This window comes from Pseudomonas batumici, from assembly GCF_000820515.1.
GTDB classification, from domain to species: domain Bacteria; phylum Pseudomonadota; class Gammaproteobacteria; order Pseudomonadales; family Pseudomonadaceae; genus Aquipseudomonas; species Aquipseudomonas batumici.
Genome location: NZ_JXDG01000016.1, coordinates 1 through 56102 on the forward strand (window position 1 = coordinate 1; position 56102 = coordinate 56102).

54 protein-coding genes are annotated in these 56102 nt (G+C 62.3%); 32 read left to right on the top strand and 22 right to left on the bottom strand.

Annotated elements, in window-relative coordinates; all coding sequences use genetic code 11:
• Complete coding sequence (locus UCMB321_RS07795) at positions 1-468, bottom strand: RNA methyltransferase (protein ID WP_040065099.1); 468 nt, start codon at positions 466-468, stop codon at positions 1-3.
• 48 nt (positions 469-516) lie between these two features.
• A complete protein-coding gene (locus tag UCMB321_RS07800) occupies positions 517-1224 on the bottom strand; it encodes a glutathione S-transferase family protein (protein WP_040065101.1) in 708 nt (235 codons plus the stop codon).
• A gap of 105 nt (positions 1225-1329) precedes the next feature.
• On the opposite strand from UCMB321_RS07800, the gene UCMB321_RS07805 reads away from it, so the two are divergent.
• Both UCMB321_RS07805 and UCMB321_RS07810 read left to right on the top strand, forming a co-directional pair.
• Positions 1330-1911 carry a TetR/AcrR family transcriptional regulator gene (locus UCMB321_RS07805; protein WP_040065103.1) on the top strand — a complete coding sequence of 194 codons (582 nt, stop codon included), beginning with the start codon at positions 1330-1332 and terminating at the stop codon, positions 1909-1911.
• Between the two features lie 23 nt (positions 1912-1934).
• Entirely contained in the window at positions 1935-2636 is a 702-nt protein-coding gene (locus UCMB321_RS07810; protein ID WP_040065105.1) for a glutathione S-transferase N-terminal domain-containing protein, read from the top strand.
• An 18-nt stretch (positions 2637-2654) separates the two neighbouring features.
• On the opposite strand, the gene UCMB321_RS07815 is transcribed toward UCMB321_RS07810, so the two are convergent.
• From UCMB321_RS07815 to UCMB321_RS07825, 3 genes are all read right to left on the bottom strand, one after another.
• Positions 2655-3557, bottom strand: coding sequence for an HD-GYP domain-containing protein (locus UCMB321_RS07815; RefSeq protein ID WP_084614833.1), 903 nt, complete (start codon positions 3555-3557; stop codon positions 2655-2657).
• A 181-nt stretch (positions 3558-3738) separates the two neighbouring features.
• Positions 3739-4113, bottom strand: a complete 375-nt coding sequence (locus UCMB321_RS07820) for a YajD family HNH nuclease (protein ID WP_040065106.1) — start codon at positions 4111-4113, stop codon at positions 3739-3741.
• 50 nt (positions 4114-4163) lie between these two features.
• On the bottom strand, positions 4164-4850 hold the full coding sequence (locus UCMB321_RS07825; RefSeq protein WP_040065107.1) for a spermidine synthase: 687 nt from the start codon (positions 4848-4850) through the stop codon (positions 4164-4166).
• Between the two features lie 82 nt (positions 4851-4932).
• On the opposite strand from UCMB321_RS07825, the gene UCMB321_RS07830 reads away from it, so the two are divergent.
• A complete protein-coding gene (locus tag UCMB321_RS07830) occupies positions 4933-5214 on the top strand; it encodes a hypothetical protein (protein ID WP_040065108.1) in 282 nt (93 codons plus the stop codon).
• Here UCMB321_RS07830 and UCMB321_RS07835 read toward each other — a convergent pair.
• Together UCMB321_RS07835 and UCMB321_RS07840 are read right to left on the bottom strand one after the other, a co-directional pair.
• Positions 5211-5684 carry a cyclic nucleotide-binding domain-containing protein gene (locus tag UCMB321_RS07835; RefSeq protein ID WP_040065109.1) on the bottom strand — a complete coding sequence of 158 codons (474 nt, stop codon included), beginning with the start codon at positions 5682-5684 and terminating at the stop codon, positions 5211-5213. The genes UCMB321_RS07830 and UCMB321_RS07835 overlap by 4 nt on opposite strands.
• A gap of 88 nt (positions 5685-5772) precedes the next feature.
• Positions 5773-7824 (bottom strand): S9 family peptidase, encoded by a 2052-nt coding sequence (locus tag UCMB321_RS07840; RefSeq protein ID WP_040065110.1) that lies wholly within the window; start codon positions 7822-7824, stop codon positions 5773-5775.
• A 90-nt stretch (positions 7825-7914) separates the two neighbouring features.
• Here UCMB321_RS07840 and UCMB321_RS07845 point away from each other — a divergent pair, with 90 nt between their 5' ends.
• Genes UCMB321_RS07845 through UCMB321_RS07855 form a run of 3 tightly spaced genes read left to right on the top strand, consistent with a single transcriptional unit; the run spans position 7915 to position 9769 of the window.
• Complete coding sequence (locus UCMB321_RS07845) at positions 7915-8415, top strand: hypothetical protein (protein WP_040065111.1); 501 nt, start codon at positions 7915-7917, stop codon at positions 8413-8415.
• Between the two features lie 32 nt (positions 8416-8447).
• Positions 8448-9224, top strand: a complete 777-nt coding sequence (locus UCMB321_RS07850) for a class II glutamine amidotransferase (RefSeq protein WP_040065112.1) — start codon at positions 8448-8450, stop codon at positions 9222-9224.
• A gap of 11 nt (positions 9225-9235) precedes the next feature.
• Complete coding sequence (locus tag UCMB321_RS07855; protein WP_040065113.1) at positions 9236-9769, top strand: DUF2937 family protein; 534 nt, start codon at positions 9236-9238, stop codon at positions 9767-9769.
• 114 nt (positions 9770-9883) lie between these two features.
• On the opposite strand, the gene UCMB321_RS07860 is transcribed toward UCMB321_RS07855, so the two are convergent.
• A complete protein-coding gene (locus tag UCMB321_RS07860; RefSeq protein WP_040065114.1) occupies positions 9884-10816 on the bottom strand; it encodes a LysR family transcriptional regulator in 933 nt (310 codons plus the stop codon).
• 155 nt (positions 10817-10971) lie between these two features.
• Here UCMB321_RS07860 and UCMB321_RS07865 point away from each other — a divergent pair, with 155 nt between their 5' ends.
• The 4 genes from UCMB321_RS07865 (at position 10972) to UCMB321_RS07880 (ending at position 14689) form a co-directional block, all read left to right on the top strand.
• Positions 10972-12258 carry an MFS transporter gene (locus UCMB321_RS07865; RefSeq protein ID WP_040065115.1) on the top strand — a complete coding sequence of 429 codons (1287 nt, stop codon included), beginning with the start codon at positions 10972-10974 and terminating at the stop codon, positions 12256-12258.
• 63 nt (positions 12259-12321) lie between these two features.
• On the top strand, positions 12322-13074 hold the full coding sequence (locus UCMB321_RS07870; RefSeq protein ID WP_040065117.1) for a 5-oxoprolinase subunit PxpA: 753 nt from the start codon (positions 12322-12324) through the stop codon (positions 13072-13074).
• Positions 13071-13775 (top strand): 5-oxoprolinase subunit B family protein, encoded by a 705-nt coding sequence (locus UCMB321_RS07875; RefSeq protein ID WP_040065121.1) that lies wholly within the window; start codon positions 13071-13073, stop codon positions 13773-13775. The genes UCMB321_RS07870 and UCMB321_RS07875 overlap by 4 nt, the downstream gene beginning before the upstream one ends.
• On the top strand, positions 13772-14689 hold the full coding sequence (locus tag UCMB321_RS07880) for a 5-oxoprolinase subunit C family protein (protein ID WP_040065124.1): 918 nt from the start codon (positions 13772-13774) through the stop codon (positions 14687-14689). The genes UCMB321_RS07875 and UCMB321_RS07880 overlap by 4 nt, the downstream gene beginning before the upstream one ends.
• A 131-nt stretch (positions 14690-14820) precedes the next feature.
• On the opposite strand, the gene UCMB321_RS07885 is transcribed toward UCMB321_RS07880, so the two are convergent.
• Positions 14821-15999, bottom strand: a complete 1179-nt coding sequence (locus tag UCMB321_RS07885; protein WP_040065129.1) for a vWA domain-containing protein — start codon at positions 15997-15999, stop codon at positions 14821-14823.
• Positions 16000-16033: 34 nt separating this feature from the next.
• A complete protein-coding gene (locus tag UCMB321_RS07890; protein ID WP_040065136.1) occupies positions 16034-16879 on the bottom strand; it encodes an AAA family ATPase in 846 nt (281 codons plus the stop codon).
• Positions 16880-17127: 248 nt separating this feature from the next.
• Here UCMB321_RS07890 and cysK point away from each other — a divergent pair, with 248 nt between their 5' ends.
• The 3 genes from cysK (at position 17128) to UCMB321_RS07905 (ending at position 20486) form a co-directional block, all read left to right on the top strand.
• A complete protein-coding gene (gene cysK, locus UCMB321_RS07895; protein WP_040065138.1) occupies positions 17128-18102 on the top strand; it encodes a cysteine synthase A in 975 nt (324 codons plus the stop codon).
• 236 nt (positions 18103-18338) lie between these two features.
• Positions 18339-19277 (top strand): aspartyl/asparaginyl beta-hydroxylase domain-containing protein, encoded by a 939-nt coding sequence (locus tag UCMB321_RS07900; RefSeq protein ID WP_040065140.1) that lies wholly within the window; start codon positions 18339-18341, stop codon positions 19275-19277.
• A gap of 345 nt (positions 19278-19622) precedes the next feature.
• Positions 19623-20486, top strand: coding sequence for a DMT family transporter (locus UCMB321_RS07905; protein ID WP_040065210.1), 864 nt, complete (start codon positions 19623-19625; stop codon positions 20484-20486).
• A gap of 186 nt (positions 20487-20672) precedes the next feature.
• On the opposite strand, the gene UCMB321_RS07910 is transcribed toward UCMB321_RS07905, so the two are convergent.
• Entirely contained in the window at positions 20673-21584 is a 912-nt protein-coding gene (locus UCMB321_RS07910) for a DMT family transporter (RefSeq protein ID WP_040065141.1), read from the bottom strand.
• A 143-nt stretch (positions 21585-21727) separates the two neighbouring features.
• Between UCMB321_RS07910 and aceK the strand changes: the two genes are divergently transcribed.
• The 7 genes from aceK to UCMB321_RS07945 all read left to right on the top strand — a co-directional run bounded on the left by aceK (position 21728) and on the right by UCMB321_RS07945 (position 32906).
• The gene (gene aceK, locus UCMB321_RS07915; protein WP_040065144.1) at positions 21728-23449 is read left to right on the top strand and encodes a bifunctional isocitrate dehydrogenase kinase/phosphatase; all 1722 of its coding nucleotides are present in this window, start codon (positions 21728-21730) and stop codon (positions 23447-23449) included.
• Positions 23450-23546: 97 nt separating this feature from the next.
• Positions 23547-27458 carry an ATP-dependent RNA helicase HrpA gene (gene hrpA / locus UCMB321_RS07920; protein ID WP_040065146.1) on the top strand — a complete coding sequence of 1304 codons (3912 nt, stop codon included), beginning with the start codon at positions 23547-23549 and terminating at the stop codon, positions 27456-27458.
• 219 nt (positions 27459-27677) lie between these two features.
• Positions 27678-28799, top strand: a complete 1122-nt coding sequence (locus UCMB321_RS07925) for a beta-ketoacyl-ACP synthase III (RefSeq protein ID WP_040065148.1) — start codon at positions 27678-27680, stop codon at positions 28797-28799.
• Positions 28800-28868: 69 nt separating this feature from the next.
• Entirely contained in the window at positions 28869-29480 is a 612-nt protein-coding gene (locus tag UCMB321_RS07930) for an RNA polymerase sigma factor (RefSeq protein ID WP_040065149.1), read from the top strand.
• On the top strand, positions 29474-29713 hold the full coding sequence (locus tag UCMB321_RS07935) for an anti-sigma factor family protein (protein ID WP_040065151.1): 240 nt from the start codon (positions 29474-29476) through the stop codon (positions 29711-29713). The genes UCMB321_RS07930 and UCMB321_RS07935 overlap by 7 nt, the downstream gene beginning before the upstream one ends.
• 244 nt (positions 29714-29957) lie before the next feature.
• Entirely contained in the window at positions 29958-31340 is a 1383-nt protein-coding gene (locus tag UCMB321_RS07940; RefSeq protein ID WP_040065154.1) for an OprD family porin, read from the top strand.
• A 441-nt stretch (positions 31341-31781) separates the two neighbouring features.
• Positions 31782-32906, top strand: coding sequence for a GNAT family N-acetyltransferase (locus tag UCMB321_RS07945; protein ID WP_040065157.1), 1125 nt, complete (start codon positions 31782-31784; stop codon positions 32904-32906).
• Between the two features lie 31 nt (positions 32907-32937).
• Here the strand turns inward: UCMB321_RS07945 and UCMB321_RS07950 are convergent, their stop codons facing one another.
• The 4 genes from UCMB321_RS07950 to UCMB321_RS07965 all read right to left on the bottom strand — a co-directional run bounded on the left by UCMB321_RS07950 (position 32938) and on the right by UCMB321_RS07965 (position 37167).
• The gene (locus tag UCMB321_RS07950; RefSeq protein ID WP_040065160.1) at positions 32938-34770 is read right to left on the bottom strand and encodes an ABC transporter ATP-binding protein; all 1833 of its coding nucleotides are present in this window, start codon (positions 34768-34770) and stop codon (positions 32938-32940) included.
• A gap of 85 nt (positions 34771-34855) precedes the next feature.
• Positions 34856-35422 (bottom strand): peptidylprolyl isomerase, encoded by a 567-nt coding sequence (locus UCMB321_RS07955; RefSeq protein WP_040065162.1) that lies wholly within the window; start codon positions 35420-35422, stop codon positions 34856-34858.
• A 3-nt stretch (positions 35423-35425) separates the two neighbouring features.
• Positions 35426-36229, bottom strand: coding sequence for an alpha/beta fold hydrolase (locus tag UCMB321_RS07960; RefSeq protein ID WP_040065164.1), 804 nt, complete (start codon positions 36227-36229; stop codon positions 35426-35428).
• A gap of 14 nt (positions 36230-36243) precedes the next feature.
• Positions 36244-37167, bottom strand: a complete 924-nt coding sequence (locus UCMB321_RS07965) for a PA3225 family LysR-type transcriptional regulator (protein ID WP_040065166.1) — start codon at positions 37165-37167, stop codon at positions 36244-36246.
• Between the two features lie 49 nt (positions 37168-37216).
• On the opposite strand from UCMB321_RS07965, the gene UCMB321_RS07970 reads away from it, so the two are divergent.
• The 7 genes from UCMB321_RS07970 to UCMB321_RS08000 all read left to right on the top strand — a co-directional run bounded on the left by UCMB321_RS07970 (position 37217) and on the right by UCMB321_RS08000 (position 45153).
• Complete coding sequence (locus UCMB321_RS07970) at positions 37217-37531, top strand: hypothetical protein (RefSeq protein WP_040065168.1); 315 nt, start codon at positions 37217-37219, stop codon at positions 37529-37531.
• Between the two features lie 148 nt (positions 37532-37679).
• Positions 37680-38279 carry an FMN-dependent NADH-azoreductase gene (locus tag UCMB321_RS07975; protein ID WP_040065173.1) on the top strand — a complete coding sequence of 200 codons (600 nt, stop codon included), beginning with the start codon at positions 37680-37682 and terminating at the stop codon, positions 38277-38279.
• A 264-nt stretch (positions 38280-38543) separates the two neighbouring features.
• Positions 38544-39413 (top strand): carboxylate/amino acid/amine transporter, encoded by an 870-nt coding sequence (locus UCMB321_RS07980; RefSeq protein WP_040065175.1) that lies wholly within the window; start codon positions 38544-38546, stop codon positions 39411-39413.
• A gap of 178 nt (positions 39414-39591) precedes the next feature.
• Positions 39592-40890 carry a c-type cytochrome gene (locus tag UCMB321_RS07985; protein ID WP_040065177.1) on the top strand — a complete coding sequence of 433 codons (1299 nt, stop codon included), beginning with the start codon at positions 39592-39594 and terminating at the stop codon, positions 40888-40890.
• 18 nt (positions 40891-40908) lie between these two features.
• A complete protein-coding gene (locus UCMB321_RS07990; RefSeq protein WP_040065180.1) occupies positions 40909-41391 on the top strand; it encodes a (2Fe-2S)-binding protein in 483 nt (160 codons plus the stop codon).
• Positions 41375-43684 (top strand): xanthine dehydrogenase family protein molybdopterin-binding subunit, encoded by a 2310-nt coding sequence (locus UCMB321_RS07995; protein WP_040065182.1) that lies wholly within the window; start codon positions 41375-41377, stop codon positions 43682-43684. Before UCMB321_RS07990 ends, UCMB321_RS07995 begins: the two co-directional genes overlap by 17 nt.
• 122 nt (positions 43685-43806) lie before the next feature.
• Positions 43807-45153, top strand: a complete 1347-nt coding sequence (locus UCMB321_RS08000; RefSeq protein WP_040065183.1) for a DEAD/DEAH box helicase — start codon at positions 43807-43809, stop codon at positions 45151-45153.
• Positions 45154-45262: 109 nt separating this feature from the next.
• Here the strand turns inward: UCMB321_RS08000 and UCMB321_RS08005 are convergent, their stop codons facing one another.
• Together UCMB321_RS08005 and UCMB321_RS08010 are read right to left on the bottom strand one after the other, a co-directional pair.
• Positions 45263-46132: a DUF6279 family lipoprotein gene (locus UCMB321_RS08005; RefSeq protein ID WP_040065189.1), complete on the bottom strand. Its 870-nt coding sequence runs from the start codon at positions 46130-46132 to the stop codon at positions 45263-45265.
• 224 nt (positions 46133-46356) lie between these two features.
• On the bottom strand, positions 46357-46545 hold the full coding sequence (locus tag UCMB321_RS08010) for a hypothetical protein (RefSeq protein WP_209437143.1): 189 nt from the start codon (positions 46543-46545) through the stop codon (positions 46357-46359).
• A 346-nt stretch (positions 46546-46891) separates the two neighbouring features.
• Between UCMB321_RS08010 and UCMB321_RS08015 the strand changes: the two genes are divergently transcribed.
• Entirely contained in the window at positions 46892-47728 is an 837-nt protein-coding gene (locus UCMB321_RS08015) for a CvfB family protein (protein WP_040065191.1), read from the top strand.
• Between the two features lie 60 nt (positions 47729-47788).
• Here the strand turns inward: UCMB321_RS08015 and UCMB321_RS08020 are convergent, their stop codons facing one another.
• Positions 47789-48964 carry a YbfB/YjiJ family MFS transporter gene (locus UCMB321_RS08020; protein WP_040065193.1) on the bottom strand — a complete coding sequence of 392 codons (1176 nt, stop codon included), beginning with the start codon at positions 48962-48964 and terminating at the stop codon, positions 47789-47791.
• A gap of 103 nt (positions 48965-49067) precedes the next feature.
• Here UCMB321_RS08020 and ptrR point away from each other — a divergent pair, with 103 nt between their 5' ends.
• Both ptrR and UCMB321_RS31590 read left to right on the top strand, forming a co-directional pair.
• On the top strand, positions 49068-49970 hold the full coding sequence (ptrR, locus tag UCMB321_RS08025; RefSeq protein ID WP_040065212.1) for a putrescine utilization regulator PtrR: 903 nt from the start codon (positions 49068-49070) through the stop codon (positions 49968-49970).
• A 126-nt stretch (positions 49971-50096) separates the two neighbouring features.
• The gene (locus UCMB321_RS31590; RefSeq protein WP_017124508.1) at positions 50097-50222 is read left to right on the top strand and encodes a PA1414 family protein; all 126 of its coding nucleotides are present in this window, start codon (positions 50097-50099) and stop codon (positions 50220-50222) included.
• Positions 50223-50325: 103 nt separating this feature from the next.
• Here UCMB321_RS31590 and UCMB321_RS08030 read toward each other — a convergent pair whose 3' ends face one another.
• From UCMB321_RS08030 to speB, 3 genes are all read right to left on the bottom strand, one after another.
• Positions 50326-50577, bottom strand: coding sequence for an acyl carrier protein (locus UCMB321_RS08030; protein ID WP_040065194.1), 252 nt, complete (start codon positions 50575-50577; stop codon positions 50326-50328).
• Between the two features lie 289 nt (positions 50578-50866).
• Positions 50867-52246, bottom strand: coding sequence for a sodium:solute symporter family protein (locus UCMB321_RS08035; protein ID WP_040065196.1), 1380 nt, complete (start codon positions 52244-52246; stop codon positions 50867-50869).
• 292 nt (positions 52247-52538) lie between these two features.
• On the bottom strand, positions 52539-53489 hold the full coding sequence (gene speB, locus UCMB321_RS08040; protein ID WP_040065198.1) for an agmatinase: 951 nt from the start codon (positions 53487-53489) through the stop codon (positions 52539-52541).
• A gap of 165 nt (positions 53490-53654) precedes the next feature.
• Between speB and UCMB321_RS08045 the strand changes: the two genes are divergently transcribed.
• Together UCMB321_RS08045 and UCMB321_RS08050 are read left to right on the top strand one after the other, a co-directional pair.
• Complete coding sequence (locus UCMB321_RS08045; protein WP_040065200.1) at positions 53655-54548, top strand: LysR family transcriptional regulator; 894 nt, start codon at positions 53655-53657, stop codon at positions 54546-54548.
• A gap of 14 nt (positions 54549-54562) precedes the next feature.
• Positions 54563-55186 carry a tRNA-uridine aminocarboxypropyltransferase gene (locus tag UCMB321_RS08050; protein ID WP_040065202.1) on the top strand — a complete coding sequence of 208 codons (624 nt, stop codon included), beginning with the start codon at positions 54563-54565 and terminating at the stop codon, positions 55184-55186.
• 19 nt (positions 55187-55205) lie between these two features.
• Here UCMB321_RS08050 and UCMB321_RS08055 read toward each other — a convergent pair whose 3' ends face one another.
• Positions 55206-55793 (bottom strand): UPF0149 family protein, encoded by a 588-nt coding sequence (locus tag UCMB321_RS08055; RefSeq protein WP_040065204.1) that lies wholly within the window; start codon positions 55791-55793, stop codon positions 55206-55208.
• Between the last annotated feature and the right edge of the window lie 309 nt (positions 55794-56102).

The window sequence follows — 56102 nt, forward strand, 5'->3', positions numbered from 1 at the left end:
CTAGAATTTCGGACCGGAACGGGTGTTATTGCCCTTGGCCAGGCGGTCGTAGAGCACCACGTTGACCGTCGCGGCCAGGTTCATGCAGCCGGTGGTCGGGATATACACCACGTCCTCGCACCAGTCGCGGATGTCCTTGTCCAGCGAGCCGTCTTCCGGGCCGAAGATATACAGTGCCCGGTCCGGATGGGTGTATTCGGGCAACGAGCGCGCGCCCTCCACCAGTTCGACCGCCACCGGTATGCAGCCTAGCGGCAGGATCTTCTTCAGGTCGTCGATGCCGATCAGCGGGATGTCCTGGTGGACTTTCTTGGTATCGGTGACGAAGTCCCGAGCCCGCTCGTAGCGCTTGCCGGTATAGAACACCGATGCCACGCCGTAGCAGCCAGCCGCACGCATCACCGAACCGACGTTCTCCGGTGACTTGGGGTTATACAAACCAATGCAGCTGTACCTTTTGTTTGCCACGAGCCGGGTGCCTTTGAGGAAAAAGACGCGATTATACCGGCATCTCCGTCAGCTCGTGGTGTCGGGATAGTTCGAAGGGAACAGCGCGCGTCGGGTTTGTTCGTCGTTGACCTGCTTGAAGGCATGGCCCTTGCCCACCTGGCGGGCACGGGCCACGGCCGGCCGGGCCTCGATACGCTGGAACCAGGCCGACAGGTGGGGGTAGGCGGCCAGCGGTGATTCTTCGCCCTTGAGGACTCGCGCCGCCCGGTCGATCCAGCCCCAGGCCGAGATATCGGCAATCGAATAGCTGTCGCCGACGATGTAGCTGCGCCCGGCCAGATGCCGGTCAAGCACCCGGTAGTGCCGCTCGGCTTCACGGCGATAGCGGTTGATGGCGTAGGGAATGCTTTCCGGGGCCGAGTGCTGGAAGTGCACCGCCTGACCGGAAAACGGCCCCAGGCCAGTGCCGATAAGCATCATCCACGACAACAGTTCGCCCCGATCGCCGAGGCCGCCGCCGAACAGCCCGGTTTTTTCACTCAGGTACAGCAGGATCGCGTTCGAGTCGAAGACCCGGACCTCGCTACCGTTCGGGCCCTCGGTATCAATGATTGCCGGGACCTTGGCATTGGGATTGATCGCCAGGAACTCCGGGCTGTGCTGCTCGCCCTTGCTGGTATCGACCGGAATCAGTTCGTAGGGCAACGCCGCTTCTTCAAGAAACAGCGCGACTTTCGCCGGATTGGGCGTCGGATGGAAAAAGAAGCGGATCATGTCGAAAGGTCCTGGATGATGTTTTGGATCGAGTGCTATAAAATAGGCCGAACCCTAGGGGCGTGGCAAACGCTGTTTGTTTCAATTTGAGTCAATGTGTGGGTTATGGCACGACCAAGAGAATTCGATGAGGCTGCTGCACTGGAGGCGGCCATCCGCTGCTTCTGGACCCGGGGCTACGAGGCCACCTCCGTGCGGGATCTGGCGCTGGCCATGGGGATCACCGGGGCCAGCCTGTACAACGCCTTCGGTGATAAACGCGCGCTCTTTGGCTTGGCCCTTGATCACTACATCAAGCGCGGCTTCTGCGAGCGTTCCGCGCGTCTGGAGCAGCAGCTACCGCCCCGCGAAGCCATCCTGACGTTCTTCAACGAGATCATCGATCTGTCGCTGAGCGACCCTGAGCGCAAAGGCTGTTTTATCGTCAACGCGGCCCTTGAGGTGGCGCCCCACGATCCGGAGTTCAAGGCGGTGCTGGCAGAGGTCCAGGGGGGGATGGAGGGATTTTTCCGGCGCTGTATCAGCGCCGGCCAGGCCCAGGGCAGCATCAATACCTCGCAGTCGGCGGACGATCTGGCGCGCCTGTGCCTGGGGGTGCTGATGGGACTGCGGGTGCTGGCCCGCTCAAGGCCTGAACGGGAATTGTTGGAAGGGCTGGTGCGACCGGTCTTTGGGTTACTGAAATAGTGCGTCTTGACGAGGGAAATCGAATGATTGAGCTCTACTACTGGGCTACGCCAAACGGCCACAAGATCACAATGTTCCTGGAGGAGGCCGGTCTCGAGTACCGTATCCATCCCGTGGATATCGGTGCCGGCGACCAGTTCCAACCTGAGTTCCTGGCGTTTTCGCCGAATAACAGAATACCGGCGATCATCGACACCGCGCCCGCCGATGGCGGCGAGCCGATCACGGTGTTCGAGTCGGGGGCGATCCTGCTGTACCTGGCGGAAAAGACCGGGCACTTCCTGCCGGCGGATGTTCGTGGCCGCAAGACCGTGACCGAGTGGCTGTTCTGGCAAATGGGCGGCCTGGGGCCGATGGCCGGGCAGAATCACCATTTCGGGCTGTATGCGCCGGAAAAACTGCCCTACGCCATCAACCGTTATGTCAATGAGACCAACCGTCTCTACGGTGTGTTGGATCGGCAGCTGCAAGGGCGTGATTTCATTACCGGCCAGCACTATTCGATCGCGGACATGGCCTGCTATCCCTGGGTGGTGCCGTGGCAACGTCAGCAACAGAACATTGAGGATTTCCCGGATCTGAGCCGCTGGCTCCACGCTATCGAACAACGTCCGGCAACGCGGCGCGCCTATGCCCGGGGCGAGCCGTATTCGCGGCGTGCGTCGAGTACGGAAGAGGGCAGGAAAATCCTCTTCGGCCAGACCGCCAAGGGCCCGGCCGTCTGAGGCCAAATACGGCTGCTCCTACAGGATGGGGGCGAATTGGCGCTGCACCAGGCGCTCGATCAACTCGACGTCGGCCTGGGGGCTGAGGTCTTGCGCGCTGCCGGCGGCGCCGGTGGCCTGCAGTTCCAACGGGCTGCCCGGTGCGTTCTGTTGCAGCAGATAGTCGACGCCGCAGTTGCCGCAGAACACATGATCCCCGGCACGGTGCGCGCGCTTGAGGACCACCGTCGGTCCGCACATGCCGCAGTGACGCAGGGGAATGCCCTGGTCCGTATGGCCGATGATCGGGCTCAAGGCGCCCGATTCCCCCAGTTGGATGAACAGCGCGCCGAAGTGTGCGTCGAACTGGGTCCCCAGGTTCTTGCCAATGATCTGCAACGCCTGCGCCTGCGGCATGCCCGCACGATAGGGGCGGGTGCTGGTCATGGCATCGAAGGCGTCGCAGATGCCGACGATGCTCGCCAGGTGCGGAATCTCGCCGGCCCTGAGCCCCAGGGGATAACCCCGGCCATCGGGCATTTCGTGGTGCAGGCGCACCGCGTCCTCCACCAGGGCGGCCAGCGGGTGGGCATGCAGCAACCGATAACCGATGTCGGGGTGGGTCTTGATCACGGCGTATTCTTCGTCGCTCAAGGGCCCGGCCTTGCGCAGCACCGCATCGGGAATACCGACCTTGCCCAGGTCATGGACGAAACCGCCAAGGGCAATCCGCGCCACTTCTTCCGCTGCGAAGCCGGCTTTCTGCGCCAGCAATTCGCAGAACTGCGCCACCCGCCACAGATGCCCGCCGGTGTAGGGATCGCGCGCCTCCACCACCCAGGCCATCACCAGCAGGCTCGACAGCAGTTCCTGCTCCGGGCGCGAAACCCGTGTCGGTTGGCGGGCGCCCAGGAGGTTTTGAATCAGTTGGTTGAGTTTCATGGCGCGTTTACCCGATACGTAGGATCACCCCAGGCAGGCGCCCGGGTACTTGTGCCATTGGAGTGTGCAGCAGGTTTTAAATTACAACGGGAGAACAGATTATCGACCTGATGAGCCCAGGTCGATCCGACTGTCTCGCTCGAAAACGCCACCGGGGCTCAAGGCCCCGGCATGACGGCTTTCAGTCGTCTTTCTTCATCAGCCCGGCCAGCGCCGCGAACGGGTTGTGGGTGGCCTTGGCGATCTTCGGACTGCTCAGGGAGCTGTCGCCGAAGTACTGCTGGTCGGTGTAGCGCGAGTGCTCGTTGTCATGGCAGAACAGGCAGAGCAATTCCCAGTTGGAACCGTCCTGCGGGTTGTTGTCATGGTTGTGATCGCGGTGATGCACGGTGAGCTCGCTCAGGCGCTTGCCGGAAAATTCACGGGCGCAGCGACCGCACACGTGGGGGTACATTTTCAGCGCCTTGTCACGATAGCCCATCTCTTTATCGCGTTTCGCATCGGCCAGGATACGGTCCAGCTTGGCGGTATGGGAGGGAGGGTTGGCCGAACTCATGGGTTCACCTTGTCGAATGGGTTAATGACGGTTATACGGCAAAGTTTAGCTCAGTTCTTGAGCTTCTCGGCGATCCAGATGGTGTGGCGCGTGCCCTTGTTACCGTGGGCATGGACCTGGACTTCCTCGGCCTTGAAGCCGGCCTTGCGCAGCTTGTCGGAGAAATGGCTGTCGGCACTGGCCGACCACACCGCCAGCACGCCCTTGGGCCGCAGGGCCTTGGCACAGGCGTTCAGGCCAGCCGTCGAGTAGAGCCAGCTGTTGGCTTTCTGGGTCAGGCCTTCGGGGCCGTTGTCGACATCGAGCATGATCGCATCGAAGCCATGGGGCTCGGCCTGCAGGACCTTGGCCACGTCTTCCAGGCGGATCACCGTGCGCGGGTCGTCCAGGGGCCGGCCGGCTTTTTCGCCCAGCGGGCCGCGGTTCCACTCGACGACGCCGGGTACCAGCTCGGCGACCACCACTTCGGCGTTCTTGCCCAGGTGCTTGAGGGCCGAGGCCAGGGTGAAGCCCATGCCCAGGCCGCCGATCAGAACCCGCGACTGCGGCCGGCCGCCGACCTTGCGGCAGGGAATCTCTGCCAGTGCATCCTCGGAGCCGTGCATGCGGGTGTTCATCAACTGCCCGCCGTCGCCACCCTGGATCTTGATCACGAAGTCCTCGCCATACTCGAACAGGCACAAGGCACCGCCGTTTTCGGGAATCGGGGTGGTGTCCAGCAGAACGAAACGTTTCATGGAAATCTCATTGGGAGGGGCAAAATAGCCGCGTTGCGAGTAGCCTGATGGCAGACAGAGAAGTCTGGCAACGGAGCCATTGATGAAACGCGTTATTGTAGCGGCCATTGCATTGACCGCGCTCACCCTTACGACGGTCCGGGCCGAGGATCTATCGCCGGTACCGGTCACACCCAAACCGGGGACACCAGGCACCGCCACCCCCACGCCATACCCTCAGATCACCCCGCGCACCCCGCCCAAGCCAGGCGAGCCGCTGCCGAGCATCGAGTTGCCGCAGCCGCCCAAGGACCAGACCCTGCCGGGCCTGGAGCAGAACGACAAGACGGACAAGAGCGACAAGGCGGGCAAAACCGCCAGCTAGATCTGTTGCGAGAGCAGTTGGCCGTCCGCCATGCGCAGTCGCCTGGACAGCGCGATGGCGATGGCGCGGATGATCTTGGCAGCGATCTTCGGTGTGTCGTTGAGCATCTTTTCCAGGGAGTCCTTGCCCAGGTTCAGCAACTGGCAATCGCTGGCGGCCACGCAGCTGGCCGAGCGCCGCTCGCCATCGAGCACCGCCATCTCGCCGAAGGCCCGGCCGGCGCGCAAGGTGGCGATCACCACCGGTACACCCTCGGCGTTGCTTTTCTGCACGTTCACGCTGCCGTGATGAATGATGCACATGAAGGTCCCGGCATCACCCTCGTGGAAGATGGCTTCGCCCTTGGCGACGCTGCTGATGCTGAAATAGCCGGCGGCGGCGAGGAAGTCCGCCGGCAACAAGGCGGCGAACAAGCCGCAGTCCATCAGCATGTCGCGGATTTCGTTATTCAGTAAGGTCGGTTCTGGCATGGCTCACGATCTTTTCTTGTTACCTGTTCTGTGCGGGCATCGAAGCCCGGCGGCCCGGAGTTAAGACAAGGGTGCCGGGCAGAGTTCCTTAGATCAGCCCCAGAACCTTGAACACGAAGGCGTATTCGAGCGCTACGTCACGTAATCCCTGGTAACGACCGCTCATGCCACCATGGCCCGCGCCCAGTTCGGTCTTGAGCAAAAGCAGATGCTCGTCGGTTTTCGTGGCGCGCAGTTTCGCCACCCATTTGGCCGCTTCCCAGTACTGCACGCGACTGTCGTTGTAGCCGGCGATCACCAGGGTGGCCGGATAGGCCTGGGCGCAGACGTTTTCATAGGGCGCGTAGGCCTTGATCCGAGCATACACCTCGGGCTCCTCGGGATTGCCCCATTCGTCGTATTCGGTGACGGTCAGCGGCAGGTCCGGGTCGAGCATGGTGTTCAGTACATCGACGAACGGCACTTCGGCGATGGCGGCCTGGAACAGTTCCGGGCGCTGGTTGAGCACGGCACCGATCAACAGGCCGCCGGCACTGCCGCCGCTGATGGCCAGTTGCTTGGAGGTGGTCAGGCCCTCGGCGATCAGGTGCTCGGCGCAGGCGATGAAGTCATCGAAGGTGTTCTGCTTGTGCGCCTGCTTGCCGGCGCGATACCAGGCCTCGCCCAGTTCGCCGCCACCGCGCACATGGGCGATGGCAAAGGCCATGCCGCGTTCCAGCAGGCTCAGGCGGGCGTGGGAGAACCACGGGTCGAGACTTTCGCCGTAGGCGCCGTAGCCGTAGAGGTAGAGCGGCGTGGCCTGGCCTTGCAATTCGCGCTTGACCACCAGGCTGATGGGCACCCGCGTGCCGTCCGCGGCCGTGGCCCACAGGCGCTGGCTGACGTAGGCATCGGGGTCGAAGTCGCCCAGCACCGGGGTTTGCTTGAGTACGCTCTGTTCGCCGCTGGCCAGGGTCAACTGACGGATCTGGGCCGGCCGATTCAGCGCTTCGTAGCGCAGGCGCAGGGTCTGGCTGGTGAACTCCAGGCTGTCCTGCACGTGGAGGCTGTAGGCGGCATCCGGCAGTTGCACGCGATAGCTCGGCAGGTCCCCGGGCCGCACTTCGATGATCGGCAAGCCGCCTTCACGCAGGCTCAGGCACAGGGCCGAGGCGTTCAGGGTCAGGCCTTCGAGCATCACCTGGTCATTGTGGGGCACCAGCAATTGCCAGTCGTCACGGCCCGGTATGCCGTGGTCCGGGGCGTGAAACAGGGCGAAGTTGATGCCGTCCTGGTTGCTGCGGATAAACCAGCTCCACTGTCCCTGATACTGGCCGTGGTCGACGTAGTACTCGTGGTCTTCGACCCGTGGCGCCAGGCAGGTAAAGGCCTGGGTCGGGGTATCGGCGTCCAGGGCCCAGGCCTCGCTGGTGGTCTTGCTGTTGAGCAGCACCACCAACTGGCGCTCGGAACTGCTGCGGTAGCAGTGCAGGAAGAAGCGCCCGTCGGTTTCGTGCAGGACCTCGTCGGCCCCGCTGTCGCCGAGGCGATGGCGATACAGCCGGTGGGGACGATGGGTGTCGTCCAGCTCGGCGAAAAACAGCGTCTGGCTGTCGTTGGCCCAGGTCATGCTGCCGTCGCAGTCGTCGAACGGTAGCTCGCTGACCACGCCGCTGTCCAGTTCCTTGACGTACAGGCGATAGACCTCTTCGCCGGTGGTGTCGAGGCTGTAGGCCAGGCGTCGGTGATCCGGGCTGACGCTGAATGCACCTAGGGAGAAGAAGCCGCCCTCGGCCAGTACATTGGGATCCAGCAGCAGCGCTTCGGCGCTTTCATCCACCGTGAGGCTGTCATCGGCCGGGCGCGGGCAGCGGTAGTGCCGCGCATATTCGTCGCCGGCGGTGGTGCGGGTGTAGTACAGGAACGGTCCCCAGGGCGAAGGCAGGGACAGGTCGGTTTCGAGAATCCGGCCCTTGATCTCCTCGAACAGGGTTTCGCGCAGTTCGGCCTGGTCGGCCAGTCGGGCCTGCTGGTAGCTGTTTTCGGCCTTGAGGTAGTCGAGCACGGCATCGCTGTCGCGCTCCTGCAACCAGGCGTAAGGGTCCGCGCCGGCGTCGCGGCGGGCAATCGGGGCGCTGTGGACGGTGCTATCGAGGGACATGGGCAACTCTTCTGTGGGCGGATCGCTGACGGCGGGGCAGCCGGACCGGCGAAAAGCCGTTATCATAAGCATCTCTTTGCCAGCCTTGCCATGGACACCATGACCGAGAACGACTATCTGATCGCCTGGGGCTGCTACGCCTTCGCCGCCTTGGGCTGCCTGTTGGTGTGGTTTCGCCTGACCCGCTGGATCTGGCGCTGGCTGCGCGAGCCATTACGCGTGGTGGTGGCGGTGCTGCTGTTCAGCCCGACCATTATCGACCCGGTGAAGGAAAAATTCGCCCCGGCGGTGGCCATTACCGCCCTGGACCTGCTGTTCAAGGTCGGCAACAACGCCTGGCGCGCGGTTTCCGATCTGTTCATGTACCTGCTGATCGCCTTGGGCGTCTATGTGGTCTTCGCGCTGATCCGCTGGCCCATCGAGCGCTCCATCAAGGCCCGTCGCCCGCAGCCGGTGGCGGCTGGCGTGGCGCCGGAGGCCGAGTCCGAGGAAGACGACCAACCCTTCGCCGCGCCTGATCGCAACGAGCGTCATGGCCGTCGGCCGCCGAGCGGTGGCACGGGGCGTCCGCGGGTCGAGCCGCGTCTGTAACGGCGTCCCTGCATTGAAGCGAGAGTCCGAGCATGTGTGAATTGTTGGGCATGAGCGCCAATGTACCGACCGATATCGTTTTCAGTTTTACCGGCCTGATGCAACGAGGGGGGCGTACCGGTCCCCATCGCGACGGCTGGGGCATCGGCTTCTACGAAGGCCGTGGCTTGCGCCTGTTCCAGGACCCGGCGGCGAGCAGCGAGTCCGAGGTGGCGAACCTGGTGCAGCGGTATCCGATCAAGAGCGAAGTGGTGATCGGACATATCCGCCAGGCCAATGTCGGCAAGGTCTGCCTGTCCAATACCCACCCTTTTGTCCGCGAGCTGTGGGGGCGCAACTGGTGTTTCGCCCATAACGGCCAGTTGGCGGACTTCCGGCCGCCGACCAGTTTCTATCGTCCGGTAGGCGACACCGACAGCGAAGCGGCGTTCTGCGACCTGCTCAACCGCGTGCGCCAGGCCTTTCCCGAGCCGGTGGACATCGAAGTGCTGCTGCCGTCCCTGGTCCAGGCCTGTGCCGAGTACCGCGGCAAGGGCGTGTTCAACTGCCTGCTCAGCGACGGCGACTGGTTGTTCTGCTATTGCTCGACCAAGCTGGCGCAGATTACCCGGCGCGCGCCGTTCGGGCCGGCACGCTTGAAGGATGTGGACGTGATCGTCGACTTCCAGGCCGAAACCACGCCCAATGACGTGGTGACGGTGATTGCCACCGAACCCCTGACTGAAAACGAAACCTGGACCCGCTACGAACCGGGCCAGTGGAGCCTGTGGCGGCGCGGCGAATGCGTCAGCCAGGGCCAGACCGATTAAGGACGTCCGTTATGTGGTTGAGTTACCTTCGGCTGATTCTGTTTACCCTGGGCCTGTTGATCGGTGTCCAGGTGCCGGGCTTCATCAATGACTACACCAAGCGGGTCGAAGCGCACCTGATCGAAGCGCAGACCGCTCTCCAGGGCTTCCAGAAGACCGCCGAGCAGTTCTTCAACGGCGACCTGCAGGCGTTGGTGGCGCATTATCGTGCCAGTGACGACCCGGTGTTTCGCAGCGATGCCGAGAGCCTCGGCACCTTGCTCAACCGCCAGCGCCTGCTGGATGACCAGTTCCAGGCGATGCAGGGCCCCTGGTACAAGCGCGCGTTGCAGGTGGCCTATGCGGCCGATCCGGCGATCCGCCAGGAAACCTTGCAGGGCTACACCTACCAGGTCCTGCTGTCGCCCGAGGCCATTGGCTGGGCGATGGGCGTGGCGCTGTTGTTCTCGTTCGTGATCGAAGGCTTCTTCCGCCTGGTGGACTGGGTGGTGCTGGGCGGCAAGCGCCAGCGCGAGCGGCTGGCACGGCGCGAACGGGGCTGGTAAGCACAAATCCTGTGGGAGCCGGCTTGCTGGCGATTCAGGCGACGCGATGTATCAGGCACACCGCGTTATCGTTCATCGCCAGCAAGCCGGCTCCCACGACACAAAAGTTCTGCGTCAGTGACCGGCGAGGGTGGGCTTGCTCAGGACCACATACTGTTCGCCCATCTTGTCCGCATAGCTGTGCAAGACTTCCTGGCACAGCGCGACAATCTCCTCCACCAACTCCACGCCGACCCGCCACGAGACCACCACTTCCAGGTTTGGCGGGCGCACGTCCAGGGCCAGCAAGGTCAACTCGCCGCGCATCAGTTCTTCCCGGACCAGCACCGGCGGCAGGGCGCCGATGCCGAAGCCGTCGCGCAGCAACCGGGTAATCGCCGATACCGAGTTCACGCAGTTCAGCCGTGGCGTCGGTACGCCATGGATCTGCATCAGGCCGAGGATTTCCTGGTGCGGCCGCGAATTCTTCGAAAAGGTCACGATGCGCTCCCGGGCTATCTCGGCCAGGCTCTTGTATTCGCGGTTATAGATCGAGTTGGTGGCCACCACCCAACCCATGGGGTGGCTGATCAGTTCCAGGCTGCGAATGGACTCCTGGCGCAGCAGGTCGGTTTGCAAGACCAGGTCGAGAAAGCCTTTTTGCAGCTGATCGCAGAGGTTCAGCGCGGTATCGGCCACCAATTCGATTTCCACCAGGGGAAAACGATCCGACATCTGCGCCACCAGCGGGCTGAGCCAGGTATGGATCACCGTGTCCATCACACCGATGCGCAGGCGCCCGACCTTGGTCGAACTGATTTCGATGGCATGCTTGAGGGCCTGCATGGTGTCCATCATCTGCTCGGCGTAGTCGAGCACCTTGAGCCCTTCTGGCGTCAGGCTGACCCCGCGCGAATCACGCAGGAACAGCTTCACCCCGAGCTCGCCTTCGAGCACCGCGATACGGCTGGAAATGGAGGCCTGGGTGGTGAAGAGCTTGTCCGCCGTCAGGCGAAAACTCTTGAGCCGCGCAACCCAGACGAAGGTTTCGAGAAATTTGAGGTTCATGCAATCAACTTTTTCTTATGCCAGGGCAGGACTTTTATTAGTTGGACGCAGAGGGCATGGCCAACGAAAAATGGCCTTCGACCGGTCAGGCACCATAAGCCTAAGTCTGGGCGGTCGCCAGAACAATACCAATAAGCTTTATGCGGAGAACCCCCATGACTACGCCCGGCTCGCTGGATGTCACCCAAGCCGAGGGCCCACCCGGTCCGTTCACCTGGTATCGCAATCTCAATCAGCAGGAGCGTCGCACGTTCTGGAGTTGCAAGATCGGTTACGGCCTGGATGGCATGGATACCCAGATGCTCAGTTTCGTCATCCCGACGCTGATCGCCCTCTGGGGCATCACCACCGGCCAGGCCGGGCTGATTTCCACCAGCACCTTGATCGCCTCGGCCCTCGGCGGATGGATCGCCGGGATTCTCTCCGACCGCATCGGCCGGGTGCGAACCCTGCAACTGACGGTGCTCTGGTTCGCCGTGTTCACCTTTCTTTGCGGTTTCGCCCAGAACTATCAGCAGTTGCTGGTCGCCCGCACCTTGATGGGCTTCGGTTTCGGTGGCGAGTGGACCGCCGGCGCGGTGCTGATGGGCGAGGTGATCCGCGCCAAGGACCGCGGCAAGGCGGTCGGCATGGTGCAATCGGGCTGGGCCCTGGGCTGGGGACTGACCGCGATCCTCTATGCGGCGCTGTTTTCCCTGCTGCCGCCGGAAGACGCCTGGCGCGCCCTGTTCGTGTTGGGCATCGTGCCGGCGATCTTCGTGATCTTCGTTCGCCGCCTGGTCAAGGACCCGGAGGTCTATCGCCAGGCCAAGATCCAGGAAGCCCCGAGCCATCCGGCGCATTTCTACGAGATCTTTGCCCCGGGCATGCTCAGCATTACCCTGCGGGCTTCCTTGTTGACCACCGGCGCGCTGGGCGGCTACTACGCCATCACTTCCTGGTTGCCGACCTTTCTGAAGACCGAGCGCGGCTTGAGCGTACTTGGCACGGGCGGTTACCTGGCCATGGTGATCGTCGGTTCCTACATCGGTTATGTGATCAGCGCGTACCTGACCGATCTGCTGGGGCGCAAGAAGAACTTCATCCTGTTCGCCATCGGCTCCTTCATCGTCGTGCTGTTGTACACCCAGTTGCAGGTCAGCAACGAGATCATGCTGTGGCTGGGCTTGCCGCTGGGCTTTTTCGCCTCGGGGATGTTCAGCGGCATGGGCTCGTTTCTCACCGAGTTGTTTCCCACCCGCATCCGGGGTTCGGGCCAAGGCTTCTGCTACAACATCGGGCGGGCACTGGCGGCGTTTTTTCCGCTGCTGATCGGCCTGCTCAGCCAGAAGGTCTCGCTGAGTCTGGGGATCGGCGCTTTTGCCGCGGTGTCCTACGGCGTGGTGATCCTCGCGGCCCTGAGCCTGCCGGAAACCCGTGGCAAGGAACTCGAAGCGCAGTAATCTGTGGGAATCTGTGAAAAGTCCCACATTAAGAAAAGATAAAAGCCCACAGGAGCAACCACCGTGAGCCGCTTGTTATTGAATTGTGATATCGGCGAAAGCTATGGCAACTGGACCATGGGTCTGGATGCGCAGGTCATGCCGTTTATCGATTGCGCCAACGTGGCCTGCGGTTATCACGCGGGCGATCCGAGCATCATGCGCAAGACGGTCACCCTGGCCCTGGCCAATGACGTGCGTATCGGTGCCCATCCGGCCTATCCCGACCTGGTGGGTTTCGGTCGCCGCTCCATGACCTGCACGCCCCAGGAAATCCAGGATCTGCTGCATTACCAGATCGGTGCGCTGGACGGTATCTGCCGGGCGCAAGGTGCGCGGGTGAGCTACGTCAAGCCCCACGGCGCGATGTACAACGACATGATGGCCAATCCCGAGCAACTGCGTGCGGTGATCCAGGCGATTGCCGCCTATGACCGGGAATTGCCGTTGATGCTGCTGGCGATGCGCGACAACAGCGCGGCCCAGGCCCTGGGCGATGAATACGGCGTCAAGTTGTGGTTCGAGGCGTTTGCCGACCGTGCCTACGACAGCGCGGGGCGCCTGGTGTCGCGGCAGTTGCCCGGTGCCGTGCATCACGAACCTTCGCTGATCGTCGAGCAGGCACTGACCATTGCCCGGGGTGACAGCCTCACCGCCAGCGATGGCAGTGCGCTGCGGTTGCAGGCCCATACCTTGTGCGTGCATGGCGACAACGCCAGTTCGGTGGCCGCCGTGCAGCGGATCCGCGAGGCCCTGGATCGGCAGTCCGCCGTATGAAGCCACGGATCGAAGTGGTCGGGATCGACTGTCTGATGGTGCGCCTGTTCGACGTGATCGCCGAAGAGAACATGCCGTGGATGCTCGCTGCTGGCGAGCGTCTGCGGGCGGGGTTTGCCGGGCATCTGATCGATCTGGTGCCGTCCTATACCACCTTGATGGTGCATTACGACCTGCTGGCGTTGAGCCCGTCCCAGGCCCGGGAACTGATTGCCGAGGCCTTGACCGATCTGGCGCCGAGCACCGGTGCCGGCGGTCAATGCCATGTGCTGCCGGTGTGGTACGACCCGAGTGTCGGCCCGGAACTGGGCTTGCTGGCCGAACGCGCCGGCTGGTCGGTCAGCGAAGTCATTCGCTGCCACAGCGAGCGCGAGTACCAGGTGTTCGCCCTGGGCTTCGCCCCGGGGTTTGCCTTCATGGGCCTGGTCGACGAGCGACTGGCCGCGCCGCGTCTCAGTACCCCGCGCAAACGGGTCGCGGCGGGGAGCGTGGGGATTGCCGAGCGCCAGACCGCGGCCTACCCGGTGGTCTCGCCGGGGGGCTGGAACCTGATCGGGCGCACACCGAGCAAGCTGTTCGACCGTGAGCGCGACGGCTATAGCCTGATGCAGCCGGGCGATACGGTGCGCTTTGCCGCGGTCGATCACGCTGAATTCATTACCCTGGGCGGCGATGACACGCCGCTGGAGAGCCTGGCATGAGCCATCTGTCGATCGAGGCGAGTACGCCACTGTGCCTGTTGCAGGATGCGGGGCGTTTTGGCGTGCGTCATCTGGGCGTGACCCAGGGCGGGGCGCTGGATTGGGTGTCGATGTTCTGGGCCAACCATCTGCTGGGCAATGCGCCGGATGCCGCGGTGGTGGAGGTGACCCTGGGCGGCTTCACGCTGGTGGCTGAAGAGGATTGCTGCCTGGCCCTGGCTGGTGCCGACCTGGGCGCGCGGGTGGACGGGCAGGCGCTGGCGCCCTGGTGCAGTTTTGTCCTGAGGAAAGGCCAGCGGCTGCAATTGACGCAACCACTGTCGGGGGCACGGGCCTATCTGGCGGCGCCGGGCGGGTTTATCGCACCGAAAGTCCTTGGCAGTGCTGCCTGCGTGGTTCGTGAGGAACTCGGTGGGCTGGACGGCCTGGGGCGACCCTTGGCCAAGGGTGGGCGCCTGGAGTATCGCGGATCGGCGCCGACGCCGAGGGTATTGGCAGAGGCGCAGGTGCCGGATTTCAGCACCAGTGCGCCGTTGCAGGTGGTGCTCGGGGCGCAGATCGGCGAGTTCAGCGGGCAAAGCCTGTTCGACGCGTTCAACAGTACCTGGACCCTGGACAGCCGTGCCGATCGCATGGGGATTCGCCTGTTGGGGCCCGAGTTGAAGTACCAGGGCGAGCCGATGATCTCCGAGGGCATTCCCCTGGGGGCGATTCAGGTGCCACCGGACGGCCAGCCGATCGTGTTGCTCAACGACCGGCAGACCATTGGCGGTTATCCACGCCTGGGTGCGTTGACGCCGTTGTCGCTGGCGCGCCTGGCGCAATGCCTGCCGGGGGCGCCGGTGCGGTTGGCACCGGTGGTGCAGGAGACGGCGCATCGGCAGCAGGTCGAGTTCATGCGGCGGTTTGCCTGACAGCGGTCCCCCTGTAGGAGCGAGCTTGCTCGCGATGATAGTCCAGGCGCCGTGGGGTACCAGGTGCCCCGCGTCATCGTTAACGACCATCGCGAGCAAGCTCGCTCCTACAGGAATCGTGCAACACCGCTCTACTTGGACAGGAACCGCATCCCTTCCTCCAACCCACGCAAGGTCAGCGGATACATCTGGTCCTCCACCAGATCGCGGACGATCCCGGTCGACGCCGTATAGTTCCAGGTGTCCTTGGGATAAGGGTTGATCCACACAAGCTTCTTGTACTTGGCCATGAAGCGCTGCATCCACACATAGCCGGCTTCTTCGTTCCAGTGCTCGACACTGCCGCCGGCCTGGGTGATTTCATACGGCGCCATGGCCGCATCGCCGACGAAAATCACTTTGTAGTCGGCCCCGTACTTGTGCAGCAGGTCCTGGGTCGAAGTACGCTCCGAGCCCCGGCGCAGGTTGTTCTTCCACACCGACTCATAGATGAAGTTGTGGAAGTAGAAGTACTCCAGGTGCTTGAACTCGGTCTTGCAGGCCGAGAACAACTCCTCGCAGATCTTCACGTGGGCGTCCATCGAACCGCCGATATCGAACAGCAGCAACAGCTTGATGGTGTTGCGCCGCTCCGGCCGCATCTGGATATTCAGCAGGCCGGCATCGCGGGCGGTGTGGTCGATGGTGCCGTCGATATCCAGCTCTTCCGCCGCACCCTGGCGCGCGAACTTGCGCAGGCGACGCAAGGCCACCTTGATATTGCGCGTGCCCAGTTCGACCTGGTCGTCGAGGTTCTTGTACTCGCGCTGGTCCCAGACCTTGACCGCCTTGCCCTGGCGCTTGCCGGCGTCGCCGACGCGAATGCCTTCGGGGTTGAAACCGCCCGAGCCGAACGGGCTGGTGCCGCCGGTACCGATCCATTTATTGCCGCCGGCGTGACGTTCCTTCTGTTCTTCCAGGCGCTTCTTGAACTCTTCGATCAGCTTGTCCAGGCCGCCGAGGGACTGGATCTGCGCGCGTTCCTCGTCGCTCAGCGAGCGTTCGAACTCCTTGCGCAACCAGTCCTCGGGAATCAAGGCCTGGAGATGGTCATCGAGTTTTTCCAGGCCATTGAAGTAGGCACCGAAAGCCCGGTCGAATTTGTCGAAGTGCCGCTCGTCCTTCACCAGGATCGCCCGGGCGAGGTAGTAGAACTCGTCCATGTCGGCGAAGGTCACGCGCTGTTTCAGCGCATTGATCAGGTCGAGCAGTTCGCGCACCGACACCGGAACCTTGGCGGCGCGCATTTCATTGAACAGGTTGAGCAGCATGGCTATTGCCCCCGCTTTTGTTGAAAAAGCGCGTTTAGCGGCTGCCGCGACGGCTCATGAACGCGAGGCGTTCGAGCAACTGCACGTCTTGCTCGTTTTTCACCAGGGCGCCTGCCAGGGGCGGAATGGCCTTGGTCGGATCGCGCTCGCGCAGCACCGCTTCGCCGATGTTGTCGGCCATCAGCAGTTTCAGCCAGTCCACCAGTTCCGAGGTCGACGGCTTTTTCTTCAGGCCCGGGACCTTGCGCACGTCGAAGAACACGTCGAGGGCTTCACTGACCAGGTCCTTCTTGATGTCCGGGTAGTGCACGTCGACGATCTTCTGCAGGGTGACGCGGTCCGGGAAGGCGATGTAGTGGAAGAAGCAGCGGCGCAGGAAGGCGTCCGGCAGCTCTTTCTCGTTGTTGGAGGTGATGATGATGATCGGGCGTTTCTTCGCCTTGATGGTTTCATCGATCTCGTAGACGTAGAACTCCATCTTGTCGAGTTCTTGCAGCAGGTCGTTGGGGAACTCGATATCGGCCTTGTCGATTTCGTCGATCAGCAGGATCACTCGCTCGTCGGATTCGAAGGCTTCCCACAGCTTGCCCTTTTTCAGGTAGTTGCGTACGTCATGGACCTTGTCCACGCCCAGTTGCGAGTCGCGCAGGCGGCTGACCGCGTCGTACTCGTAAAGGCCCTGGTGCGCCTTGGTGGTGGACTTGATGTGCCAGGTGATCAGCTTGGCGCCAAAGGATTCGGCCAGTTGCTCGGCCAGCATGGTCTTGCCGGTGCCGGGTTCGCCCTTGACCAGCAGCGGACGCTCCAGGGTGATGGCGGCATTCACGGCCAGCTTCAGGTCATCGGTGGCGACGTAGGCCTGGGTGCCTTCGAACTTCATCTGCAATTCCTCGGACGATAACGCCGGCCTGGTTTGACGGCGGGCGGAAAAAAATCATGCCTGACTATAACGCGGCGCCCGGTCGAGTGTGAACGCAGACGGCTTATTCAGTCTCTGAATGGGGCGTCAGATCCTGACCCGGTCGGTCGCGGGCCATCGCCCCGGGGTTTGTCATGACTGGACGCCTGCAACCCTGAGGCATAACCTTGAAGGTTCCCGTCAACGCTGCCTATTAAAGGACCCCCGTCATGAGCCGTATCTTTGCCGACAACGCGCACTCCATCGGTAACACGCCGCTGATCAAGATCAACCGTATCGCACCCCGTGGCGTGACGATTCTGGCCAAGATCGAAGGGCGTAACCCTGGGTACTCGGTGAAGTGCCGGATCGGCGCCAACATGATCTGGGACGCCGAAGGCAGCGGCAAACTCAAGCCGGGCATGACCATCGTCGAACCGACCTCCGGCAACACCGGCATCGGCCTGGCCTTCGTGGCTGCCGCGCGGGGCTACAAGCTCCTGCTGACCATGCCGTCGTCCATGAGCCTGGAGCGGCGCAAGGTGCTCAAGGCGCTGGGCGCGGAGCTGGTGCTGACCGAGCCGGCCAAGGGCATGAAAGGCGCCATCGAAAAGGCCGCGGAGATTGTGGCGAGCGACCCGGCCCAATACTTCATGCCGGCCCAGTTCGAAAACCCGGCCAACCCGGCCATCCATGAAAAGACCACGGGGCCGGAAATCTGGAACGATACCGACGGTGCGGTGGACGTGCTGGTGGCCGGCGTGGGCACTGGCGGGACCATCACGGGTGTTTCGCGCTATATCAAGCTGACCAAGCACAAGCCGATCCTGTCGGTGGCGGTGGAGCCGGCGACCTCGCCGGTCATCAGCCAGACCCTGGCCGGGGCGGAGGTCAAGCCGAGCCCGCACAAGATCCAGGGGATCGGTGCCGGTTTCGTGCCGAAAAACCTCGACCTGGCGATGGTGGACCGGGTGGAACTGGTGACCGACGAAGAATCCAAGGCCATGGCCCTGCGGCTGATGCAGGAAGAGGGGATTCTCAGCGGTATTTCCTGCGGCGCGGCCATGGCCGTTGCGGTGCGGCTGGCGCAGACGCCGGAAATGCAGGGCAAGACCATTGTGGTGGTGCTGCCGGACTCCGGTGAACGTTACCTGTCGAGCATGTTGTTCAGCGATCTGTTCAGCGAGCAGGAGACTCAGCAATAACCCCGGTGCTGACGCACGCAGGCAATGCAGGGCAGGGCGATATCCGCTGATCTGGGTCAGCTACCGTTCAGCGGTTTCCTGTTAAACAGGGACTTTATTACCGGATCGGCAATGTTGAATCTGTAAAGCCATGGGTTTTTCCCGGCGCCGGTAATGTTTATCATGGCCGGCTGCCACGTCGGGTGAGTCAAGCGGTACAGGCCACTCGTGCGTTGCCCATTTTCGAGGAGTGTTGAATGACCTTTTCCTTTGCCGCCAAGGCCGCAGTCCTGCTGCTGTTCCTGGGCAGTACGCTTTATGTGCATCTGCGCGGCAAGGCGCGGTTGCCCCTGTTGCGTCAGTTCGTCAACCATTCCGCCGCTTTCGCGCCTTACAACGCCTTGATGTACCTGTTTTCCGGCGTACCGTCCAAACCTTACCTGGACCGCAGCAAGTTTCCCGAGCTGGATGTGCTCAAGGACAACTGGGAGGTGATCCGCGAAGAGGCCATGCATCTGTTCGATGAAGGCTATATCCGCGCCGCCGAGAAGAACAACGATGCCGGTTTCGGCTCGTTCTTCAAGAAGGGCTGGAAGCGTTTCTACCTCAAGTGGTACGACAAGCCCCTGCCGTCGGCCGAGCTGCTGTGCCCGAAAACCGTGGCGCTGGTGAACGCGATTCCCAATGTCAAGGGCGCGATGTTCGCCCTGTTGCCCGGTGGCAGCCACCTCAACCCGCACCGTGACCCGTTTGCCGGTTCCCTGCGCTATCACCTGGGCCTGTCGACGCCGAACTCCGACGACTGCCGGATTTTCGTCGACGGCCAGGTCTACGCCTGGCGCGACGGTGAAGACGTGATGTTCGACGAGACCTACGTGCACTGGGTCAAGAACGAAACCGAGCAGACCCGCGTCATTCTGTTCTGCGATATCGAGCGGCCGTTGAGCAGCCGTTTCATGACCGCGATCAACCGCCGGGTCAGTGCCTTCCTCGGTCGCGCCACGGCCCCGCAGAACCTCGATGACGAGCGGGTCGGCGGCATCAACCAGGTCTATGCCTGGAGCAAGCGCTCCAGCGACCGCATCAGCGGCGTAGTCAAGCGCTTCAAACGTGCCAATCCCAAGGCATATCGCGCCATGCGCCCGGTGCTGGCGGTGGTGGTGTTCGCGGCCCTCGGTTATTGGTTGTTCGGCTGACCTGTTGCAATGGATCCCGAGCGCTGGTTATAGTCGGCGCTCGGTGTTTCAACCGATTCACCCTCCTCAAGAAGATCAGCACATGCCCGGTTCCCTTCTCGATGCGGTAGTCGATTCAGCGGTCAACGCTGTGGTCGTGCCGTGCGGGAACCAGCAGCCTGTGCAGATCAGTCACTACCCCCCACCTGTCAGTAGCACGCCGGTGTACGCAGTCGTATCACCGCCGGGTGTTGGCTTTTCGGGCTGATCGGCAGTCTTTGCCGTTCCCCTGTGCCCGCCTGAAAAAACTACTGAATGTTCAGCCTTGTGCTGAATCGGCTTTTGCCTGAATCACGGGTGGTATCCATGTTGGCTTTTTCAAGACAATCCGCAACCGCGGCGGCCTCGACGAGTCTGTTTGTCCTGCTCTGGAGCAGCGGGGCGATCTTCTCCAAATGGGGGCTGGCGCACGCCTCGCCGTTCGCTTTCCTGTTGATCCGTTTTTGCATCGCCCTGTTGGGCTTGCTGGTGTTGGTCCCGTTGCTCAAGTTCAAGTTGCCCCGGGTGGGCCGGCCGCTGCTTTATGCCGCGGCGACCGGCCTGGTGTTGCTGGGGGCCTATCAGATCTTCTATCTGCTGGCCCTGGACCTGAAGGTCACGCCTGGCGTCATGGCGACGATCATGGGGGTGCAACCGATCCTGACGGCGGTGCTGATGGAGCGTCGACGCTCCTGGAGCCGGATGTTCGGCTTGGGCCTGGGGCTGGCGGGGCTGATCCTGGTGGTCTACCAGGGCATCGGCCTGGCCGGCATGTCCCTGGCCGGGATGCTGTTCGGTCTGCTGGCCCTGGCCAGCATGACCGCGGGCTCCATCATGCAGAAGCGCATCACCGATAATCCCCTGGGCACGCTGCCGGTGCAGTACCTGGCCGGGTTGCTGCTGTGCGGGATCTTCGTGCCGTTCCAGCCGTTCCACTTCGAAACCGGCAGCGGCTTTATCCTGCCGGTGCTGTGGATGGGACTGGTGGTGTCGGTGCTGGCGACCCTGCTGCTGTACCGGCTGATTGCCCGGGGTAACCTGGTCAATGTCACCAGTCTGTTCTACCTGGTGCCGGCGGTGACGGCGGTGATGGACTACCTGATCTTCGGTAATCGGTTGGCGGCCCTGAGCCTGCTCGGTATGGGGCTGATCATCGTCGGTCTGGTGTTTGTGTTCCGCAAGGGCGCCTGACGACAGGTAGGCGGCGGTTTGCCCGCGATAGCGATGGTGAGTCTGCCATCGCTATCGCCACGGTGCGGCGTCCCGACAAGCCGGCTCCTACAGTTGCTCGGCGTACACACTGCACCTTGGCTCGACACGGCATTGTGGGAGCTGGCTTGCCGGCGATGACGTCAGTCGGCACACCACCGTGTCGTGTTATCGGTCAGCCACGCTGGCCGCCTTCAGCGTCGCGGCGGGCTTCAACACCAGCCACAACGCCAGCGCAATCAATACCCCGCCGTACAGGTGGGCCAGCGACAGCGGCTCGTTGAGAAACAACGCCCCCCACAACACGCCGAACGCCGGAATCATGAAGGTCACGGTCATCGACTTGACCGGGCCGATATCGCTGATCAGCTTGAAGTACATGATGTAGGCAAACGCCGTACACACCAGGCCCAGGCCCAGCAGCGACAGCCACACACTGAGCCCGCCCCAGCTGGCCGGAGGATGGCTGATGGCGCTGTACCCGAAGAACGGCAGGATCACCAGCGTCGCGCCGAACATGCTGCCCATGGCCGACAGCCGTGGATCGAGGCCACCTTGATGATCGAGCCAGCGGCGGGTGAGAAAACCGGCGAAGCCGTAGCTGGTGGTGGCCAGCAGGCACGCCGCGGCGCCCATCAACAATTCGAGGTTGAAGGTCACAGGCCCCGCGCGGGTCAGCACCGCGACCCCGAACAGCCCGAGGAAGATCCCGACAAGCTTGTTCAGGCTCAGTTTTTCATGGAAGAACAGGCCACCGATCAGCACGCCCATCAGCGGCGTGGTGGCGTTGAAGATCGAGGAGTAGCCGGCCGGCAGCACCTGGGCGGCGACCGAGTACAGCGTCGCCGGCAATCCGGAGTTGATCACGCCGAGCATCAGGCAGACCTTGAACTTGCCTTTGAAGTCCCAGTTGACACGCATCAGCGCGAGGATCACCAGCAAGCCGACAGCCGCGATCGAGACGCGGAAAAAGGCGGTTGGAAAGGCGCCGAGCACGGGGGCAATGATCCGCATGAACAGGAAGCTGGCGCCCCAGACAGCGGCCAGCATCAACATGCGCAGAATATCGACGGGTCTCATGAGGGCTTCCTTGGCAGGGTAGGGCGAGCAAGTGTCACCGCATGTAACTGGCAAGGCAATGGTTGCGTTGCCTGAGTGTTGGCCTCTAAGCTCAGGCGACTCGCTTGCGACACCATCTCGAACAATAACTCAGGGGTTCCACTATGCCGCAGCCATGGCCGGCCGCTGATATCGCCCGCATGATCCTCGATGGCTTCGACGATTACCGCGAGCACTTTCGTCAGATCACTGACGGCGCCCGTGGCCGTTTCGAAGGCGCCCGCTGGCAGGAAGCGCAGGCGGCTTCGACGGCGCGGATCAACCTGTACGAAGAGAAGGTCAGCGAGATCAATGCCCGACTGCGCGCCGGCTTCGATACCACTACCTTGCTCGATGTCACGCTCTGGCCGCTGGTGAAAAGCGCCTATATCGACCTGATCGACCTGCGTTTCGACGATGAGCTGGCGGAGACCTGGTACAACTCGGCCTTTTGCGGGTTGTTCAGCCACGACCTGATCAGTGACGGCTGCATGTTCATCCACACCACCCGGCCTTCGTTGCACCGGACGCGGGCGGCGCAGACCCGCACCTACCGGCCCGAAGGCGATTTGTCGGGCATGCTCGAACAGGTCTTCGCCGACTACAGCTTCAGCGAGGCCTATGCCGATTTGCCGGGGGACCTGCGGCGTCTCGAAGCCCAGTTGCGGGAAAACCTGCCGGACTGGGTGTGCAAGGATCCCGAGCTGAGCGTCGAACTGTTCTCCTCGGTGCTCTACCGCAACAAGGGCGCTTACCTGGTGGGGCGGATCTTCACTCCGGATGAACAATGGCCGTTGGTGATCCCGTTGCTGCACCGTGAAGGGCGGGGCATCCAGATCGATGCGCTGATCACCGACGAGGCCGAGGTGTCGATCATCTTTTCCTTCACCCGCTCCTATTTCATGGTGGATGTGCCGGTACCGGCGGAGTTCATCGGCTTTCTCAAGCGCATCCTGCCGGGCAAGCATATCGCCGAGCTGTACACCTCCATCGGCTTCTACAAGCACGGCAAGTCCGAGTTCTACCGGGCGCTGATCAATCACCTGGCCAACACCGACGACCGTTTCATCATGGCCCCGGGTGTGCGCGGCATGGTCATGAGCGTGTTTACCCTGCCGGGGTTCAACACCGTGTTCAAGATCATCAAGGACCGCTTTTCGCCGTCGAAGAACGTCGACCGCGCCACGGTGATCGAGAAGTACCGCCTGGTGAAGCGTGTCGATCGGGTCGGGCGCATGGCCGATACCCAGGAGTTCGCCGATTTCCGCTTTCCCTTGAGCAAGTTCGAGCCGGCGTGCCTGGAGGAATTGCTCGAGGTGGCGCCGTCCACGGTGCAGCTCGAAGGGGATACGGTACTGGTCCGCCACTGCTGGACCGAGCGACGAATGACCCCGCTGAACCTGTACCTGGACAACGCCAACGATGCCCAGGTTCGCGAGGCGCTGGAGGACTATGGCCTGGCGATCAAGCAACTGGCAGCCGCGAATATCTTTCCCGGCGACATGCTGCTGAAGAACTTCGGCGTGACCCGCCATGGTCGCGTGGTGTTCTACGACTACGACGAGATCTGCTTCCTGACCGAAGCCAACTTTCGGCACATTCCCGCGCCGCGCACGCCCGAGGATGAAATGGCCTCCGAACCCTGGTATTCCATCGGGCCGCTGGACGTGTTCCCGGAGGAGTTCCCGCCCTTCCTGTTCGCCGATATGGCACAGCGCCGGCTGTTCGACCGGTTGCATGGCGAGCTCTACAACGCCGACTACTGGAAAGGCCTGCAAGAGGCGATTCGGGCGGGTAAGGTGATCGACGTTTTTCCGTATCGGCGCAAGGATCGGGACGACGAATGACCCGCCAGGGCTGTTCGGGCATGCAGTTGGCATCATTTTTCGGTGCAAATCTGCGACAATCCGCGCCTGCCTAAAATAGACGACCTTTGCGTACCTGATGACTGACGAATCGCCCGCTATCGACCAACTGCTGAAAAACCTCGACCAGGCCATGATCACCGACCGCCATCGGTTGCGGCGGCAGTTGCTCGAGTTGCGCAAGAAGCCCGACGAAAGCAAGTTGGCCCAGTGGGTCGAGCGGATGGAGGCGTCCTGTGCCCAGGTCACGGCCCGGGGCAACAGCGTGCCGCTGATTCGTTATGACGACAGTCTGCCCATCGCCGCCAAGCGCGACGAGATCAAGGACGCCCTGCTCAAGCACCAGGTGCTGATCATTGCCGGCGAAACCGGCTCGGGCAAGACCACCCAGTTGCCGAAGATCTGCCTGGAAATCGGTCGTGGCCGGCATGGCCTGATCGGCCACACCCAACCGCGCCGGATCGCGGCGCGCAGTGTGGCGAGCCGGGTCGCCGACGAGTTGGCCACGCCCCTCGGCGCGCTGGTCGGCTATCAGGTGCGCTTCGAAGACCAGAGCGACGCCAACACCCTGATCAAGCTGATGACCGACGGTATCCTGCTGGCGGAAACCCAGAATGACCGCTACCTGGAACGCTACGACACGATCATCGTCGACGAAGCCCACGAGCGCAGCCTGAACATCGATTTCCTGCTGGGCTACCTGAAAACCCTGCTGCCCCGGCGTCCGGACCTGAAGGTCATCATCACCTCGGCCACCATCGACCTGGAGCGTTTTTCCAGGCACTTCGACGATGCACCGATTGTCGAAGTGTCCGGGCGCACCTTCCCGGTGGACACCTGGTATCGCCCGCTGACTTCGGAGCAGGATGAAGAGGGCAACAGCGTCGAGGATGACCTGAGCGTGGACCAGGCGATTCTCGCCACCCTTGACGAGATTGCCGCCTTCGAACGCAGCGAACGCAAGAGCCCCGGGGATGTGCTGGTGTTCCTGCCCGGCGAGCGGGAGATTCGCGACGCCGCGGACATGCTGCGCAAGGCCCAGCTCAAGCACACCGAGATCCTTCCTTTATATGCACGGCTGTCGCCGGCCGAGCAGCAGCGGATTTTCCAGTCCCATCCGGGGCGTCGCGTGGTGCTGGCGACCAACGTCGCGGAAACCTCGCTGACCGTGCCGGGTATCCGCTACGTGATCGACAGCGGTACGGCGCGCATCAGCCGCTACAGCTACCGCGCCAAGGTCCAGCGCCTGCCGATCGAAGCGGTTTCCCAGGCCAGCGCCAACCAGCGCAAGGGCCGTTGCGGGCGGGTCGAGCCGGGTATCTGCGTACGCCTGTACAGCGAGGACGACTTCAACGGACGTCCGGAATTCACCGACCCGGAGATCCTGCGTACCAACCTCGCGGCGGTGATCCTGCAGATGCTGCACCTGCGTCTCGGCGAAATCACCGCGTTTCCGTTTATCGAACCGCCGGACGGCAAGGCCATCAGCGACGGTTTCAACCTGCTGCAGGAGCTGTCGGCGGTCACCCGCGAGAACCAGCTGACTCAACTGGGCCGACAACTGGCGCGCCTGCCGGTGGACCCGCGCATGGGCCGCATGTTGCTGGAGGCGGCCAAGCTCGGCAGCCTGCAGGAAGTGCTGATCGTCGCCAGCGCCATGTCGGTGCAGGACCCGCGGGAGCGTCCGCCCGAGCGCCAGCAGGCCGCCGACCAGGCCCACGCACAGTGGAAGGACGTGGACTCGGATTTCGCCGGGTTGATCAATGTCTGGCGTGGTTTCGAGGAGCAGCGCCAGGCCCTGGGCGCCAGTGCGTTGCGCAACTGGTGCCGGAAGAACTTCCTCAATTACCTGCGCATGCGCGAGTGGCGCGACTCCCATCGCCAGTTGGGCTTGATCTGCCGCGACCTGCAGTTGAGCGTCAACAAGGAGCCGGCGGACTATCCCAAGCTGCACAAGGCGGTGTTGTCCGGGCTGCTGAGCCAGATCGGCCAGAAGACCGAAGACGGCGACTACCTGGGCGCCCGCCAGCGGCGTTTCTGGGTTCACCCGTCCTCGGGGCTGGGCCGCAAGCGTCCGCAATGGCTGATGACCGCCGAGCTGGTGGAAACCACCAAGCTCTACGCGCGCATGGTCGCCAAGATCGAGCCGGACTGGATCGAACCCCTGGCCGGGCACCTGATCAAGAAGAACCACTTCGAGCCCCATTGGGAGAAGAAGCGCGGCCAGGTCGTGGCCTTCGAGCAGATCACCCTGTTCGGCCTGATCGTGGTCGGTCGGCGTCCGGTGCACTTCGGTCCCGTCGACCCGGTGGCCTCACGCGAGCTGTTTATCCGCGAGGCGCTGGTGCGCGGCGAGATTCAATCGAAAGCCAAGTGCCTGAGTGCCAACCAGCAACTGCTCGAACAACTCGACGAGCTGGAGGCCAAGGCCCGACGTCGCGACATCCTGGCCGATGAAGAAACCCTGTTCGCCTTCTACGACGCGCGCCTGCCGGCGGAGATTCATCAGACTGCGACCTTCGACAGCTGGTATCGGGTCAACAGCCAGAAAGACCCGCAACTGTTGATCATGCGCGAAGAGGACGTGCTCGCCCGCGAAGCCAGTGAGGTCACCGCCGCGCACTATCCGGACACCTTGCACCTGGGTGACCTGGCCCTGGCGCTGAGCTATCACTTCGAGCCCAACCATCCGCGCGATGGTGTGACCCTGCGGGTGCCGGCACCGCTGTTGCCGGCCCTGCCCGGCGAGCGTCTGGAGTGGCTGGTGCCGGGGGTGATCGAAGCCAAGTGCATCGCCCTGGTGCGCAACCTGCCCAAGGCCTTGCGCAAGAACTTCGTGCCGGTGCCGGACTTCGTCAAGGCGGCGCTGCAACGGATCGACTTTGCCGAGGGCTCGCTGCCCCAGGCCCTGGGCCGCGAGCTGCTGCGCATGACCGGCGCGCGGGTCAGCGACGAAGCCTGGGCCGAGTCGGCGCAGCAGGTGGAGAGCCATCTGCGGATGAACCTGGAAATCGTCGACGCCCAGGGCAAGTTCCTCGGCGAGGGGCGTGACCTGGCCGAGCTGACGGCGCGGTTTGCCCAAGCCAGCCAGGCGGCCCTGGCCGTGCCGCAGACCGCGAAAAGCCAGCAACCGGTGCAGGCCAGGGAGTTTGCCGCGGTGGCCCAGAGCACCCAGCAGAAGATCGCCGGGCTGTCGATGACGGTGTACCCGGCGCTGGTGGAGGAGGGCGGTACGGTCAAGGAGGGGCGCTTCTCCACTCCGGCCGAAGCCGAGTTCCAGCATCGCCGGGCCTTGCAGCGCCTGTTGATGCAGCAGTTGGCCGAGTCGGCGAAGTTCCTGCGTGGCAAGTTGCCGGGCCTGACCGAGCTGGGCTTGCTGTACCGTGAACTGGGACGGGTCGAGGCGCTGGTCGAAGACATCCTGTTGGCGAGCCTCGACAGCTGCGTGCTGGAGGGGGAGGACAGCCTGCCGCGTGATGGCGTGGGGCTGGCGTCCCTGGCCGAACGCAAGCGCGGCGCCTGGACCGAGCATGCCGAGCGCCTGGCCCGCCTGAGCCTGGAGATTCTCAAGCTCTGGCACGGTCTGCAAAAACGCTTCAAAGGCAAGATCGACCTGGCCCAGGCAGTGGCACTCAATGACATCAAGCAGCAACTGAGCCAGTTGGTCTATCCCGGTTTCGTTCGAGAGACGCCGGGGGCCTGGCTCAAGGAGTTGCCGCGATATCTCAAGGCCATTGAGCTGCGCCTGGAGAAACTGCCGGCCCAGGTGCAGAAGGATCGGGTCTGGAGCACCGAACTGTCAGGGCTTTGGGCCCAGTACCAGGCGCGCGCCGCCAAGCATGCCCAGGAAGGCAAGCGCGACCCGCAACTGGAGCTTTACCGCTGGTGGCTGGAGGAATACCGGGTGTCGCTGTTTGCCCAGCAGTTGGGGACCAAGGCGCCGATTTCGGACAAGCGCCTGGGCAAGCAATGGAGCCAGGTCGAAGCCTGATGCGCAGCAGGTCATTGATTTCGGCCCTAGGGCCAAATCCCGATGTTTATGGCACACTTGACGACTATAAATGCCGATTTCAGGGTTCGAGCGCTGACTGCCCGACCCGGTCGGAAGAAAACGACTCCAGGCCCTTTCCCGTTTTGACGGGATTGGCCCTTTTATGTGTTGGTACGAATGTACCAGTGCTTTCTGCCTGAACAGAATAGAGGAACGAGCGTGCATAACGTCGTCATCAGCGGCACCGGCCTGTACACCCCGGCCAACAGCATTTCCAACGATGAGCTGGTGCAGTCTTTCAACACCTATGTGCAACAGTTCAACCTCGAAAACGCCGCCGCCATCGAGCGCGGCGAGGTTCAGGCCCTGACCGAGTCCAGCGCCGCGTTCATCGAGAAGGCCTCCGGTATCAAGAGCCGTTTCGTGATGAACAAGGAGGGCATCCTCGATCCGCAGCGCATGAAGCCGCGCCTGCCCGAGCGCTCCAACGACGAGTGGTCGATCCTTTGCCAGATGGCCATCGGTGCCGCCGAACAGGCCTTGCAGCGCGCGGGCAAGACCGCCGCCGACATCGACGGGGTGATCGTCGCCTGCTCGAACCTGCAACGGGCCTACCCGGCAGTGGCCATCGAAGTCCAGGAAGCCCTCGGCATCCAGGGCTTCGGCTTCGACATGAACGTCGCCTGCTCCTCGGCGACCTTCGGCATCCAGGCTGCCAGCAACAGCATTCAACTGGGCCAGGCCCGGGCGATCCTGATGGTCAACCCGGAAATCTGCACCGGTCACCTGAACTTCCGCGACCGTGACAGCCATTTCATTTTCGGCGATGCCGCGACGGCGGTGATCCTGGAGCGGGCCGACCTGGCGACCTCGCCCTATCAGTTCGACATCGTCGGCACCAAGCTGTTGACCAAGTTCTCCAACAATATCCGCAACAACTTCGGCTTCCTCAACCGCGCGGCGGAAGAGGGCGTCGATGCCGCGGACAAACTGTTTGTCCAGGAAGGTCGCAAGGTGTTCCGTGACGTCTGCCCGATGGTGGCGGAACTCATTGCCGCGCACCTGCAGGAGAACAAGCTGAATATCGGCGATGTGAAGCGCTTCTGGCTGCACCAGGCCAACCTCAGCATGAACCACCTGATCGTCAAGAAACTGCTGGGTCGCGAGGCCACCGAAGAAGAAGCACCGGTGATTCTCGATACCTACGCCAACACCAGTTCGGCCGGTTCGGTGATTGCGTTCCACAAGAACCAGGACGACCTGGCTTCCGGCTCGCTGGCGGTCCTCAGTTCGTTCGGTGCCGGTTACTCGATCGGTAGCGTGATCCTGCGCAAGCGTTGAGTGCGCCGGGGTATACCTCGGACTGGTGGCTGCATTGGATGGACGTGGATCTTGAACCCGAGGTTGTGAATGGCGGCGCCCGACGATACTCAATTGCTTGAACGCTTGCTGGCGGGCGAGCAAAAGGCCTACAAGGAGTTGGTCAGTACCTATCAGAGCGCCATGCGGGCAGTGGCCTATGCCATTGTCGGCAGCCGGCAGGCCGATGAAGCGGTGCAGGATGCCTGGCTGGCGGTGGTTCGCAACCTGGCGGGCTTCCAGGGGCGCTCCAGTCTCAAGACCTGGTTGCTGACCATCACCGCCAATGCGGCGAAGAACCGCTACAAGCAGAATCGTCGCGAGGTGCTGCTGGATGACCTTCCGTCGCCCCATGGCACCATCGGCGACGAACGGTTTGCCGCTGACGGCCACTGGGCCCTGGCCCCGCACGCCTGGCATGAGGACACCCCCGAGGCCCTGCTCAGCGAGGATGAGTTGCGCCAATGCCTGGAACATACCCTGTTGAGCTTGTCCGAGTTGCAGAGCAGTGTCTTGTTGTTGCGTGAACGCCAGGGGTTGGAGCTGGAGGAGATCTGTAATCTTCTGGGGATCTCGCTCTCCAATGTCAGGGTGCTGTTGCACCGGGCACGATTGAAAGTCTTCGCAACCGTGGAGCATTTTGAGGAGACCGGCGAATGCTGACCTGCAAGGAACAAGTGGCGCGTTCCAGCGATTATCTCGATGGCCAGTTGAGCTTTCGTGAGCGCCTGATGGTGCGCCATCACCTGATGTTCTGCCCCAACTGCCGGCGTTTCATCCGGCAGATGCGCTTGATGCAGGCCACGCTCAAGCAGATACCCGAACCGCCGGTCGAAAACCTCGAGGCCTTGTCCGCACAACTGGCCGCAGAGCGCCGGGATGCCGGAAAGCCGTAGTTTCAAAAAGCCACTACTTTTCTGCCGAAGCCCTTTAGACCAGGGCTTTGCGCCAAGTTGTATTTGTTGCAAAAAGTTCCTCTGTCACAAAAGCTTAATACTTCAGCAACTGCGCTGACATAACCCCACGCCAAGATTCCCTCCCAACAAAGCAGGTCAGGCCCCGGCAATGGCTGCGCACCCGCGTGATGGCATCGGACGCCACGAAAAGACCCGAAAAAATTTGAATCCAGAGGAGCGAAACATGAACAAGTGCACCTTGGCCCTGGCAGTGGCCGTGGGGGTTTTATCCCAGCAGGCGTATGCCGAAGGGCAAGCTGACGCGAAAGGTTTTATCGAAGGTGCGACGTCGACCCTGGGTCTGCGTAACTTCTATATCAATACTGATAACCGTAGTGGGGCCAATGGTAAAACCGGTCAGAGCCTGAACTCGGAATGGGGCCAAGGCTTCGATCTGCGCTTCAACTCCGGTTACACCCAAGGCACCGTAGGTTTCGGTCTGGATGTTATCGCTCTGGAAGGCATCCGCCTGGATACCGGTCGTGGTTCCAACGGCGCGACCCCATCCACCTCTGGCACGACGATGTTCCCAGCCGAAGCCACTGGCGGTAAAAACGCCAAGTCCGTCAATGACTTCGGTAGCCTGGGCCTGACCGGTAAAGTTCGCGTTTCGCAGACCGAACTGAAAGTCGGTACCCTGCTGCCGAACAACCCGGTGATCAAGTACAACGACGGTCGCCTGCTGCCACAAACCTTCACCGGTGGCGAGCTGAAGTCGAACGAGATCAAGGACCTGACCCTGACTCTCGGCCAAGTCGACGAAGCCAAGGGCCGTAACTCGAGCAACGACGACAACCTGTCGATCGCCGGCGCCAACGGCAGCTCCAACTTCTCCGCGGACACCACTGGCCGGTTCAGCAACAAGTTCCAGTACGCCGGTGCCGACTACAAGATCACCAAGGATCTGGTCGCTTCGTACTACTACGGCAAGCTGAAGGACTTCTACTCGCAGAACTTCCTGGGTCTGGTACACAACTGGGCCATCGGTCCTGGCGTGCTGAAAAGCGACCTGCGTTACTACCGCAGCCGTGATGACGGTGCCAATGGCAGCAATTCTGCCTACTTCACCAACGGTTTCTATCCGGATACCCCAGCATCGCTCACCAAGGGCAAAGTCGACAACGACCTGTACAGCTACCTGGCCCTGTACTCGGTCGAAGGTCACACCTTCGGCGCTGGTTATCAGTACACCAAAGGCGACAGCGACTTCCCTTGGCTGAACCAGGGTGACGGCTCGTCGAACAGCACCATCACCGACATGCAGATCCAGAAGTTCGCCCGTGCCGGGGAGAAAACCTGGCAAGCTCGCTACGCCTATGACTTCGCCAAGGTCGGCGTACCTGGCCTGACCGCTGGCGTGATCTACGTGCACGGCGATGGCATCAAGTCCACCACTGGCGACAAGAGCGAGTGGGAACGCGATATCAGCCTGTCCTACGTGATTCCTGAAGGCACCTTCAAAAACCTGGGCTTTGCCTGGAAAAACGCCATGTGGCGCACCAACGTCGCCACTCGCGACCAGGACGAAAACCGTCTGATCGTCAGCTACTCGATTCCACTGTTGTAAGCTCCGCTCTTTTTACGCCCTGCTCGACAGATTGTCGCGCGGGGCGTTTTTTTGTCCGGCGTTTGGACACACCCAATGGCTGTCAGCAAAAGAAGCCGCGACCTTGAAAACGACACCTGACCTGTAGGAGCTGGCTTGCCAGCGATAGCGGCGGCGAGTCTTGCATCGCCATCGCTGCGGTGCGGCGTCCCGACAAGCCAGCTCCCTGCTCGGCCTTGACTGACTGGCATAGTGCAAAGCCCCGGTCGGACAGCCCGGCCGCTGTCCTGGAAGCTGTCTGGAATGGTGTTCCCGGGCGACTTTCAAGTCCAATGAAATAGTTTTTAATATTCCATTGCTGACGGACCTTCAGGCCTTATCGGTTTTCCATTCCAGCTGTCGCCCTTCCTGCCACACTTGCGCGATACTCCCTCTGCGTGTTGCACCTGCCTGGGGATATCGATGCCGTTACAACGCCTGCAAAGCCTCTCTGACGTCGCTGCCGAGCAATGGGATGCGCTGGTGCCCGACGGCCAGCCATTTCTCAGCCACGCGTTCCTGGGCGCCCTGGAGGACAGCGGCAGCCTCGGTCCGCAGTCGGGCTGGCGGCCGGAGCATTTGCTGCACGTGGAGAACGGTCGGCTGGTGGCGGCCTTGCCGAGTTATCGCAAATGGCACTCCTATGGCGAGTATGTGTTCGACCACGGCTGGGCCGATGCCTGTAAGCGAGCGGGGATTGCCTACTATCCCAAGCTGCTGAGCGCCGTGCCGTTCAGTCCGGTCGGCGGCGCGCGGCTGCTGGCGGCCAGGGCCGAGGACGGTTTCGAACTGCTGGCCGCCTTGCCCGGCTATCTGGAGATCGAGGAACTCTCCAGCGCCCATGTCAACTTCACCGATGCCCTGGCCGACACCGCCTTGGGCGAACAGCCCGGCTGGTTGCAGCGTTACGGTTGCCAGTTTCATTGGCAGAACCGCGGCTACCGGGATTTCCAGGACTTCCTCGATGCCTTGAGTTCGCGCAAGCGCAAGCAGATGCGCAAGGAGCGCGAGCAGGTCGCCGGGCAGGGTTTCGATTTCCAATGGCTCGAAGGCCGTGAGTTGAGCGAGGCACAGTGGGACTTCGTCTACGCCTGCTATGCCAATACCTATGCGGTGCGACGCCAGGCGCCCTACCTGACCCGGGCGTTCTTCAGCCTGCTGGCCGAGCGCATGCCCGAGTCGATCCGGGTGTGCCTGGCCAGGCAGGGCGGACGACCTGTGGCCATGGCCTTCAGCCTGATCGGCGGCGACAGTTTCTACGGTCGTTACTGGGGCTGCCTGGCGGAGTTCGACCGGCTGCATTTCGAAACCTGCTTCTACCAGGGCATGGACTACGCCATCGCCCAGGGCCTGCAACGCTTCGATGCGGGGGCCCAGGGCGAGCACAAGCTGATTCGCGGCTTCGAACCGGTGATCACCCATTCCTGGCACTACCTGCGGCATCCGGGACTGCGGGCGGCGGTGAAGGATTTCCTCGCGCAGGAGCGGCCGGGGATCCTGGCCTATGCCGAAGAGGCGAGGGCGGCGTTGCCCTACCGGCAGGCCTGAGCGGTCGACCGTGCTCCTCCAGGCGCGGTCTTCAATCGATCCCGACAAACCCTCCGGTCTGGTGTCGCCACAGGCGCGCATACAGGCCGCCATGGGCCAGCAGTTCGGCATGGCTGCCGGTTTCGGCGATCCGGCCGTTTTCCAGCACCACCAGGCGGTCCATGCGGGCAATGGTGGACAGGCGGTGGGCAATGGCGATCACCGTCTTGCCTTCCATCAGGGTTTCCAGGCTCTCCTGGATCGCCGCCTCCACTTCCGAGTCCAGGGCCGAGGTGGCTTCGTCCATGATCAGGATCGGCGCATCCTTGAGCAGCACCCGGGCAATGGCGATGCGCTGGCGCTGGCCGCCGGACAGTTTCACGCCGCGCTCGCCGACGTGGGCGTCGAAGCCGGTGCGGCCCTGGGCGTCCGAGAGCAGTGGGATGAATTCGTCGGCCCGTGCCTTGCGCACCGCTTCCCAGAGTTCTTCATCGCTGGCGTCGGGCTTGCCGTACAGCAGGTTTTCGCGGATCGAGCGGTGCAGCAGCGAAGTGTCCTGGGTAATCATGCCGATGCGTTCGCGCAGGCTTTCCTGGGCGACTTCGGCAATGTTCTGGCCATCCACCAGGATACGCCCGCCCTGCAGGTCATAGAGTCGCAGCAGCAGGTTGACCAGGGTCGACTTGCCGGCACCCGAAGGACCGATCAGGCCGATCTTCTCTCCGGGAGCGATGACCAGGTCGAGATCGCCGATGACCCCGCTGCGTTTGCCGTAGTGAAACTCCACATGCTCGAAACGCACTTCACCCTGGCTGACGGCCAGATGTGGCGCCTGTTCGCGGTCGGTGACGCTGACCGGTTGGGCGATGGTTTGCAGGCCATCCTGGACCATGCCGATATTTTCGAAGATGCCGTTGACCACCCACATGATCCAGCCGGACATGTTGACGATGCGGATCACCAGGCCGGTGGCCAGGGCGATCGCGCCGACCGAGATCAGCGACTGGGTCCACAGCCACAGGGCAAGGCCGGTGGTGGTGACGATCAGCAGGCCGTTCAGGCTGGTGATGGTCACGTCCATGCTGGTCACCACCCGTGATGCCAGCTGGGTTTTCTCGGTCTGCTCCACCAGGGCCTCGCGGGCGTACTGCTGCTCGAAGCGGGTGTGGGCGAAGAGTTTCAGGGTGGTGATATTGGTGTAGCCGTCGACGATCCGCCCCATCAGCTTGGAGCGGGCGTCGGAGGACACCACGGCGCGGGCCTTCACCCGTGGGACGAAGTAGTACAGGGCGGCGATGTAGCAGGCGACCCAACCCAGCAGCGGGATCATCAGGCGCCAGTCGGCCTCGGCGAACAGCACCAGGGAGCCGAGGGTATAGATCAGAACATGCCAGAGGGCGTCCACGGCCTGTACCGCGGAGTCGCGCAGCGAGTTGCCGGTCTGCATGATGCGCTGGGCGATGCGCCCGGCGAAGTCGTTCTGGAAGAAATTGAGGCTCTGCTTGAGCACGTAGCTGTGGTTCTGCCAGCGGATCAGGCTGGTCATGCCCGGGCTGATGGTCTGGTGCACCAGCAGGTCGTGCAGGCCGAAGAAGATCGGTCGCAGCAGCAGTGCCACGATGGTCATCCACAGCAGTTCGCGGCCATGGAGCTGGAAGAAGTCGCTACCGGGCGTACCCTGGGCCAGGTCGATGATGCGGCTCAGGTAGCTGAACAGCGCCACCTCGATCAGCGCCGCGACCAGCCCGACGATCAGCAGGGCGACGAAACTGGGCCAGACCTGACGCAGGTAATACAGGTAGAACGGCAGGACCTTGTTCGGCGGAGCGGCGGTGGGAGCGTCGCGAAAAATGTCGATCAGTTGTTCAAAACGACGATAGAGCATGGGTTCTGACGCCCGTCAGCCGGGCTCTCCTTGAAGGTAAGGCGGCGCAAGCCCCGGGCGCCCGGCCTGAAGCTTGCGCCTGCCATTAGTCGATGCGCTTGGCCGACTTGATATACACCGGATCTGCCGGCACGTCGGACATGCCTTGCTTGGTGGTGGTGGGCGAGTTGACGATGATATCGACCACTTCCATGCCCTTGACCACCTTGGCGAAGACCGCATAACCGGCATCGCGGCCCGGGTCGAGGAAGTCATTGTCCTTCACGTTGATGAAGAACTGGCTGGTGGCCGAGTTCGGATCCGAGGTGCGCGCCATCGACAAGCTGCCGCGCACGTTGTGCAGGCCGTTGCTGGCTTCGTTCCTGATCGGCGCCTCGGTCGGCTTCTGCACCATCTGCGCGGTGAAGCCACCGCCCTGGACCATGAAGCCCGGGATCACCCGGTGGAAAATCGTGTTGTTGTAGAAGCCCTTGTCGACATAGGCGAGGAAGTTCTTGGTACTGATCGGTGCGTGGACCGGGTCCAGCTCGATTTCAATGGTGCCGTTGGTGGTCACCAGTTCTACGTGGGGCGCCTTGGCGGCATCGGTGGCGGCCATCAGGTTGGCGGCGAACAGTACGGAGCCGGTGAACAGGGCGATTTTTTTCAGCATGGTTCAGTGATCCTGGGGGGTGGTTTCGACTGCGTTTAGAAACTCGAGCAGGGTTTGGTTGAAGACCTGGGGTTGATCCAGCGGCGTGGCGTGACGGGAATCGGCAATCACCACCAGGCGCGCATCGGGGATCAGTTTGACATAGCTTTCCTTCATCGCGACCGGCGTGTAGTCGTGGTCGGCGCTGACGATCAGGGTTGGACAGGTGATCCGGGCAAGTCGTTCCTGGACACCCCAGCCGACGATGGCGTCGAAGCTGGCGAGATAAGCACGTTTGTCGTTGGTTGCCCAGCGCTCGGTTATCTTGCGCCGCAAGTCGGCCTGTCCGGGCTTGGGAAACAACACCCGGCCGAGGATCCTGCCGATGTTGCGCAGGCCCAGCAGCCGACCGAGGATCCAGCGCGAGGCCCATTGCAGGTAGTCGCCAGGCTTGCGCACCTTGACCTCGGGCATGCTGTTGACCACGCACAGGCTGCTGAGTGTCTGGGGTTGGTCCACCGCCAGCTGGAAGCCGATCATCCCGCCCATGGAGATGCCCACCAGGTGCACGCGGTCCAGCTTCAGGTGTTCGATCAGGGCGAGCACATCGGCGCTGTACCCGGCGATGCTGTAGCGCTGCCGTGGTTTGTCGGAGCGACCGTGGCCGCGCATGTCCATGAGGATAACCCGGTAGTGCGCGGCCAGTGCCGGCACCTGCATTTCCCAGTCCAGGGTGCTCGAGCCCAGGCCGTGTACCAGCAGCACGGGCGCGCCGTGGCCGTACTCCTCATAGTGCAGCGTACAACCTTCGTGTTCGAAATAGGCCATCGGTCAACGTCCTGTCAGGCTTGCTGGGGGGCGGCGAACGGGGCATCCAGCGGCGCGGTGTCGAAGGTGCGCAGCAGTTCGACCAGAATCTGCGTGGCCGGTCCCAGGGGTTTGTCCTTGTTCGAGTACAGATAGAACGTCGGGTGGCGGCTGCCGCCCTGATCCAACGGTAGCACCTTGAGCAGACCCTCCCGGATTTCCCGTTCGATCATGTGCCGGGGCAGCCAGGCGAAGCCCAGGCCGTTGCCGATGAAGGTGGCGGCGGTGGCCAGGCTGCCGACGGTCCAGCGCTGCTCGGCGCCGAGCCAGCCGACATCGCGCGGTTGCTGGCGACCGGAGTCACGGATCACCACCTGCAGCTGGCTTTCCAGGTCCTGGAAGGTCAGCGTGCGTTGCAGGCGGTGCAGGGCGTGTTCCGGATGGGCGACGGCGACGAATTCCACCGCGCTCATCTCGGTGCCCAGGTAACCGGGGATATTGAAACCGCTGATGGCCAGGTCCGCGACCCCTTCGAGCAGGACTTCTTCCACGCCGGACAGCACTTCCTCGCGCAGGCGCACGCGGCAGCCGCGGCTTTGCGGCATGAACGCGGTCAGCGCACGGACCAGGCGGGCATTGGGGTAGGCGGCATCCACCACCAGACGTACCTCGGCTTCCCAGCCCTGTTCCATATGGTGGGCCAGGTCTTCCAGCTGGCTGGCCTGTTTCACCAGTTGCCGGGAGCGGCGCAGCAGCACGCCGCCAGCTTCGGTGAGCACTGCCTTGCGCCCGTCGATGCGCAGCAGCGGCACGCCGAGCTGATCCTGCATGCGGGCCACGGTATAGCTGACGGACGACTGCGAACGGTGCAGGGCTTCGGCGGCCTGGGCGAAGCCACCGTGATCGACCACCGCCTGCAGTGTTCGCCATTGATCAAGGGTCACGCGGGGCGCTTTCAAGTTGGGTTCCTCTTGTCCTAAGCTGGCAGCCCTTACTGGAGGCTGTCGAATGAGAAAAATCGGTTGTGTGTTGCTGGCCCTGTTGCCCTTGACGGCATGGGCTTATCCCATCGAAGTCGAAAAACACCTCAACGGTCTGGGCATCGACTACAAGGCCTTCGATACCGACGCGGATATCGGCTCCATCCTGGTGAACAACCACGGCAAGACCGATGCCCGCTGCACGGTGGTCTTCCGTAATGGGCCCGAGTCCCCGCGGACCCGCAAGATCGAGGTGCCGGCCGGACAGAGCAGGAACGCCACCGCCAAATTCACCCGCAGCATCATCACGCTGCGCCTGGACCTGACCTGCGTACCGAAATGAAACCGGCGGGGCATTCTGCCAAGCATGCTCCGCCTATCAACAAATTTATAGATAGGTTGTAGTCATTTTTTCGGCTTTTTTATCGGTTAATCGCTGTTTAATCTCCACTCCATCGACTTACAGCCCCTAGCGATGGAGCCTACATCCCATGTCCCGCGTACTCATCATCGAAAGCAGCGCCCGTCAGCAAGACTCGGTTTCCCGCCAGTTGACCCAGCAGTTCATCGGTCAATGGCAAGCCGCCCACCCGGCCGACCCGATCACCGTCCGTGACCTGGCGACCGATCCGGTCCCTCACCTGGACAGCCACCTGCTGGGCGGCTGGATGAAGCCCGCCGAGCAGCGCACGGATATCGAGAAGGCCTCGCTGGAACGCTCCAACCAGTTGACCGACGAGTTGCTGGCGGCGGACGTGCTGGTGCTGGCCGCGCCGATGTACAACTTTGCGATCCCGAGCACCCTCAAGGCCTGGCTCGACCATGTGCTGCGTGCCGGCCTGACCTTCAAGTACACCGACACCGGTCCGCAGGGGCTGCTGGTCGGCAAGCGAGCCTATGTCCTGACCGCCCGTGGCGGGTTGTATGCCGGTGGCACCAACGATCATCAGGAACCCTACCTGCGCCAGGTGCTGGCATTCATCGGTATCCACGACGTCACCTTCATTCACGCCGAAGGCCTGAACATGGGTGGTGACTTCCAGGAAAAAGGCCTGAACCAGGCCAAGGCCCGGCTGGCACAGGTGGCTTGAGGACTTAATGTTCAGCTAATCGCCGGTTGTTTTAGTGTCGCCAGCGATATAGCTGTTCAAGCAGTCCCTTCAAGTTGTTCGCGCATCGAACCTCCCTTTGCACTGGTTGCTCCCTGAGTGCATGCAACCCGATCCGGCCGCCTGGCCCGATCGGGTTTTTTTTGTCCCTGGATTCCTTGTACGGCGCAAAGCCGCTAAGGTCGCGCCCATTCATTTAACGGCAGCACAATTGTTCAGGCCGAATAGGACGCGGGTGAGGCATTCATGGGTTATCTACTTTTCGTCACGCTGCTCCAGGCGTTTTCCTTCAGCCTGATCGGTGAGTACCTGGCCGGTCATGTCGACAGTTACTTCGCCGTGCTGGTGCGGGTCTTGCTGGCCGGCCTGGTGTTCATTCCATTGACCCGCTGGCGCCAGGTGGAGCCGGCATTCATGCGCGGCATGCTGCTGATCGGTGCCTTGCAGTTCGGCGTCACCTACGTGTGCCTGTACCTGAGCTTCCGGGTACTGACGGTGCCGGAAGTGCTGTTGTTCACCATCCTCACGCCCCTGCACGTGACTCTGATCGAAGATGCCCTGAACCGGCGCTTCAATCCCTGGGCCTTGTTGGCGGCATTGGTGGCGGTGGCCGGTGCGGCGGTGATCCGCTACGACCGGATCAATCCGGATTTCCTCATGGGCTTCCTGCTGCTGCAACTGGCCAACTTCACCTATGCCGCCGGGCAAGTGCTCTACAAGCACCTGGTGGCGCGTCACCCCAGCGACCTGCCGCATTACCGGCGTTTCGGCTATTTCTACCTGGGCGCGTTGGCGGTGGCGTTGCCGGCGTTCCTGTTGTTCGGCAAGGCCAACTACCTGCCCGAGGCCCCATTGCAATGGGGCGTGCTGCTGTTCCTCGGGCTGGTGAGCACGGCGTTGGGTCTGTACTGGTGGAACAAGGGCGCGTGCCTGGTCAATGGCGGCACGCTGGCGGTGATGAACAACCTGCATGTGCCGGTGGGATTACTGATCAACCTGCTGATCTGGAACCAGCATGAGCCGCTGGGGCGGTTGTTCTTCGGTGGCTCGGTGATTCTTGCGGCGGTGTGGATCAGTCGCTTGGGCGCGCGTCCGCTCAAGGCGGTGCGCGCTTAGATATCCAGAAGGCCGAATAGGCCCGGCCGGCGCTGTACGCAACGACGATCCTGGGCTAGCGTTCAGTGAGTCAAAAGGCTGGAAGGAGTTCTTTAGACTCAGGCAAGGTGGCCATCAACAATCGATGAGTAGTTCAGCCTCTCCTTAATGCACACACAATTTTGTGAGGCAATGGGATATGCACAAGCGCATCATCTATAGCGTTTTTGGTGTGGCGGCTGCAGGCGTTGTATTGTTCGGCGTTTACGCTTGGCATCCAGAAATTGCCCCCCTCGCGCCCGGGGCCAAGCCTCCATTCTCTCAGGCAGACATTGCGCGCGGCAAAATCATGGCCGCTGCCGGTTACTGCAGTACCTGCCACACCCCCCCGGGTGGTCTGGAGTATGGCGGTAACTATCAGATGAACACCCCGTTCGGGGTCATCTACTCCAGCAATATCACCCCGGATCCTGATACCGGTATCGGTCGCTGGTCGGAAGAGGCGTTTATCCGCGCCATGCGTACCGGCGTCAGCCGCGATGGCCATCATCTGCTGCCGGCGTTCCCGTTCGAGCACTTCAATAAAATGACGGATGACGATATCAAGGCGATCTACGCCTATCTCATGTCATCCGTGCCCGCGGTCAATCAGCAGAAGAAAGAAAACGGAATTGCGTTCCCGCTCAACCTCCGCTTTCTGCAGGCCGGCTGGAAACTGTTGTTTGCCAATACCACCCCATTTGAAAAGCACAGCGACAAGTCTGACGAATGGAACCGCGGGGCTTACCTGGCACAGGGCATCGCCCACTGCGGCGCCTGCCATACGCCGCGTAACGCACTGGGCGGCGAAAAATACAGCCAGATGTACGAAGGCGCACTGATTGACGGCTGGATTGCGCCGTCGCTGACCCGCAGCAGCACCTCGCCGCTGCATTGGCGAGCGCAGGATTTTTATGAATACCTGCGTACCGGTAACTCACCGTACCACGGCGCCGCCGCGGGCCCGATGGCACCGGTGGTGCATCATGGTCTGGCCGCTTTGCCTGACGCCGATCTCAAGGCGCTGAGCGTTTATTTTGGCGAGTTGGCGGGCAGCAACAGCGATGATCCAGCGGCCGCTCCCAAACTCCAGGCCGCCGTCGACGAGCAGCACAAGATCAAGGATCTGCGGATTGATAACGGTGCCCGGCTGTATACCAGCACCTGTTCTGCCTGCCACTACAGCAGCAGCCAGCAGGTCAAGGGGCGTCCGCTGCTGGCGCTGGGCAGCGCCACCCATCTGGAAGACCCGAGCAACCTGATCAACGTGATACTTGATGGCTTTAGAAGTGATCAAGGGATCAGCGGTGTGGTCATGCCCCAGTTCCGCGATGCGCTCAGTGACGACGACATCACGGCCATTGCCACCTACCTGCGGCAAACGGCAGGTGAACAACCCTGGCCCAACCTGCTGCAAAAGGTGGGTGAGATCCGTCGTCAGCCCCGGTTCGAGCAGTGATTCACGGGAGAAGTGAGCATGGCTAGATTTATTTTGAACAGCAGGCCAGTCGTCGCTGACGTGGACAGTGATACGCCTCTGCTGTGGGTTATTCGCGATGAACTGAACCTGACGGGCACCAAGTTCGGTTGCGGTATCGGTGCCTGTGGTGCCTGTACCGTGCACGTGGGTGGCCGCGCCACCCGTTCCTGTATTACGCCGGTGTCCGCCGTGGAAGGGGCCGCCATTACCACCATCGAAGGTTTGTCCGAGCAAGGCGATCATCCGCTTCAGGTTGCCTGGCAGACACATCAGGTACCGCAGTGCGGTTACTGTCAGTCCGGCCAGATCATGCAGGCTGCGGCGCTGCTGAGCGATTTTCCCGATCCATCCGATGCCGATATCGATGCGGTAATGAGTGGCAACGTCTGCCGCTGCATGACTTACGTGCGTATCCGCGCGGCGATTCATGAAGCGGCGGCAGCCATGAAGCAGGAGGTCAAAAATGAGCCGGCCGTCTAGCTCGCGTGAGCCAACAGGCATGACCCGCCGTGGCTTTCTGGTGGTCATGACCGCGGTGGGTGTCAGTTTTGGTTTCCCCCGCGCCGTGTTGGCGGCCATGGACCCTGCGACGGCCGATGGCACGGCACTGTCGAATGAGGGCGCCCTCTACGAACCTTCACTGTGGTACTCCATCGATGGTGCCGGCAAGGTCAAGGTCAACATCATCCGTTCCGAAATGGGTCAGCATGTGGGGACCTCCATCGCCCGTATTCTTGCGGACGAGTTGGAAGTGCCATGGGACAGTGTGGAAATCGTCCATGTGGACAGCGCCAGGAAATGGGGCCTGATGGTGACCGGTGGCAGCTGGTCGGTGTCCCAGAGCTGGCCGGTTTACCGTCAGGCCGGTGCTGCCGGGCGCACGGCATTGATTGAAGCCGCCGCGAAAAAATGGGGCGTTTCGCCCAATGCGTGTATGGCCCTGGAAGGCATGGTGATTTGCGGAACGCGGAAAGTTTCCTATGGCGAACTGGTCGCCATGGGACTGACCCGGCAGTTCAGCGAAGCAGAACTGAAAGCGCTGCCACTCAAAGCCAATAATGACCTGAAACTGGTGGGTAAACCGGTCACGTCGCTGGATATTGCCAACAAGACCACGGGGCACACGATCTTCGGCATCGACGCCAAAGTGGACGGCATGGTCTACGCCAGCCCGCTGCTGCCGCCCACCCGTTACGGTGCCAAAGTGACCCAACTGGATGATGGGGCCGCCAAGGCGGTGAAAGGTTATCGCCAGACGCTGGTGCTGGATGACCCAAGCGGCACGGTGCCTGGCTGGGTGATGGTACTGGCTGACAGCTACTATGCGGCCCATAAAGCGGCCGGGCTGGTCAAGGTCAAATGGGAGGCCGGCGCGGCTGCCAAGGTGTCTGAAGCGGATGTCATCAATCACGGTCGAGCGCTGCTGAAGGATGCCGCCAAAGGCGCGATTCTGGATACCGGTGACACCAACACCGCACCGGTCTTTGGCAAGGCCGCGTCGACCCTCGAGCAGGAATATCTCACCCAAACCGTACTGCATGCGCAGATGGAACCGCTGAACGCCTTGGTTTTTCGCAACGATGATGGCATCTGGGAGATCCATTCCGGTTGTCAATGGCAGTCACTGACCGCACCGCTGCTGGCCACCGCGCTGGGCGTGAAGGAGGAAGAGCTGACGATCCGCGGCTATATGCTGGGGGGCGGTTTCGGTCGTCGTCTTAACGGTGACTACACGGTACCCGCGGCGCTGGCGTCCAAGGCACTGGGTGGCAAGCCGGTGAAAATGGTCATGGCCCGTGCGCAGGATATGCAGTTCGACAGCCCGCGTTCCGCGTCGGTGCAGCAGTTGAAGATGGCGTTCGATGCCGACAAGGCTGTCATCGCCATGGAACACCATGCGACTGCCGGCTGGCCGACCGAAGTGATGGTTCCGGTATTCATGCCCAAAGGTATCAATGGTCAGCCGTTCGACCCCTTCGCCATTGCCGGTGCCGATCACTGGTACAGCGTGGGCGCCCAGAAGGTCCGCGCGGTATCCAACGACCTGGCCAACGCGTCGTTCCGTCCCGGCTGGCTGCGTTCGGTCAGCGCCGGCTGGACCGGCTGGGCCGTGGAAAGCTTCATGGATGAGGCGGCACACCATGTCGGCAAGGATCCGTTGGCCTTTCGCCTGGCACTGTTGACTGCCGAAGGCCGTAACGCCGGCAGTGGTCCGATCGCCATGGGCGGGGCCTCCCGGCAGGCCGCTGTGCTGAAAAAGGCCGCCACCATGATTGGCTGGGGGACTCAGCAGCCGGAAGGCACGGGGTTGGGTATCGCCTCGACCTTTGGCCAGGAAAGGGATATGCCCACCTGGGTCGCCTGCGCTGTGCAGGTGCGTGTCGACAAGGCCACTGGCCTGGTTGATGTACAGAAGCTCTACATGGTGGTGGATGCCGGTATCATCGTCGATCCCGACGGTGCCGAAGCCCAGTGCCAGGGGGCTGCATTGTGGGGGCTGTCGATGGCGTTGTATGAAGGCACCGAGTTGCTGAACGGTCAGTTCAAGGACTCCAACTTTGATACCTATACGCCGTTGCGTCTGCTCCAGACACCGCCGCAAGTCAAAATCGAGTTTATCCCCAGCAATGCGGCGCCGTCTGGCCTGGGAGAACCCGCTGTAACACCGGTGGCTCCGGCCATTGCCAATGCCATTTTCAATGCGGTGGGTGTGCGTTTACGCAAATTACCGATGACACCGGATGATGTGAAAGCGGCAATCGGCAAGCGCTGATGTCAATAAAGCCCGGTGATCTCACCGGGCTTTCTGCTGATTTATACAAAGAAACTCGGCCTCGGCGCTCGAAACCGTTACCCTATGCCGCTGATATTTTGTATTTCTTCGAGGTAGCACCCGTGTTTTCCGAATTCGCCCTGCACGAACGCCTGCTCAAAGCCGTGGCCGAGCTTAAATTTGTCGAGCCAACGCCGGTGCAGGCCGCGGCTATTCCGCTGGCGTTGCAGGGGCGCGACCTGCGGGTGACGGCACAGACCGGCAGCGGCAAGACTGCCGCGTTCGTCCTGCCGATTCTCAATCGCCTGATCGGCCCGGCCAAGGTCCGCGTGAGCATCAAGACCCTGATCCTGCTGCCGACCCGCGAACTGGCCCAGCAGACCCTCAAGGAAGTCGAACGCTTCTCCCAGTTCACCTTCATCAAGTCCGGCCTGATCACCGGCGGTGAAGACTTCAAGGTCCAGGCCGCCATGCTGCGCAAGGTGCCGGATATCCTGATCGGCACCCCGGGGCGGATGATCGAGCAACTGAACGCCGGTAACCTGGACCTGAAGGAAGTCGAAGTGCTGGTGCTCGACGAAGCCGACCGCATGCTCGACATGGGCTTTGCCGAAGACGTGCAGCGTCTGGTGGACGAATGCCCGAATCGCCAGCAGACCATGCTGTTCTCCGCCACCACCGGCGGTTCCGGCCTGCGCGAGATGATCGCCAAGGTCCTGAACAACCCCGAGCACTTGCAGCTCAATGCGGTCAGCCAGCTGAACGACACCACGCGCCAGCAGATCATCACTGCCGACCACAACCAGCATAAAGAGCAGATCGTCAATTGGTTGCTGGCCAACGAGACCTATCAGAAGGCCATTGTGTTCACCAACACCCGGGCCATGGCCGATCGTATCTACGGCCGCCTGGTGGCCCAGGAATACAAGGCCTTCGTGCTGCACGGCGAGAAGGACCAGAAGGACCGCAAGCTGGCCATCGACCGCCTGAAGCAGGGTGGGGTGAAGGTCCTCGTGGCCACCGACGTCGCCGCCCGCGGCCTGGACGTGGAAGGCCTGGACCTGGTGATCAACTTCGACATGCCCCGCAGCGGCGACGAATACGTGCACCGTATCGGCCGCACCGGGCGTGCCGGTAACGACGGCCTGGCGATCTCGCTGATCTGCCACGGCGACTGGAACCTGATGTCGAGCATCGAGCGCTACCTCAAGCAGAAGTTCGAGCGCCGCACGATCAAGGAAGTCAAAGGTACCTACGGCGGTCCGAAGAAGGTCAAGGCTTCGGGCAAGGCGGTGGGCGTGAAGAAGAAAAAAACCGACGCCAAGGGCGACAAGAAGAAGTCGGCCGCCAAGACGCCGACCAAGCGCAAGAGCGCCAACCGACCGAAGACCGATGCGCCGTCGCTGGTCAGCAAGGACGGCATGGCCCCGCTCAAGCGGCGCAAGCCGGAAGCGCCGGCTGCCGAGTAACCCGCTATTCAGGCTGCGTGAAAACGCAGTGAAGCGGCTGCTCTCATACCCATGCCCCGACTTGTCGGGGCATGGGCGTTTTATGGGGGCACCGCGTTCCTTGTGTGCCTCAATCGGCCTGAACCGTTTTCAGGCACTTGAGCTCGGAGAAGTCCCGGCGCATGTCGTCGATCTTCTTCAGCAGTCGTGCCTGCTGGTCGGCGCTGCTCCCGGCCATCAGGTCCACCAGCAGGCTGCGGGCGGCCTGCTCCGCGCGCTCATGGGCCTGACGGTACTCGCTCGTCCACAGGCTGTCCTGATGTTGCAGCAATTGTTCGATCCGTTGCGGGAAATCCGCGCGTTGGCGCTGTTCGACCGCCGCACTCAATTGCATCTGCCAGTTCGTCCGGTTGGCCACCCATAGACGGTTCTGTTCACCCAGGCTGGCGGACCAGGCGGTGACGCGTCGTTGCTGGCTCAGGGTCAGCGGCCCGAGCCAGCCCTTGAGGCGTTTGCTCATGCGCTCGGCACGCTCGCGGACCTGTTCCTCCAGGGGCTGTGCCACGTATTGCGCCCGATGTTTACGCTGGTCCTCGGCAAAGGCCAGGTTCATCTCGGCCGCCTGTTGATCGCTCAGGCCCCGGAGCAGTTCGACCGCCGAGGGTGTCACCGCCCGCGCCACCTGCGCGATGGCCTGCCGGGCCTCGGCGGTGCGGGCCTGCACGGCGGCATCCGTGACCTGACGGGTTTCGACCATCCGTTGCACACGATCGAGCCAGTCCAGATAGTCCGGCAACTGCGTGCTGCAATGCCAGTGCAGGTGCTCCTTGAGGCGTTCGCGGAACCAGTCTTTCTGTTCGCGGTTCATGTCCACGTAATCGCCGAGGGTCCAGGGGATGATCACATCGAGGTTGCGATAGGCCAGGCTCACCCGGGAGCAGGAGCCGAGTGCCAGGCCCAGGAGCAGCAACGAGAAGAGGGGTGCCAGCCGGTACGACATGGGCGAATCCTGTTGAGGGCATTTCTCCATGGAACGCTGATGAGCCCAGTGGTTCAACCGCGTAATAGTTACCATAGATGACCACGGCGGCTGATGCCGACGCGCGGTGACCTGCACGCGGATCGATCAGCGCGTTTCGTGCAGTGGGTGTCGGAGGAGGGGGCTTCAGCCCTGCGCCTTGAGGTTCAAGGCGCAGAGTGGCTTGGGTGTTGCGAGGGGGGGAATTACTTTTTGCCGAGGCTGATCTGTTTCGAGGGAGCGAAAGTCTGGCCGCTGACGCCCTTGGCAATTTGCTGGATCTCGCCGCCGGATTTCAGGAAAGCGGCAATTTGCTCGTTGATCGAATCGCTGGTCTCAACGGCTGGAGCGGGCTTTGCTTTGCTGGTGGATGCTTTTACTCGCATGGCGGCCATTAACCTGTATAGATATAAACGGGATCGACCATCTTACCTGAAAGGCTTGACAATGGCTTGATAAATATCCAGTGAAACGTCAAGGAGCCATTGGGAGTATCTTCACATGGTCCCTGTTATTGTTGGCTAAGCTACTGTTTTGATTCGTAACAGGGCCTCGATATCTTTCGCGTAAGGGCAGGATTTCAAGGCAGGGCGTAGCCAACGGTCTGACGAACGGACGTGCTTCTGCAGGTAGGCCCTTGAAAATCAAGCCTTGCAGGGGGGGGGCACCCGGCGGCAAGCGCGGTGAAACAGCGCCGCGAAACTCGGGTAGAATGCCGTCCACGTAATGAGGGTATTGGAAATGGCTCTAGTCGGGCGTTATAACAGCTTGCAAGTGGTTAAACACACTAATTTCGGTTTGTATCTGGACGGTGGCGCGGACGGCGAGATTCTCCTGCCCAATCGTTATATCCCCAAGGATATTCCCAGTGAAGATGAAGACTGGCTGAATGTTTTCATTTATCTGGACAGCGCTGACAAGTTGATTGCCACGACGGAAAAACCAAAAGTTCAAGTCGGTGGATTCGCCAGTCTCAAAGTCAAGGAGGTTAACAGTATCGGTGTTTTCCTCGATTGGGGATTGCCCAAGGATCTGTTGTTGCCGTATTCCGAAGAGAAGCGCCAGTTGAGCGCCGGCGACTATTGCGTGGTGCATGTCTATCTCGACAAGCATACCCGTCGCATCACCGCCACGGCCCGCCTGGACCGTTACCTGGACAAGACGCCGGCCAGCTACAAGGTCGGCCAGGAAGTCGACCTGCTGGTGGCCGAAGCGACCGACATGGGCTTCAAGGCGATCATCAACAACAAGCATTGGGGCCTGATTCACAAGAACGAAGTGTTCAAGTTCCTGCGTGCCGGCAAAGAGGAAAAAGGCTTCATCAAGGAAATTCGTGCCGATGGCAAGATCAGCCTGAGCCTGCAACCCGTGGGCGAGGAAGCCTCCGGTAGCCTGAACGCGAAGATCCTCGCCAAGTTGCGTGAGAACAACGGTGTACTGGCAGTCAGCGACAAGAGTGATCCGAGCGTGATCAGTGGTTTGTTCGGCGTCAGTAAGGGCAACTTCAAGAAGGCGATTGGCGCGCTCTACAAGCAAGGGCAGATTGTGATCCATGCCGATCGCATCGAGTTGAGCTGAAACTTTCGTCGCCGAGGCGGGACAGAGTCGCTGTCCTGCCTGCCACACGCCCTGCGAGGCTCAGCGTTGAGCCATGGCCGACGCCGGCACCGAGGGGGTCACCGCCGGCCGCAACAACACCAACCCTGCCAGCAACAGGCCGCTGCCCGCCACGATCAGGGCCGCTTGCAGACCACCACTGAAGTGGCTGCTCAAGGCCGCGAGCAAGGGGCCGCTGAGTTGACCGATGGCGAAACAGGCGGTCAGCAGTCCGGCATTGCGCTGGGTCGTGTGCGGCGCCAGTTCCCGCGAGCGCTGCATGACCAACTGCATGCAGGCCAGGAATGGCGTCCCGCAGAGCATGACTCCCAGAACCAGCCCCAGCCCGCTCGACAACAGGCAAGCGAAGACCCCGGCGGCCTGCAGCCAGAGCGTCAGCATCAGCCAGCGGCGGGTACTCTCGGGGCTGGCGCGACGCAGACTTGCCAGCACCACGCCGAGGGCCGCGAGCAGGCCGAAACCGGGCCAGAACAGGTCGGCCTGCCATTGGCCGTGGAAGCGCGCATTGGCCATCTGCGAGAGAAAGGTTGCCGGAATGATGTAGCCCAGGCCATACAAGGCATAGACCAGGCAAAGATGGCCGATGGGCTGCTGCTCGCTGTCCGCGGCCACGGGGGCGGCGGCAGCGGCGGGCGTGGCGCTCGGAAGGGGCAGGAACGGCAGGATCAGCAGCAACATCAGCAGGCCGACGCCGGCGTACACCAGCCACAGGGTCGACGAGTTCTGTCCCAGCAGGTTCGAGCCCAGTGCCAGCAGGCCGGTGAGCATGATGCCCAGGCCAGGGCCGGCAAACACCTGGGCGCCGAGCCGTGGCCGGCCAGCGGCATGGGCGAGCGGCAGGCTCAGGCTGGTGATCATGACCACGACCCAGGCACTGGCGACCCCGGTGCCGAAGCGCAGCAACCAATGCGACCAGAAACCGTGGGCCCAGAACGACGCCAGGGTCAGCAGCACGCAAAGCCACAGGCCCGCGAGCAGGCGCAGGCGGACTTGTTCCGCGCGCCGGGCGAACATGGCATCCACCGCGCCCAGCAGGTAGCCCAGGTAGTTGGCGGCGGCGATCAGGCCGCCCGCGGTCAGGTCGATCTGGCCTTCGCTGATCAGGTGCGGCAGTTGCGGGGTCAGGGCGAAGCGACCAACCCCCATGGCCATCATCAGGGCAATGAAGCAGGCGGTCAGGCGAATCAGAGGTGACATGGCGTCATTTCCTGGCAGAGGACTATGACCGCTAGGCTAGGATCGATTGACTTTCTTTAAAAATGAATAATAGTGAGTAACTTGTTCATTTTTGGAGATGGTCATGGAGTTCAGCCAATTGCGGATCTTCCAGGCGGTGGCCGAGGAAGGCTCCATCACCCGCGCCGCCGAGCGCCTGCACCGGGTGCCGTCGAACCTGTCCACGCGACTCAAACAGCTTGAGGAGCAGCTGGGCGTCGAACTCTTTCTGCGGGAGCGCCAGCGCCTGCAACTGTCTCCGGCCGGCAAGGTGTTGCTCGATTACTCGAGCCGGTTGTTCGCGCTGCATGACGAGGCCCATGCTGCCGTGCGCGGCGGTCAGCCGGCGGGGGACTTCGTGCTGGGTACCATGTACAGCACCGCGGCGATTTACCTGCCATCGATGCTGGCGCGTTATCACCGCACTTATCCCGAGGTGAACCTGCAGGTGCAGTCCGCGCCCAGCGGCGAACTGCTCGAAGGGCTGGTCTCGGGGCGCCTCGATGCGGCCCTGGTGGATGGCCCGCTGCAGCTGGCCGGGCTCGACGGCATTTCGTTCTGCGATGAAACCCTGGTGCTGATCTGCCCGGCCGATCACCCGCCGGTGCGCAGCGCCCTGGATGTGCAGGGGCAGCCGGTGTTCACCTTTCGCCGTGGCTGTGCCTACCGCCTGCGGCTGGAGGCCTGGTACGGCCACTATCACGCGACCATGGGCCGGGCCATCGAGATCGAATCCTATCCTGGGATGCTCGCCTGTGTGACCGCCGGTTCCGGCGTGGCGATGATGTCCGAATCGATGCTGGCCAGCCTGCCCGGGCGGGAAAGCGTGTCGGTGCATCCGCTGGTCGAACCTTTTGCCAGTGCCAGCACCTGGCTGATGTGGCGCAAGGGCATGGTCGGCGCCAACCTGGCGGCCTGGATCGAGTTGCAGAAAACCACCGTGCTCCCGCCGACGAACAGCACCGAAGGGTTCCGTGCGTCGGCTTGAAGCGTTTTGCCATGATTTATATCGAAGATCCTTGCGCGAGGGACAGCATTGCGTAGGACTTAGGGCTATGATCTGTGTGAAGCGGCTACAGAACTCCGTCGCTCGCATTACCCTGAAGGGGGCTATATGAAAGACAAACTGCAAACTTGGCTCCATGATCTCGGTGTTGCCCTTGGCCTGATCGAACCGCCACTGCAGCCGGTGCCTATTCGCACGGACGATGAGCGCCGTCGTCGTCAGCCGCGTCGGTAAGCGTTTTCAGGGGGTGACGGGGCTTGCGCCGGGGGGCGCTGGCTCGTACACCCTCTGAGCGGGTCACGCGGTCGGCGCAGACGCCGAACCTGGTGTCCCTGGCTCAATGCCGGCCAATCTTCTGCAGGAAACGACTCAAGTCGTTGACCGTGACCGCTTCCTTGAGCAAGCGGTCTTCCTCTTCGGTAAACGCTGTCAGATCAAACTCATCTTCAAGACGGAACATCAGTTCTTCGATGTCCTGTTTATCCAATCCCAGCGTCTGCAAGGTCTGATCGTCGGCGAACGCCTGAGGGGCATCGAGCCGTTGGCTGACGACATCATGCACGCTCTTGCGAATATGGGTTCTTCTCATGCGTCCGGGCTCTTTGGGCAAGGGCGGCGGGACTGCGCCGCAGGGAAAGACTTCTTGTTGTTCGACCCTTTCCTGGGGTATGGCGATAGCTGTCGGGGATGATACCCGCGATCCTTGTACTTACTTGTCAACCAAGAAAGTAGTCGCTGTAGGCCAGTACAGCACAAGTTTCGTGAAGGGCTTGACCGTTCATCTTCCTGGGCGGCGCAAGGGCGTTCGGTGCAGAGGGCGACCGGTAAAAAAAACGGGTGCGACAACCGACGTCGCACCCGCTGAAGTAACCGCGATATCAGATGGCGCCGGCTACGGTGGCCGGGCGCGGGGACAGCAGGCTGACCACGACGAAGCTGATCAGGCCGACGGCCAGGCTGTAGTAGATCGGTGTGTTGGCGTCCAGGCCGTCCTTGATCATGAACGCCAGGGCGGTGATGAAGCCCAGGGTCATGCTGCTGATGGCACCGCTGGTGGTGGCGCGCTTCCAGAAGATGGCGCCGATCAGCGGAATCAGCATGCCGCCCACCAGCAGGTTGTAGGCCAGGGTCAGGGCACTGATCACGTCGCTGACCACCAGGGCGATGCCCAGCACGACGATCCCGGTCAGCAGCGTGAACAGGCGGTTCACCGCCAGGCTCGACTGTTTGCCGCCACGCAGTTTCGGCAGCAGGTCTTCGGTCAGCACGGTAGAGGCGGCCAGCAGGCCGGCGCTGGCGGTGGACATCATGGCCGCCAGGGCCGCGGCGATCACCAGGCCACGAATGCCGTCGGGCAGCGACAGCTTGACGATGGCGGCAAAGGCGTTGTTGACGTTGGCCAGGTCCGGAATCAGCACATGGGCGGCCATGCCGATCAGCGCGCAGGCCAGGCCGTAGGCGATGCAATAGACCCCGGCGACGCTGCCGGCATACTTCGCGACTTTCTCATCCTTGGCGGTGAACACCCGTTGCCAGATGTCCTGGCCGATCAGGATGCCGAAGAAGTAGATCAGGAAGTAGGTGATGATGGTGTCCCAGCCGATGGTGGTGAAGCTGAAGCTGGCGGCCGGCAGCTTGCTCACCAGTTCGTCCCAGCCGCCGACGCGGTAGAGGCAGATCGGCAACAGGATGAACATCAGGCCCACGGTCTTGATGATGAACTGGACGATATCGGTCAGGGTCAGCGACCACATGCCGCCGATGGTCGAGTAGGCCACCACCACACCGCCGCCCAGCAGCACCGAGAGCCAGAACGGCAGGTTGAACAGCACTTGCAGCACGGTACCGATGGCCAGGATCGAGGTCACGCCGATCATCAGCGCGTAGGCCAGCATGATCACCGCGCTGGCCTGGCGGGCCATGGGGTTGTAGCGTTTCTCCAGGACCTGGGTCACGGTGAAGATTTTCAGCTTCAGCAGCGGTTTGGCGAGGAACAGGTTCAGCGCGATGATACCGAACCCGAGGGCCGCGCAGAGCCAGAAGCCGGAAATCCCGTGGACGTAGCCCAGGCGCACGGTGCCGACCGTGGAAGCGCCGCCCAGTACCGTGGCGGCCATGGTGCCCATGTACAGCGTCGGGCCCAGGTTGCGCCCGGCCACCAGGTAGTCTTCGTGGGTCTTGGCCTTGCGCATGCCGTAGTAGCCGAGCACGAGCATGCCAGCGGCATAAATGAGTACAACCAATAAATCCAAAGCCATGACGGCGTGTCTCCGATTATCTTTTTTATGGTGAGCTGTGGTTCAAGCCGCCTGGCGCATTCCAGGCTTCAACGTTTTGCCATCGTGGCTGCGCGCATCCTGCGGTCCATGGGCCTGTACCGTTTCCGGGAACAGGCCGGGCAGGGCCGGGTATATCAGTGAGGCCGGCCCGAGGGTGATCGGCAGGCTGATGTCGATGCCATCGGTCAGGTTGGTGAAGTACAGGCCCTCCAGCGGGCCGGGGATCCAGGCGCCCAGGCCGCTGGGTCGGGCGCCGCGTTCATGGAGATCCTCAGCGGTGGGCGACGCCGGGCAGTACGCAGAGCATCTCGTACAGCAGGTTGGCGCCCAGCAGCGAGGTGTTGCCGGTGGTGTCGTAGGGGGGCGAGACTTCCACCAGGTCGCAGCCGATCAGGTCGAGGCCCTGGCAACCGCGGACGATCTCGATCGCCTGGATGGTGGTCAGGCCGCCGATTTCCGGAGTGCCGGTACCGGGCGCCCAGGCCGGGTCGATGCCGTCGATGTCAAAGCTCAGGTACACCGGGCCGCCGCCGACTTTTTCGCGTACTTCGGCCATCAGGGGCTCGAGGGACTTGTGCCAGCACTCTTCGGCCTGGACCACGCGAAAGCCCTGCTTGCGGCTCCAGTTGAAGTCCTCGGCGGTGTAGCCCTGGGCGCGCAGGCCGATCTGCACCACGCGGTCGCAGTCCAGCAGGCCTTCTTCCACGGCGCGGCGGAAGGTGGTGCCGTGGGCGATTTTCTCGCCGAACATGTGATCGTTGACATCGGCATGGGCGTCGATGTGCACCAGGCCGACCTTGCCGTGCTTCTTGTGGATGGCCCGCAGGATCGGCAGGGTGATGGTGTGGTCGCCGCCCAGGGTCAGCGGGATGACATTGTGTTCGAGGATGGCGTCGTAGGCTTCTTCGATGATGCGCACGGCGTCCAGCAGGTTGAAGGTGTTGATCGCCACGTCGCCGATGTCGGCGACCGACAGCGAGTCGAAGGGCGCGGCGCCGGTGGCCATGTTGTAGGGGCGGATCATCACCGATTCGGCGCGGATTTCCCGCGGGCCGAAACGGGTCCCGGCGCGCAGCGAGGTGCCGATGTCCAGCGGCACGCCGATGAACGCGGCATCGAGGCCGGCGGGCGATTGCAGGTGCGGGAGGCGCATCATGGTGGCGATACCGCCGAAGCGCGGCATTTCGTTACCGCCCAGTGGTTGGTGAAGAATCTTGTCCACGGGTAAGCCTCATCAATTATTTTGGTTATCAGGGGGCGATTCTGCGAAAGGCGCCGGGCGGGAAGAATCGCTGACGGCAAATAGTTAGTTCAGATTTTTCTAAACTAATGGGAAACTGAGGGATAGATTTGTTTCCGGCAATGCAGACCTTGCACAGGAACTCCCATGGCCAACGCTTTACCCGACCTCAAACTATTGCGCATTTTCGTCAGCGTGGTCCGGCACCAGGGCTTTGCCAACGCCCAGCAGGAACTCAATCTCTCGACCTCGGCCATCAGCACCTACATGAGCCAGCTCGAAGCCTCCCTGGGCCTGGTGCTCTGTCATCGTGGACGCGGCGGTTTCAGCCTGACCAGCAAGGGCGAGCTGTTCCACCAGGAAACCCTGCGCCTGCTCGGCGAACTCGAAGGTTTCGAGCAGTACGCCGCCGCCCTCAAGGGGGAGTTGCGCGGTACCTTGAACCTGGGGGTGATCGACTCCACGGTCAGCGAACCGGCGTTGCCGTTGGCCGAGGCCATTGGCGCCTACAGCCAGGAGCACCCGGCGGTGCATTTGCACCTGTCGGTGATGAGCCCCTACGAATTGCAGCTCGGTGTGCAGGACAACCGCCTGGACCTGGCCATCGGCGCTTTCTCCACGCGCATGAGCGGGCTGGTCTACCAGCCGCTGTACCGCGAGCAGCATTGGTTGTATTGCAGCAATCGCCATCCGCTGTACAACGAGCGACGCATCCCGGAACAGGTGATTACCCAGCAACGTATGGTCGGACGCGGTTACTGGAGCCAGGCCGAGCTGGCGCGCCATGGTTTCAAGCACAGTGCGGCGACGGTGGAAAGCATGGAGGCGCAACTGATCCTGGTGCTGTCCGGCGCCTATATCGGCTACCTGCCGGAGCACTACGCGCAACCCTGGGCCGACAAGGGCGACCTGCGGGTGCTGTTGCCGGCGACCTTCGGTTACCAGGCTCCGTTCTCCATGATCCTGCGTCGGGGGCGTAGCCGCGAACCCTTGATCCAGACGTTCCGTGACCTGCTCAAAGCGCAGCTCAACCAGCCCTGATCGGTAGTCATTCAATGTCCAGAGTCCGCTGTGAACGCTGCCTGCGTCCTGAAAACCATTGCCTGTGCGCGCTGATCCCGCAATTGGACAGTCGTACCCGGGTGCTGCTGTTGCAGCACCCCAGCGAGGTCAACCATGCCCTGAACACCGCCCGGTTTGCGGCGCTGGGATTGGCCAACGCCGAGCTGCGGGTCGGTGAAGTCTTCGAGGATCTACCCCGACTGCTGGAGCGACCCGGTTACCAGGCGAAGTTGCTGTTTCCGGCGGACGATGCGCAACCCTTGCAGGCTTATACGGCCGCACCGGGCGACCTGCCGCTGTTGCTGGTGGTACCCGACGGCACCTGGCGCAAGGCGCGCAAGCTGCTCTACCTCAATCCGTTGCTGGCGGCATTGCCACGGGTGACGCTGGGGGAGGGGGCGGTTTCCCGCTACCGATTGCGCAAGGCGCCGGAGGCGGGGGCGCTGTCGACGGTGGAGGCGATTGTCCAGGCGCTGGAAACCCTTGAAGCACCGGCTTCGTTCGCGGCGTTGCTGAGGCCGTTCGAGGCGTTGATCGAAGGGCAGATCCGGGCGATGGGTGAGGAGACTTTCCTGCGCAATCACGAAAAAAATCGCCCGGCAGTGCCGGGCGATTGAACTCACGCGATCAGCCGACTCAGTGATGACGTGGCTTGAGGATCGCCGGTTTCTCGTCCGGGGCGTTGCACAGCAGGTACAGCGCGGTCAGGGCTTCCGGGATCTGCACCACCATGTCGTCCATCAGGTTGGCATCGGAGGCGATATCGGCGAATTCGGGTTGTTCGTCGAACAGGCCGGAACCGACCATGATCGGCAGGAGCATCTCGCTGACTTCTTCCTCGGCGGTTTCGAACCAGGCTTCCTCGCGCAGGAACACGCCTTCCATGAAGCCGATGCACCAGCCGCGCAGTTCGGAATCGTCCGGGTCGTCGCCCAGGTCCAGGTCGCAGGGCAGTTCGAATTCTTCATCGGACGCCAGCTGACGGGCGATATGGGCCTTGAGCTGGATCAGCGTGGCCTCGATCTCTTCGCGCTGGGCGGCGTCGCTGTAGTGCGGCTCCTCGGCGAACAGGGCGTCGATCCATTCACGATCGGGGACGATCTCGGCACAGATCGACAACGCGGTCAGGTAGCCATGGGCGGCCACGTAGTCCAGCGCTTCTTCGTGCAGCTCGTCGGCGTCGAGGAAGGCTTGCAGGCGGGTGAGTTGCTCAGCGAAGGACATTGAAGGCTACCTTGGGAATAAGGGAATAAACGATAGGCAATTCTAGGCGTTCTTGAGCCCCCAGGCCAGCAAGCACTGAATTCCCTTAACCGACCGGCATCGCCCCTTGCCGTCGGACGCTCGGGTATACTGCCGCGCTTTGTGATGCGCGGCGGGTCTTCAGGACGGTTCGGGAAATGCCTGCTTACGGATTTTTTCGTGAAATCGGCGAATCTTGAGCCAACCTTCAGGGCTGTACGAGAACTCGCCGAGCGGCGATCAGGCAAGGCAAAAACAGGCGAGGAAGCGGAGTTTAGTCCACTAAATGAG

Coding starts and splice junctions, on each gene's coding strand:
- UCMB321_RS07805 (WP_040065103.1), top strand. CDS start 1,330: ATGGCACGACCAAGAGAATTCGATGAGGCTGCTGCACTGGAGGCGGCC.
- UCMB321_RS07975 (WP_040065173.1), top strand. CDS start 37,680: ATGTCCCGCGTACTCATCATCGAAAGCAGCGCCCGTCAGCAAGACTCG.
- UCMB321_RS07910 (WP_040065141.1), bottom strand. CDS start 21,584: ATGAGACCCGTCGATATTCTGCGCATGTTGATGCTGGCCGCTGTCTGG.
- ptrR (WP_040065212.1), top strand. CDS start 49,068: ATGGAGTTCAGCCAATTGCGGATCTTCCAGGCGGTGGCCGAGGAAGGC.
- UCMB321_RS07980 (WP_040065175.1), top strand. CDS start 38,544: ATGGGTTATCTACTTTTCGTCACGCTGCTCCAGGCGTTTTCCTTCAGC.
- UCMB321_RS07825 (WP_040065107.1), bottom strand. CDS start 4,850: ATGAAACGTTTCGTTCTGCTGGACACCACCCCGATTCCCGAAAACGGC.
- UCMB321_RS08050 (WP_040065202.1), top strand. CDS start 54,563: ATGTCCAGAGTCCGCTGTGAACGCTGCCTGCGTCCTGAAAACCATTGC.
- UCMB321_RS07860 (WP_040065114.1), bottom strand. CDS start 10,816: ATGAACCTCAAATTTCTCGAAACCTTCGTCTGGGTTGCGCGGCTCAAG.
- UCMB321_RS07905 (WP_040065210.1), top strand. CDS start 19,623: ATGTTGGCTTTTTCAAGACAATCCGCAACCGCGGCGGCCTCGACGAGT.
- UCMB321_RS08055 (WP_040065204.1), bottom strand. CDS start 55,793: ATGTCCTTCGCTGAGCAACTCACCCGCCTGCAAGCCTTCCTCGACGCC.
- UCMB321_RS07845 (WP_040065111.1), top strand. CDS start 7,915: ATGGACACCATGACCGAGAACGACTATCTGATCGCCTGGGGCTGCTAC.
- UCMB321_RS08020 (WP_040065193.1), bottom strand. CDS start 48,964: ATGTCACCTCTGATTCGCCTGACCGCCTGCTTCATTGCCCTGATGATG.
- UCMB321_RS07885 (WP_040065129.1), bottom strand. CDS start 15,999: ATGCTGCTCAACCTGTTCAATGAAATGCGCGCCGCCAAGGTTCCGGTG.
- UCMB321_RS07815 (WP_084614833.1), bottom strand. CDS start 3,557: ATGAAACTCAACCAACTGATTCAAAACCTCCTGGGCGCCCGCCAACCG.
- UCMB321_RS07830 (WP_040065108.1), top strand. CDS start 4,933: ATGAAACGCGTTATTGTAGCGGCCATTGCATTGACCGCGCTCACCCTT.
- UCMB321_RS31590 (WP_017124508.1), top strand. CDS start 50,097: ATGAAAGACAAACTGCAAACTTGGCTCCATGATCTCGGTGTTGCCCTT.
- UCMB321_RS07890 (WP_040065136.1), bottom strand. CDS start 16,879: ATGAAGTTCGAAGGCACCCAGGCCTACGTCGCCACCGATGACCTGAAG.
- hrpA (WP_040065146.1), top strand. CDS start 23,547: ATGACTGACGAATCGCCCGCTATCGACCAACTGCTGAAAAACCTCGAC.
- UCMB321_RS08035 (WP_040065196.1), bottom strand. CDS start 52,246: ATGGCTTTGGATTTATTGGTTGTACTCATTTATGCCGCTGGCATGCTC.
- UCMB321_RS07985 (WP_040065177.1), top strand. CDS start 39,592: ATGCACAAGCGCATCATCTATAGCGTTTTTGGTGTGGCGGCTGCAGGC.
- UCMB321_RS07840 (WP_040065110.1), bottom strand. CDS start 7,824: ATGTCCCTCGATAGCACCGTCCACAGCGCCCCGATTGCCCGCCGCGAC.
- UCMB321_RS07970 (WP_040065168.1), top strand. CDS start 37,217: ATGAGAAAAATCGGTTGTGTGTTGCTGGCCCTGTTGCCCTTGACGGCA.
- UCMB321_RS07995 (WP_040065182.1), top strand. CDS start 41,375: ATGAGCCGGCCGTCTAGCTCGCGTGAGCCAACAGGCATGACCCGCCGT.
- UCMB321_RS07990 (WP_040065180.1), top strand. CDS start 40,909: ATGGCTAGATTTATTTTGAACAGCAGGCCAGTCGTCGCTGACGTGGAC.
- UCMB321_RS08030 (WP_040065194.1), bottom strand. CDS start 50,577: ATGAGAAGAACCCATATTCGCAAGAGCGTGCATGATGTCGTCAGCCAA.
- aceK (WP_040065144.1), top strand. CDS start 21,728: ATGCCGCAGCCATGGCCGGCCGCTGATATCGCCCGCATGATCCTCGAT.
- UCMB321_RS07820 (WP_040065106.1), bottom strand. CDS start 4,113: ATGAGTTCGGCCAACCCTCCCTCCCATACCGCCAAGCTGGACCGTATC.
- UCMB321_RS08010 (WP_209437143.1), bottom strand. CDS start 46,545: ATGGCCGCCATGCGAGTAAAAGCATCCACCAGCAAAGCAAAGCCCGCT.
- UCMB321_RS08015 (WP_040065191.1), top strand. CDS start 46,892: ATGGCTCTAGTCGGGCGTTATAACAGCTTGCAAGTGGTTAAACACACT.
- cysK (WP_040065138.1), top strand. CDS start 17,128: ATGAGCCGTATCTTTGCCGACAACGCGCACTCCATCGGTAACACGCCG.
- UCMB321_RS07900 (WP_040065140.1), top strand. CDS start 18,339: ATGACCTTTTCCTTTGCCGCCAAGGCCGCAGTCCTGCTGCTGTTCCTG.
- UCMB321_RS07850 (WP_040065112.1), top strand. CDS start 8,448: ATGTGTGAATTGTTGGGCATGAGCGCCAATGTACCGACCGATATCGTT.
- UCMB321_RS07945 (WP_040065157.1), top strand. CDS start 31,782: ATGCCGTTACAACGCCTGCAAAGCCTCTCTGACGTCGCTGCCGAGCAA.
- UCMB321_RS07960 (WP_040065164.1), bottom strand. CDS start 36,229: ATGGCCTATTTCGAACACGAAGGTTGTACGCTGCACTATGAGGAGTAC.
- UCMB321_RS07835 (WP_040065109.1), bottom strand. CDS start 5,684: ATGCCAGAACCGACCTTACTGAATAACGAAATCCGCGACATGCTGATG.
- UCMB321_RS08005 (WP_040065189.1), bottom strand. CDS start 46,132: ATGTCGTACCGGCTGGCACCCCTCTTCTCGTTGCTGCTCCTGGGCCTG.
- UCMB321_RS07880 (WP_040065124.1), top strand. CDS start 13,772: ATGAGCCATCTGTCGATCGAGGCGAGTACGCCACTGTGCCTGTTGCAG.
- UCMB321_RS07940 (WP_040065154.1), top strand. CDS start 29,958: ATGAACAAGTGCACCTTGGCCCTGGCAGTGGCCGTGGGGGTTTTATCC.
- UCMB321_RS07855 (WP_040065113.1), top strand. CDS start 9,236: ATGTGGTTGAGTTACCTTCGGCTGATTCTGTTTACCCTGGGCCTGTTG.
- UCMB321_RS07865 (WP_040065115.1), top strand. CDS start 10,972: ATGACTACGCCCGGCTCGCTGGATGTCACCCAAGCCGAGGGCCCACCC.
- UCMB321_RS07955 (WP_040065162.1), bottom strand. CDS start 35,422: ATGCTGAAAAAAATCGCCCTGTTCACCGGCTCCGTACTGTTCGCCGCC.
- UCMB321_RS07950 (WP_040065160.1), bottom strand. CDS start 34,770: ATGCTCTATCGTCGTTTTGAACAACTGATCGACATTTTTCGCGACGCT.
- UCMB321_RS07930 (WP_040065149.1), top strand. CDS start 28,869: ATGGCGGCGCCCGACGATACTCAATTGCTTGAACGCTTGCTGGCGGGC.
- UCMB321_RS07875 (WP_040065121.1), top strand. CDS start 13,071: ATGAAGCCACGGATCGAAGTGGTCGGGATCGACTGTCTGATGGTGCGC.
- UCMB321_RS07800 (WP_040065101.1), bottom strand. CDS start 1,224: ATGATCCGCTTCTTTTTCCATCCGACGCCCAATCCGGCGAAAGTCGCG.
- UCMB321_RS07935 (WP_040065151.1), top strand. CDS start 29,474: ATGCTGACCTGCAAGGAACAAGTGGCGCGTTCCAGCGATTATCTCGAT.
- UCMB321_RS07810 (WP_040065105.1), top strand. CDS start 1,935: ATGATTGAGCTCTACTACTGGGCTACGCCAAACGGCCACAAGATCACA.
- UCMB321_RS08045 (WP_040065200.1), top strand. CDS start 53,655: ATGGCCAACGCTTTACCCGACCTCAAACTATTGCGCATTTTCGTCAGC.